The organism is Halorubrum hochsteinianum (assembly GCF_023702125.1).
In the GTDB taxonomy this organism is placed as follows: domain Archaea; phylum Halobacteriota; class Halobacteria; order Halobacteriales; family Haloferacaceae; genus Halorubrum; species Halorubrum hochsteinianum.
In genome coordinates, this window is record NZ_CP098415.1 from 891,264 (window position 1) to 945,886 (window position 54,623).

Consider the following 54,623-nt stretch of genomic DNA (forward strand, 5'->3'; position numbering starts at 1 on the left):
TCGCGGAGCGCCGCCGGCACCGCGAACGCGACGACGGCGCTCTCGCAGTGAGGACAGGGCACGACCGACGGTAAGCACCGCGAAAACATAAAAACGGTCGTCGGGAACGGATAGACGACGCGGCGAACGGAGCCCAGTACGGAAACGAAGCCGACGAGGACGGATATCGCAGAGAGAGAGAAGGGCCGACGCGCGGGCGTCGTCAGTCGGCGGGTTCGGGCTCTTCGGTCTCCGCGGCCGCCGCCTCCGCGGCCGCCTCGGCCGCTTCGGCGGCCTCCTCTTCCTCCTTTTTGTCCTTGATCTTCTTCATGCGGAAGATCTCCTCGCGCTCCTGCTCTTCGAGCTTCTGCTCGATGTACTCCTGGTTCTCGTACAGGCCGGGGAGCAGCGTGAACTCCAGGGCGTTCACGCGGCGCTTCGTGGTCTCGATCTCCGTGAGCATCTTCTTCATCGCCGTCTCGACCTCCGCGGCGAGGATGATCGACTCAAGTAGCTGCTCGTAGGCGTCGGCCGCCTCGTCGATCCGCGCCGAGGAGCCGAGCAAGCCGTACCCCCGCTCGTCGAGGCTCTTCTGGACCTTCGAGGACTCGATCTGCGGGACGACGACGCCCATGATGTTCTTCGACTGGGTCGTGATCTCCGGGTGCTCTTTCAGCGCCGCGGCCGCGCCGCGGACGGCCACGTCGCCCTCCATCGCCCGGGCCATGTCGATCTTGCGCTGGGCCGTCTCGTAGTTCTCGGAGACCTCCGACCGGACGTCCTGCGCCTGGTCGAGGATGTCCATGAACTCCATGATGAGCCCGTCACGCTTCTGTTCGAGCGTGTCGTGACCGCGCTCGGAGAGCTCGATGCGGTCCTCGATCGCCATCAGGTTCTTGCGCGTCGGTTTGACGTCCTCGGCCATCTTGGGGGTAGCTTCCGCCCAGAGGCGGTTAATTCTTTTCAGACGCGGCGGATCGGCGGCTCGGCAGAGCCCGAGCGTTCGCCCGTGACCGCGGCCGTTCGGCCGTTGGGAGCCGCCGGTCGCCGGAGCCGCCGCTGGCGGAGCGGGCGTCGGTGCGGCGAAAAGTGAGTCGAGGCGAAACCGAGGCCTCAGTCGGCCGCTTCGACGACTTCGCGCTCGGCGTCGTCCTCGCGGTAGTACTCCTCGATGAACTCCTCGTCGATCCGGTTGAGGGCGTCCTTCGGGAGCATCGAGAGGAGGTCCCAGCCGATCGAGAGCGTCTCCTCGATGTCGCGGTTCTGGTCGAAGCCCTGGTCGATGAACTCCGACTCGAACGCGTCCGCGAAGTCGAGGTACTTGTTGTCGAGCTCGGAGAGCGCCTCGCGGCCGACGATGTTCACGAGGTCGCGCAGGTCCTCGCCCTCCGCGTACGCCGCGAACATCTGGTCTTTCACGTCGGCGTGGTCCTTGCGGGTGAGCCCCTCGCCGATCCCGTCGTCCATCAGCCGCGACAGGCTGGGGAGGACGTTGATCGGGGGCTGGAGGCCCTGACTGTTGAGGTCGGGGTCGACGTAGATCTGGCCCTCCGTGATGTACCCGGTCAGGTCCGGGATCGGGTGGGTGTCGTCGTCGCCCGGCATCGTGAGGATCGGGATCTGCGTGACGGAGCCCTCGCGGCCCTTGATCCGGCCCGCGCGCTCGTACAGCTGCGCCAGGTCGGTGTACATGTACCCGGGGTACCCGCGGCGTCCGGGCACCTCCTCGCGGGCCGCGCCGATCTCGCGGAGCGCCTCGCAGTAGTTGGTCATGTCCGTCAGGATGACGAGGACGTGGTAGTCCTTCTCGAAGGCGAGGTACTCGGCCGTCGTCAGGACCATCCGCGGCGTGACCGTCCGCTCGACGGCGGGGTCGTCCGCGAGGTTCATGAAGACGACGGAGCGTTCGAGCGCGCCGGTGCGCTCGAAGTCCTCCATGAACTCGTTGGCCTCCTCCTGGGTGATCCCCATCGCGCCGAAGATGACTGCGAACTCGGAGCCGTCCTCGTCCTCGTCGCCCTCCTCCTCTTCGGGCACGCTGGCCTGCCGCGCGATCTGCATCGCCAGTTCGCTGTGCGGCTGGCCGGAGCTGGAGAAGATCGGGAGCTTCTGTCCGCGGACGAGAGTGTTCATGCCGTCGATGGCGGAGACGCCCGTCTCGATGAACTCCTCGGGGTACTCCCGGGAGTACGGGTTGATCGCCGCGCCGACGATGTCCTGTCGGTCCTCGGGGACGATCTCCGGGCCGTCGTCGATCGGTCGGCCGGAGCCGTCGAGCACCCGCCCGAGGAGATCCTCGGTGACGGGCATCTTCATCGTCTCGCCGAGGAAGCGGACGGACGCGTCCCTGTCGATACCGCTCGTCCCCTCGAAGACCTGGATCGCGACCACGTCTTCCGAGGATTCGAGCACCTGTCCGCGCAGCGTCTCGCCCTGTGCCGTCTCGATCTCGACGATCTCGTCGTAGCCGATCGCCTCGTCGACCTCGGCGTACACGAGGGGACCGCTGATCTCGGTGATGGTTTGGTACTCTTTCATGTTAGTAGAGGCTCCGGAGTTCCTCGGTGATGTCCGCTTTGAGCTCCTCGATGTACTCCTCGTAGTCCTCCTGGACGCCGATCCGGTTGATCCGGGGGGCGGCCTCCGTGTCGACGATCTCCTCGACCGGAACGCCCGCGTCGAGCGCGTCGAACGCCTCGTCGCTGAACGTCTGGATCGTCGTCAGCATGAGGTACGTCTTCTCCGGCGGACAGAACGTGTCGACCGGGTGGAACGCGTTCTGCTGGAGGTACGCCTCGCGCAGGTAGCGCGCGACCTCGAGGGTGAGCTGCTGGTCGTCGGGGAGGGCGTCCTTCCCGACGAGCTGAACGATCTCCTGTAGCTCCGTCTCCTCGTCGAGCACGTCGACCGCCCACTGACGCTTCTCCGCCCAGTCGTCGGCGACCTCGTCTTCGAACCACGGGTCCAGCTGGTCTTTGTACAGCGAGTACGACTCGTTCCAGTTGATCGACGGGAAGTGGCGGCGCTCCGCCAGGTCCGCGTCGAGCGCCCAGAACGTCTTCACGATGCGCAGGGTGTTCTGGGTGACCGGCTCCGAGAAGTCGCCGCCGGGCGGCGACACCGCGCCGATCGCGGAGACCGACCCCTCGGTCCCGTTGACGTTCTCGAAGTAGCCGGCCCGCTCGTAGAACTGCGCCAGGCGGGCGGCGAGGTACGCGGGGTACCCCTCCTCGCCGGGCATCTCCTCCAGCCGGGAGGAGATCTCGCGCATGGCCTCCGCCCACCGCGAGGTGGAGTCGGCCATCAGCGCCACGTCGTACCCCATGTCGCGGTAGTACTCCGCGATCGTGATCCCCGTGTAGATACAGGACTCACGCGCCGCGACGGGCATGTTCGACGTGTTGGCGATGAGCGAGGTCCGGGCCATCAGCGGGTTGCCGTTGGCCGGGTCCTCCAGTTCGGGGAAGTCCTCGATGACCTCGGTCATCTCGTTGCCGCGCTCGCCGCAGCCGACGTAGATGATGATGTCCGCGTCGGCGTACTTCGCGAGCTGGTGCTGCGTGACCGTCTTCCCGGAGCCGAACGGGCCCGGGATCGCGGCCGTCCCGCCCTTCGCGATGGGGAACAGGCCGTCGAGGATGCGCTGGCCGGACACCAGCGGCGTCCGGGGCGTCTTCTTGTTCGCGGAGGGGCGCGCCTCGCGGACGGGCCACTCCTGGTGCATCGAGACGTCCGTCCCGTTGGCGAGTTCGACCACCGTCTCGGTGACGTCGAACGAACCCGACTCGACGGCGGTGACCTCGGTGGTCTCGCCCTCGTCGAGCGCGTCCGGCGGCACCATCACCTTGTGGTCGATGGTGACCGTCTCCTCGACGATGCCGACCACGTCGCCGCGGCCGACCTCGTCGCCGACCTCGACGGAGGGCTCGAACTCCCACTCCTTCTCGAGGTCGATGCCGGGGGCGTCGACCCCGCGGTCGAGGTACGGGCTCCCCATCTTGCCCTCCAGCACGTCCAGGGGGCGCTGAACGCCGTCGTAGATGGCGTCCAGCACGCCCGGACCCAGGTCGACCGACAGCGGCTCGCCCGTGTTCTCGACGGGTTCGCCGGGGCCGACGCCGGAGGTCTCCTCGTACACCTGAACGGTCGTGAGGTCGCCCTCGATCTCGATCACTTCCCCCATGAGCCCTTCGTCGCCGACGTAGACGACGTCGTTCATGCGGGCGTCGAGATCGCGGGCGGTCACGACCGGACCGCTCACGCTCTGAATGACGCCGTCGTCGGAGACGGCGTCGGTTGTGTCTGCTTTGCTCATATTAGTCGTCTTCCTCCATCAGGTCGATGCCGATGGCGCGTTTGATCTGGTCGCGCAGCCCGCCGCTGCCGGCTCCGGAGCCGCCGAGCGTCACGAGCACCGGCTCGATGCTCCCCTCGACCGCCTCGCGGGTCCCCCGCGAGAGGTGGTCGAGGTCGTCGTCGTGCATCACGATGATGCCGACGCCCTCGTCGTCGAGCGTCCGCTCGACCGCGTCGTCGAGCTTCTCGTCCTTCTCGTCGTCCGGCACGTTCTCGAACGCCCGGACGCCGGCGAGACGGAACCCGGTCGTGAACTCCGGGCTGCCGACGACCGCTATCTCCTGGCTCATGTTATCACCAGCTCCGATTCGATCTCGTCGGGCGAGAGTCCCGCTTCCTTCCCGCGGGCGATCGCCCGGATGTTCTCCGTCTCGCGCTCCTTCGCGAGGATGTACGAGATGACCGGGGTGACCGACACGGGGTGGATCGTGCCGAGCCGGTCGCCGTACGCCAACAGCGCGGCGTCGATCGCGTGTTCGAACGCGATGAGGCTGTCGGCCTCCTCGAGCTCGCGGAGCGCGGGACCGAGCTCGTCGCCGTACTGGCTGTCGCCGATGTACTCGACCAGTTCGTCGATGTTCTGCGCCAGCCGCGCGAGCGACGAGCGGGTGAACAGGTCGCCACCCTCGATGAAGTAGGCGGCGGGGTCGATGTCCGCGCCCGAACGGGCGAGCCGGAGCGCGTTCGTCGCGTTCCGGAAGTCGACCTCCGCCTTGAGGAACGCCTCGTACTGCCGGGTCGGCTCGTCGACGCCCAGCCCGGAGAGGAGCCGCTCGTAGAACGCGCGGTCGACCGCGTTCTCCAGCGGCACCAGCACGCCCGTCTCCTCGAACTCGGCGTACGCCTCCCGGAGCGGCTCCCCGTAGATCGTGTCTTCGAGGACCTCGATCACGCCGTCGATCGAGTCCGCCTCCAGCAGCCGGCGGATCCGGCGGTCGTCGAACTCGCCGGCGCGGATCAGGTCGACCTCGACGGCCTCCTGCTCCGCGTCGGTGTAGACGCCGCGGATGATCGTCTTCACGTTCCACGCGTCGAACTTCCGGAGGTACCGGGCGATCAGGTCGTACAGCGACCCCTCGCTCCAGTCGAGGATCGCGTCGAACTGCTCGGCGAGGTTGCGGTTCAGCGCGTACTCGATCAGGTCCACGCCGCCGTGGCGGCTGCCGAGCGCGTTGATCTCCGCGCCGTAGCTCGACTCCTCCATGAACCGAGCGATCTCGGCCGGACCCATCCGGGTGAGCTTGCGGTACTCTTCGTCCCCGAAGAGGCTGCCGCGGCGGGCACGAACCCGCGCGACGACGTACTCGGGGTTCGGGCTGCCGGCGGCGCTCATTGGTCGAACAGCCGCTCCGAGATGTTCTTCAACTCGTCGTCCCAGACGGACTCCAAGACCGAGTCGAACGTGTTGTTCACGCGAACGCGGGAGGTGTCGCTCTCCGCGACGACGCCGCCGAGGCAGTCGATCTCCCCGTCGACCTCGGCGTTGCGGTCCGCGACGAGGTCCTCGAGCAGGTCGACATCCTCGGCGCGGGTGTAGACGGCGACGCTCTCGTCGTCGTCGAACTCCGCGAGGCTCGCGTCCAGCAGGGCCTCCGTGAGCTCGCGACGGTCGTCGCCGTCGAGACCGGAAATCGCCGCTTCAACGTCGTCGCGAACGTCCTCTAGGACGTCGCGGCGAGCACCGAGCCGCTCCTGTTTGGCCTCGAGCTTCGCCGAAGAGAGCGTCTGTTCGCGCTCCTGGTCGATCTGGTCGTCGACCTCGGCGAGCCGCTCCTCGCGGATGCGCTCCGCGTCGGCCTCCGCCTCGGCGACGATCTCGTCGGCCTCGGCGTCGGCCTGTTCGCGGATCTCCTCCGCACGCGCGCGGGCTTCGTCTCGAACGTCCTCAACGACGGTTTCCAAACTCATTGGTTGAAAAACGCTGGAGAGTTACCCGACGATGAAGACGACGACGAGCGCGAGGATGACGATCGTCTCGGGAAGGACCGTCAGGATGAGCCCGTTGACGAAGAGGTCGTCGTCCTCGGCCATCGCGCCGACGGCGGCCGACCCGATACCGCGCTCCGCGTAGCCCGCCCCGAGCGCCGCGAGCCCGACGGCGAGGGCCGCCGCGGCGTTGGGATCAGTCAGCGTTCCACCGGTCGACAGTACGAGGTTCCCGAGTTCGTTGGTAGCTTCAAACATTGGTAGTAGTTGCTGTTGCTCGTCTCCGAACGGTTGCTATTTGCCCCTACAGGAGTCATAAAGCTTCCCAAAACGACCGAACGGAACGGCGGAAAACGGAGGTGAGCGCAGCGGCTAACGCGGTCTCGAACCGGGTCGCGGGACCGGGTTCGTCGGACGAACGCCAGGAGAGCCGAGCGGTCGGCCGGCCGTCACTCCTCGCGGGTGTACTTCCGGTCGCGGCCGAACGGCAGGTACTCGCGGCCGCCGCCCTCGTAGAAGTTCCCGAAGAACTCCACGTACTCGAGGCGCACGGCCTGAATGCCGGCGGACGTGACGCCGAGCAGGAGCACGACGATGTGGCCGACGACGGCCACCACGATCCCGCCGACGAGCGCGACGACGCCGACCGCACCGATCGAGGCCGGGTCGAACGCGGTGGTGATCCCCGCGAAGACCAGCTCGTAATCCTCCGGGTGGCTCCGAACGTATTCGAGGTAGTCGGCGCTGAAGATGAAGTGGAAGCTCCCGTCGCCGCCGTCGTCGATGTACGCGCCGAACGCGAGCAGGTTGACCGCGAGCGCCATCCCGCCCTTCGCGAGCAGGACGGCCATGAGCCGGGCGTACGAGATGACGTTGACGACGGGCGAGAGGAACTCGGCCAGCTCCGGCGGCTCGCCGATGCCGAGCAGGACGAGCCCGAGCAGCGCGGCGGCCGCGCCGGCCCAGCCGACCGCGGTCGGGAACCCGCCGAACGAGACCGCGCCGAACGTCAGCACCGAGACCGCCTCGAACAGGAAGTCGGGCTTCGAGTTCGGGAAGACGCTGCTGAAGATCCAGATCCACGCACCGTTGAGGATCAGCAGCCACGAGCCGGCCTCGTAGACGGCGTGCTTGAAGTCGTGCTGCTTGAGCGTGCTCACGAACGAGAGGACGTGGCCGACGTTCAGGTGAAGGATGCCGAACACGACGCTCACGACGAGGAACGAGAGGCCCCAGTCGAGGTCGGCGGGCGAGAGGCCCTTGCCCTCGACCGGCCAGTGGATGTCCCCCGGCAGCAGCTGGTAGGCGTGGTAGCCGAACAGGTCGATGCCGTAGTAGATGCCGAACAGTATCGTGAACGCCCCGGCCCACATCGCGACGGAGCCGAGCTCGCGGAACGCGCCGTCGAACTTGGTGTACATGAACGCCCCGATGGCGGCGTATAAGACGCCGTACCCCACGTCGCCGATCATGAACCCGAACATCGCCGGGAACGTGAGGAACACCAGAAGCGTCGGGTCGAACTCCGAGTACTTCGGCCGCCCGAACGCCTGCACGAGCAGTTCGAACGGACCCGCCGCGCCGCCGTTGTCCTGGACGACCGGCGGGTCGTCCGTGCCGTGCGCCGCGTGGCCGCCGTCGGTGGCGACCGCCTCCTCGGTCTCGGCGTCGCCGGACGGCGAGGTCGACGCCGCGCCGCCAGCCTCGTCGTCGACGGACTCGGTGTGGTGGTCGCCGTCCGGCGTGAACGAGGCGCGTTCCAGCTCCTCGACCTCGGCGTGGTCGCCCACCGCGTCGGCGATGGCCGCCTCGAAGTCGGGGAAGGTCTCGGTCGGCACCCACCCCTCGGCGACGAAGGCGTTCTCCGTCGTCGCGAACGAGAGCGGGGCCTCCTTCTTCTCGGCCTCGATGGTGAGCTGCTCCTCGGCGCGCAGGAGGAAGCCGGCGGCCTCCTCTTTCACCGACTCGAGCTCGGTCTGGACCGCGTCGAGCTCGTCGCGGAGGTCGGCCTGTTCGGCCTCGAGCTCCGCGACGTACTCGTCGGGGCTGGCGTCGGCGTCCGGCACGTCGAGCAGCGCGATGTCGACGCCGACCAGCGCGTCCTGAACGACGCCCTCGGCGTCGGGATCGGTCGGTTTCGCGACGATGGCGAGCACGTCGCCGCCGACGAACACGTCGAAGGCGTCTATCGTCTCGGCGTCTTCGAGCGCCGCCTCGACGGGGCCGGGCTTGGCCTCGCCGACGACGACCTCGACGGAGTCGTAGCCGCGCAGGTACTCCAGGTCGATCCCCAGCTCGGCGAACGGCTCCATCCGGTCGATCTCCTCCTGCCGGTCGCGGATCGCGTTCTGGAGCTCGTCGCGCTGGTCGTTGAGGTCGTTGACCCGGTCGCGGACGCGTTCGAGCTCCGCTTCGAGCTCGTCGTCGTCCAGCGGTCGCGCGACCTCGGCGTCGTCCTCGTCGACATCAAGGATGCTTTCGAGCGACCGCACCGTCACGAGCCGCTCGTTCAGCGTCTCGGCCCCCTCGAGCGAGGTCCCGGGCTCGAACCCCTCGTACCGCTCGTCGTAGTCGGTGACGTGCAGGGAGTGGTGGGAGTACGCCGCCTCGATGACGTCGTCGATGACGCGCTTCGAGCCCGTCACCGACACCCGGCTCATCCGCTCAGGCCTGAGCATCCACCGCCTCCTCGGCCTCCTCGTGAACCGCCGCCTCGAACCGTTCGACGGCGTAGTCGACGGCCGATTCCACACGGTCGCGGGCCTCGCGTTCGAGCTCGTCGCGGTCCGAACGCCCCGATTCGAGGATCTCCTCGCGCCGCTCCTCGATCTCCTCTCGGGCCGTTTCGAGCCGCTCTTGGGCCTCGGAGTCAGCCTCCTCCTCGGCCTCGGCGCGGATCTCGTCCGCGCGGTTACGAGCCTCGGCGAGGCGCTCTTCGGCGTCCGATTCAGCGTCCGCGATGATCTCGTCCGCCTCCCGTTCGGCCTCCTTGATCGAGTTGAGCACCTCTGGTCTCGCCATGCTACTAATCGCCTGAAACTCTACAAGCGACGTATAAGGTGTTTGCGAAAGCCCGCGGGGTTTCGCGCGGATTCCGGGGCGATTCCGGGCGGATATCGGACGGAACTCGGCGGACGCGCCAGCCGAGTCCGGGCGTCGCCGCCTACATTTAAGTAGCAGTCGCCGGACCGTCACCGTATGGCAACGGTGTATGCGGTCGCGTCGGCGAAAGGTGGGGTCGGAAAGACCACCACGACCGCCGCGCTGGCGACGATCCTGGCGGAGTCGGGGGCCGACGTCGTCGCGATCGACGCCGACCTCGGCATGGCGAACCTCGCGAGCGCCGTCGGGGTCACGCCCGGCGAGACCACGGTTCACGACGTGCTCGCGGGCGAGGCCGAGCCCGCCGCGGCGGTCCGCGAGGGCCCGTCCGGGCTCCGGGTCGTGCCGGGCGCGACGCACCTCGACGCGTACGCGGCCGCGGACCCGTCGGGACTTCGTCAGGTTGTCGAGGCGTTCGACGACGCCGATTTCGTGTTCGTCGACGCCGGCGCGGGGCTGTCGCACGACTCCACGCTCCCGCTGGCGATCGCCGACGAGACGCTGCTCGTCTCGACGCCGGAGCGGAGCGCCCTCGGCGACACCGAGAAGACGCGACAGCTGACCGAGCGCCTCGGCGGGACGGTCGCCGGTGCCGCGATCACCCGCGTGACCGACGACACGGACGAGGTCGTCACCGCCCTGCTCGACGCTCCCGTTCTCGGTCGGATCCCGGACGACGAGGCCGTGGGGCGGGCCGCGGCCGCGAACCGCCCCCTGTCAGCCGTCGCGGCCGACGCGCCGGCGACGCGGGCGTACCGCGACTTGGCCCGGGCGCTGACCGGCGTCGACGTCGCCGGGGCCGGACTCGACGGCCCCGCGGCCGAGGCGGCGAGCGGGGCGCGTTCCGGTGACGGCGTAGACGACGGCGACGGGAGCGGAATCGACGGGGAAAGCGGAGACGGCGACGGGAGCGACGACGACGAGGAGCGCGCGGTCGAGGACGAGACCGCCGACGAAACGGACGCGACGGACGGCGACGCGGACGACGACGGTCCGGTGACCGACGACGCGGTGATCGTCGACGACGAACCGGAGCCGGCGGCCGGCGACGAGGGAGGAGAGCCCTCTGAGGGGGACGAGGGGACGCCCGCTCCCGACGACGACCGACCGGCGGACGAGGACGACATCATCGTCGCGGACCCCGATGCGACTGGGGTGACGGAGCCGGGCGACGGCGACGACATCATCGTCGCGAGCGAGGACGAGGCCGACGCCGATGCGGTGGACGACGATGTTACGGACGCGGGCGACGCCGAAGCGGCCGGGGCGGGCCACGCCGAAGCGGCCGAGGCCGAGTCCGCCGACGCCGATCCGACCAACGCCGAGTCCGCCGATGTCGAACCGACCGACGCCGACGAGGCCACGGACACCGGTCGCGACGAGGACGACGCCGAGAGCGTGACAGAGGACCGCGGGAGCGTCGGCGACGAGGACGCCGAGACCGGAGCGGACGCTGGCACCGAGACCGGCGAGGACGACGACTCCGACGCGATCCCGGACGCGGACGAGACCGCGCGGGCGACGGCGGCCGAGCGGACCGAGTCGGACGACGACATCGAGGACGAACTGGCCGGCAGCATTCCGTTCCGCGACGACGACACCGGGACGATGAACACCGTGCTGTCGGAGGAGGCGGAGGGCGGCGACGACCCCGACGGGAGCGCGGACGACGACGGCGACGGGACGACGGCGGACGACGACGAGGACGACGGAGACGGGGAGGACGGCGGGTTCTTCAGCCGGCTACTCGGTCGGTAGAAACGGGGGAGGCGTCTCCGTCGTCGCGGAGAACGGGCGGAGAATGGGCGGAAACGAGCGGGACGGAAGGCGAGCGCGGAACCGCGCTGCGGATCAGGCCTCCGACGGCGCGCGGGCGCGGTCGCGGATCAGCTCGCGGATCTCCTCGGGGTCGGTGACGTCGGCGAGTTCCTCGCAGGAGACGAGGGCCGTTCCGTCGACCGACTCGCGCTTCTCGTCCTCCTCGGTGAAGTACACCGAGCGGGTCTGGGCCACCTCGCCGATGGAGGACATGATCCGGGCGCGCTTCTCGGCCGCGGCGGTGAACGCCGAGTGGCCGGTGAGCACGCGCGTCTCGGGGCTGTCGTCGTCCTCGGAGACCGCCTTGAACGGCGCGCGGGCGGTCGGGTGGACGGTGAAGCCGGCGCTCGTGAGCACGTGGAGGACGTGTTCGTCGTCGGGGTCCGCCTCGGGCGCGGACGGCGTCGGCTCTGCGTCGCGGACATCGTCCGCGCCCTCCAGCACGTCGACCGGGCTGGAGAACGGCTGATCGAACAGCTCTTCTAACTGGATCGCCACCTCGATGGAGGCGTTCATCCCGTCCTCGTACTTCGAGACGGTGCGTCGGGAGACGCCGAGTTCGGTCGCGAGGCGGCCGAGCGACCAGCCGCGCTCCTCGCGCTCGTCCGCGAGGAGGTCGCCGTCGAGGCTGACGTACAGGCCGCCGGGGGCCGCGTAGATGAGCGGCGGCATCCCCTCGACGAACAGGTCGTAGGCGGTGTCCGGGTTGATCACCGGCACGCCGTGTCTGAAGTAGACGACGCCGGGCTTCAGCTCCTCGTCGCGGGTGCGGACCCCGATCACCATCGGCGTTCCCCTGAGGTACTCGCCGAGCCGGCGCATCTCCGCGCCGGTCTCCGCGTCGAGCGCGTCGACGTTGCCGAGTATCTTCAACAGGAGGAGGTCCTCGTCGCGCCGGGCCGCCACGTCGAAGCTCTTGGGCCGGACCGCACACCGGTCGCTGACGAGGAACCCTGCGTCCTCCAGCATCGCGGTGACGTTCCCGATGAGCGCAGTCCGGGACATAGCCGGAACAAGCGGCTCGGCGTATATATGCGTTGTGTCGTCCGCCTCCCGACGAAACCACCGCCCGCCTGCGATTTTCCCCGTTCGGGCCGGGAAACGGTTAAATACTCCGTGAGTGCTGGTTAGCGGTTCGGCGGAGGGAGAAGGCGACCCACCCGGCCTCGAAAGGGGCTTGACCCGCCGCCGCGAACGTCGTCGCATGCCGATCGTCGCCGTCGACGACACCGACTCCCGCGAGCGCGGGATGTGCACGACGTACGTGGCGACGCGGATCGCGGAGCGGCTCGCGGCCGCCGGCGGCCGGGTCCGGCGACGCCTCCTCGTCCGCCTGAACCCGGCCGTGAAACACAAGACCCGGGGGAACGCCGCGGTCGCGCTCCACGTCACCGGCGTCGAGGCGGAGCGGGCCGCGGCGGTGGCCGTCGAGGCGGTCGACGAGTTCGCCGCCGCGTCGGACCCGCGGACCTCCCCGGGCGTGGTCGTCGCCGACCGCGGCGTCGCGGGCGACCCCTTCGGCCCGACCGGCTCGCCGATTCCGGACGCGGTCGCCGAGTTCGCCCGGCGGGCGCTCCGCGAGCGCCTCTCCGTCGCGGAGGCGGTCGAGCTGGCAGACGAACACGACTTCCGGCACGCCGCGGTCGGGTCCGCGGGCGGCGCGGGCGAGGGCGAGTCGGTCGCCGGCCGGGGGCGGGTCGGCGCGCTGGCCGCGGTGGGCGCGCCCGCCGCGTTCGACGACTGGACGGTCGAGCGGATCTCCTACCGCGAACTCGACCGCTGCGGGACGCCCCGCGACGTCGACGTCGAGAGCGTCTTCGCCGCCGCCGAGGAGGGGTATCCGACCGTCTGGGACACCGTCGACCGGGAGACCGGCGCTGCCGTCTGCGTCCCAAACGCCCCCGGCCCGATCCTCCACGGGATCCGGGGCGACGACGCCGACGCGTGCCGGGCGGTCGCGGCCGCGATCGACGGCGAGGCGGTCGACCGCGCCGCGACGTTCCTGACGAACCAGGGGACCGACGCCCACCTCGCGCCGGGGCGGATCGGCGACCTGCGCGACGGCGCGGGCTACCGCGTCGCGGGCGTCGTCGCGGGGGCGCCGGAGACGAGACGGGGGGGTCACGTCCACGTCGCGGTCGCGGACGACCGGGGCGGAGGCGACCGTGGACGGGAGGGCGACGGGGCGGACACCGACGCCCTCCGCGCCGTCGCGTTCGCGCCCACCGGCCGGTTCCGCGACCGGGTCCGGTCGCTGCGCCCCGGCGACCGCGTCACCCTCTGCGGCGAACACGAGGTGCGGGCGGACGCCGACGGACCGGCGAGCACCCTGAAACTGGAGAAGTTCGCCGTCCGCGACCTCGTTCGGACCGAGCCCGCCGTGCCGACCTGTCCCGACTGCGGGCGCTCGATGTCCTCGGCGGGGCGGGATCAGGGGTACCGGTGTCGGGACTGCGGGACGCGCGCGGCGGGGAAAGTCGAGACGCCGGTCGACCGCGACCTCGACCCGGGCTGGTACGAGGTGCCGCCGAGCGCGCGCCGCCACGTCGCGAAGCCGCTCGTCCGCGGCGGGTTCGACGCGCCGACGCACCCGGAGCGGTGACGGGGCCGTCGAGCCCGACTCGCCCGGAGCGATGAAGTGGTCCGCGCGAGAGCGGACGGACGTGACCGGAATCGTCTTCCACGCGACGGAGCGACGCGACGCGGTCGTCGAGTTCTACCGCGACCGGCTGACCGCGACGGTGCGGCTCGAACAGCCGGACTGTACGATACTGGAGTTCGACGGCTTCCTGTTCGGCTTCTGCGAGCGCGCCGAGGCCGACGACTGCGGCATCCTCACCTTCGTCTACCCCGACCGAGACGGGGTGGACGCCGCACGGGACCGGCTCGGCGACGCGGTCGTGGAGGAGCCGCGGGAGAACGAGACGTACGACATTTACCAGTGTTTCGCCCGGGACCCCGAGGGCCGGACCGTCGAGTGTCAGGCGTTCCTCGACGACGCCGTCGACATCGAGTAGGCGGCGATCGGCGGGCCGGGGGACCGCGCCCGCTCACTCGTCGAGGTCGTGGGCGTCGCGCCACGCGGCCGCCCGCTCCGCGGCCGCCTCGGCGTCGTCGAACCGCTCGCGCTCGTAGGCCGACTCGTCGGCCGCCTGCTCCATCACGTCGAGGCGGACGACGAAGCCGCCGTCCGCGCGCTCGCGCAGTCTGACCGTCGCGTAGCCGTCCGACCGCTCCCACTCGGTGACCGTGCCGTCCTCGCGCTCCAGCGACCAGCTCATACCCCGCCGGACGCGCCCCGCGGCTAAAGCGGTGGGGTTCCGCGGTCGGACGGGGGACGGGATTCCGCGGTCGGGTCAGTCGCCCGCGCTCGGCGAGCGGTCCACACCCGGCGTCTCCGCCGCCTCCGGCGTGGCGGCGTACCCGCACACCGGGCAGACGACGTAGCCGAGCGAGTCGTACGGGACCGACGTCGAGGGGGCGGTCACGTCGCACTCGGGGCAGTCGAACGTCGCGGCGTTGTCGGTCGACATGCGAACACATACCGGTCGATCGCCCCTAGTTATGCGCCGCTTGCTGTCGCGTCAACGCCACCCTACTTATATACCGAGTCCGAATCCCGTCGCGTGACCGACGACGCACACGCGGGCGGGTCGACGGCGGGAGAGACGACGGCGGAAGGGACGACCGGACCGTACGAGCGGCGGCGCGAGCGGGCCGCGCGGCGGCTCGACGCGGTCGACGCCGCGGGGCTGGTGGCGTTCCCGAGCCGGAACCTCCAGTACCTCACCGGCTTCGCCGAGGAGCCGGGCGAGCGGCACTTCTTCCTCGTGGTTCCGGCGGCGAGCGCCGCGGACCCGAGCCCGGCGCTGCTCGTGCCGGCGCTGTACGAGACGCAGGTCCGGGAGGCGACGGACGTCGCCGAGGTCCGGACGTGGAGCGACGGCGACGACCCGGTCGCGGCGACCCGCGACCTGCTCGCCGACCGGGGGCTCGACGGCGGGCGGCTCCTCGTCGACGACACGATGTGGGCGCGGTTCTCGCAGGACCTCCGCGCGGCGGCCCCCGGCGCGACGTGGGGGCTGGCGAGCGAGGCGCTCGCGGACCTCCGGGTCAGGAAGGACGAGGCCGAACTGGCGGCGCTGCGCGAGGCAGCGGCGGTCGCAGACGCCGTCGTCGAGGACCTCCGCGAACTGGGCGCGGACGCGGTCGGGATGACCGAAGCCGAACTCGCCGACCGGATCGCGGACCGGCTGGCCGCACGCGGGGGGCGCGGGGTCAGCTTCGAGACGGTCGTCGCGGCCGGCGAGAACGGCGCGAAGCCGCACCACGGCCACGGCGACCGCGAGGTCCGGGCGGGCGAGCCGGTCGTCCTCGACTTCGGGACGCGCGTCGACGGCTACCCCTCCGACCAGACCCGAACGCTCGTCTTCGGCGGGGAGCCGCCCGAGGAGTACCGGGAGGTCCACGAGGTCGTGCGCGAGGCGCAGGCCGCCGGGGTCGAGGCGGTCGAACCCGGCGTTCCCGCGTCCGCCGTCGACCGCGCCGCACGCGAGGTGATCGAGGCGGCGGGGTACGGCGACGCGTTCGTTCACCGGACCGGCCACGGGGTGGGGCTGGAGGTCCACGAGGAGCCGTACCTCGTCGCCGGCAACGACCGCCGGCTGGAGCCGGGGATGGTGTGCTCCGTCGAGCCGGGGATCTACCTCGACGGGCGGTTCGGCTGCCGGATCGAGGACCTCGTCGTCGTCACGGAGGACGGCTGCGAGCGGCTGAACCGGACCGACCGCGGCTGGGAGACGGGCGGCGAGAGCGGCGGCTCGTCGGCGCGGTGACGAGCGAGGCCGCGAGGGAGGCCGCAACGGGAGAGCGAGACGTGAGAACGAAACGCGAGAACGCGACGCGAAAGCGCGGAGACCGGCGTGCCGAGCGTCGGCACGCGGATTCGGGAGTCGTGTGCCTGCGCCCCCAAGCGGGGATTACCGCCGGATATTATAACAGTATTACCGTATTATTTCGGGTAGGTTCCCGCGGTCGTATCGGAGCCGCGGGCGCTCACGGAGCCGCGGGCGGCATCGAAACCATTAGTGTCGCCCGAGCGGAACCGCGACGCATGAGTGACACCGATGCGGACGAGGGTGACGACGAGGCCGAGGCGGAGCCGGCCGTCGAACTCGGCGAGGGACCGGACGTTGCCGGCGAGCCGGTCGCCCGCGTCGCGTCGCGGCTCACCTGGCCCGCGACGCGCAGCGACGTCCGGGAACAGGAGGGCGACGCCGAGATCCGGACGCCCGACGGCCCCCGCGGGCTCGACGACGTGCTCGCCGACAGCGAGGTCCCGCTGTTCGAGAGCCGGAGCGAGTTCGTCCGGGCGGTGGAGGACGTCGTCGGTCGCAGTCCGGTCGCGACCGAGTAGGTCGAGCGCGTCGCCCCGCCGCGGACTTTTTACTCGGGCGACACGGAGTCGAAGCATGGCGATTCCGTTCGATCCGCACGAGCTGGACCCCGAGGAGTACGGCGAGACCAAGACGACGCTCCAAACCGACCACGAGTCGGCGATAGAGCGCGTCCGCGAGGTGTGTACCGACGCCGGGTTCGGCGTGCCCGTGGAGTTCTCCCCCTCCGAACTGCTCAACGAGAAGGTGGACGCCGACCGCGACCCGTACTACGTCCTCGGCGCGTGTAACCCCCGGATGGCGGACCGCGCGCTCGACGCCACCGACGGGCGGATCGGCGGGCTGTTCCCCTGTAACATGATCGTCCGCGAGGTCGAACCCGGCACGCAGGAGGTGTACCACGTCTCGATCATGAAGATCGCGCGCCTGCTCGGGCTCCCCGTCGACGACGACGAGATGGACGCGATCATCGACGACACCGGCGAGATGGTCGACGCCGTGTTCGCGGAACTGGACGACGGCGCGTAGGTCGCGACCCGCTGCCCGGCGCAGGCCGGTCGGTCCGTCCGCGGTCGTCCGACTCTCGCTCGTGTTCCGGTGTGTCGTCGGGTGTGTTCGGGGACGGACGCCGGTGGTCGTGTGTACTTGTATTGAATTTGAATAGGGAGCCGCACCCGCTGGCGTTCTCGTGCCGTCGTGACCGATGTTTCGACCGAGCTACAGCCCCCAGATGGCCGCCACACCGACCGTGGTGACGACCGCAAGCAGTACCTGTAGCGGTGCCCCGACCTTCAGAAAGTCGCTGAACCGGTAGCCGCCGGGACCGTACACCATCAGGTTCGTCTGGTAGCCGATGGGCGTCATGAACGACGTGGCCGAGGCGAACATCACGATCAGCAAGAACGAGAACTGGTCGGCCCCGAGCTGCTGGGCGGCGTCGACAGCCACCGGGATCATCAGGACGACCGTCGCCACCGGCGTGATGACGTTCGCCATAAGCCCCGTCAGCAGCGACGTGAGCAGCAGCACACCGATCAGCGGGAGCACCGCCTCGGCCGAAACGAGCGCTTCAGCGATGACCGCGGCCCCGCCGGTCGATTCCATCGCCTGTCCCAACGGGATCACGCCCGCGAGCAGGAAGATGACGTTCCAAGACACCGCGTCATAGGCGTCGGCGGAACTGAGACACCCCGTGACGACCATCCCGAACACCCCCGCGAAGGCCGCGATCACGATGGGAACGACGTCGAGCGACGCCGCGGCGATGACGCCGGCCATGATCGCGACGGCGATCGGCGTCCGCGGCGACAGCGGTGCGGCCTCCTCGACGTCGGCCTCGACCAGTCGGTCGTAGGCGCGCTCGTCCGCGACGTAGAGGTCGCCCGTCTCGTTGAAGTACTCGATCGACTCCACGGGCATCCGGGCCAACAGCAGGTCGCCGACCTGTAGCGTCACCTCGTCTAACTCCGTCCGGATGAGAGTGCCCTCACGGCGGATCGCCAAGACGGTCGTCCGCTGGAACTCCTCGATTCTGGCCTCGGCGATCGTCTCACCGACGTATTTCGAGTTCTCTCCGACGACGGCCTTCACGAGCGCGAAGTCAGTCGGCGGGTCTTCGAAGGTCGTTTCTGTGATCTCCTCGGGGGTACGGTTCCGGAGGCCGTTCGCCTCCCGGAACTGGTTGATCGCCTGTATCGTCCCGTTGACGATCAGCGCGTCTCCCGCTTCGATTGGGATGTCGGTGTACGGTGCGGGGTAGACCTCGCCGTCGCGGCGCAGTTGGAGGATCGTCACCCCGGTTTCATCCGAATCTAATTCGGCAACGGCCGTTCCGACCAACGGCGAGTCGTCGCTGATTTCGACCCGCGCGAGGTGGTCCTCGAGGTCGAACTCCTCGACGAGATCGGCACCGACGGGAATCCGCGCGGGGACGAGTCGCCGCCCGATCGTCAGCAAGTACGCGAGGCCCACGACGAGGATTACCACTCCGAGGGGAGCGAATTCGAACATCCCGATGCCGCTCCGGCCGTCGATGAGCAGGCGGGCGGAGTCGCTCGCGAGCAGGTTCGTCGACGTGCCGATCAGCGTCAGCGTCCCGCCGAGGATGGCGGCATACGACAGCGGCAACAGGAGTTTCGACGGCGAGATGTTGCTCTGTTCGGCGAGATCCGAGATCATCGGGATGAACACGGCGACCACCGGGGTGTTGTTGATGAACCCAGCGATCGGTCCGGTAGTCCCGACCGTCGCCGCGAGAGCGCGGAACTCGCTGCCTTGTGTCAGGTCTGCGAGGTAGACACCCAACCGCTGAACCAGACCGGTCTGTTGGATGCCAGCACTCAACATGTACATTCCGACGATAGTGATCGTCGCGGGGTTGGAGAATCCGGAGATCGCGTTCCGCGGGGTGATCCCGATATCAATTCCCAACAACGGCTCGATCGAGGCGAGGGCCACGATGACTCCGATCGCAGTCACGTCGTTGGGGATGACCTCAGAGACGAACAGTGCCAGCGCGACGCCGATGAGTCCGAAGACGAGCAGCGCTGGCGTCGTCAGTCCGAGGAGAGCCATGCCATCCGATAGTGAAGCCGACATATAGTCCTTCATAGACGTGAACAGCGACGTACAGCCGAGTCGCTGAGGCTTCGGTGGCGTTCCCGTCGCTCAGTATGTTGTAAACGGCCGCAAATTCGGAGCGACCGCTGCGCCGCCGGGCTACCTCGCCGCTCCGGCGTCGCTGCTGTCGGTCGGGTCCAGCCACGAGGTCACGAGCGACTCGAACGGCGCGGAGTACCCCATCAGCGTCGTCCCAAGCACCGCCATCACGAGGACGTAGCCGACCGCGAAGGCGTTGATCGTCCCCACCAGCGCCGGGTCGAACGTCCCCGCGTTCGCGCCGGTGACCGCGACCGTGGCGATGATCAGCGAGAACTCCCCGCGGGTGGTCATCCCGAGCGCGACCCGGGTCGACCGGCGGGCGTCGAGGTCGAACGCGCGCCCGGCGAGGTACCCGGTTACCAGCTTCGTCGGCGTCGTCACGACCACCGCGAGCGCGACGAGCGCCGCGACGTCCCCGAACAGCGACGGGTCGGTGACGAGTCCGATCCAGAAGAAGAACACCGCCGCGAAGGTGTCGCGGACCGGCTCCAACAGCGTCTCGATCTCGTGGGCGTAGTCGGTCGACGAGAACGCCATCCCGACGAAGAAGGCCGCGACCGCCTCGCTGACGCCGAGCGCGAGCGAGACGCCGGCGACCAACACAACCGTCGCGATCGACCGCAGCGCGACGAACTCCTTGTTGTCCGTCGCGACCAGCCGATCGAACGCCGGGGTTCCGAACCGGACCAGCGCGAGCAGCGCGAAAATGAACCCGATCGCGGTCCCGACGTCAGTCGCGGCCGCGGCGACGTCGCCGCCGCCCGACACCAGGGCGGACGCGACCGCGAGGTAGACCGCGATGAACAGGTCCTCGTAGACGAGCGTGCCCAGCATCGGCTCGGCCTCGTCGTTGGCGATCCAGCCGAGGTCGATGAGCGATTTCGTGATCACCGCCGACGAGGAGATGTAGACGATCCCCGCGATCAGAAACGCCGGGAGGAACGCGCCGAAGACGAGCCAGCCGAGCACGAGCCCCGCGCCGAAGTTCGCGAGGTCGATCGTCCCCGCCGTCCCGATCGGATGCCACCGGGCGATCAGGCGGTCGAGGTTGAACTCCAGCCCGAGGAAAAAGAGGAGGAAGACGATCCCCAGCTCCGCGCCCAGCGAGATGAACTCCGTCTCGGGGACGTAGACGGTCCCGAGCGCGGGCAGCGAGACGCGCCCGAGGACGAACTCGCCGAGCGCCATCCCGGTGAGGATGTAGAAGGGGATCACCGACTGACCCAGTCGGTTCGCGACCATGCCGGCGACCGCGACCGCGGCGAACATGATCCCCACGTCGAGCAGCGCCACTACCGGGCACCTCCGAGCGGGACGCGGGAGGTGGTGGGACCGGGCGGAGCAACGGGGACGTCGAGGGAGACGAGGGCGGCGAGGGAGACGAGGGCGGCGAGGGAGACGAGGGGGACGAGAGCCGAGGCGGCCCCGTGAGGGCGGCCGCTCATCCGGTGAGGAGTTCCTCGAACGCGGCGCAGTTCTCGGGCGTGCCGACGCCGATCAGGGTGTCGCCCTCGCGGAGGGTGGTCTCGGCCCCGGGGCTGTCGATCACGCCCTCGTCGCGCTGGATGGCGACCACCGCGAGCCCGGTGCGGTTCCCGATGTCGGCGCTCTCCAGCGTCTCGCCGACGAGCGGGGAGCCCGGCGGGAGCTCGTACCACTCCAAGAGGATGCCGCCCGGCAGCGTGGTCTCCTGCGTGTCCGGCTCGACCGGCTGGAAGTACGCCCCCTCGATGATCGACCCGATCTTCCGCGCGAGGTCGTCGTCGAACGCGAACACCTTTTCGGAGTCCGCGTCCGGGTCGCGGCGGCGGAACACCTCTCGTTTGCCCGTGTTGTGGATCACCACGACCATCTCCTCGTCGCCGAGGTCGATGGTGAACTTTTTCCCGACGCCCGGGAGGTCGGATTCGCTGATCGTCATACCCGAGGGTGCGACCCGACCCTAATAGTCGTGTGCGTTCGCCGCGTACCAAACGCTAAGTGCGGTCGGTTCGAGGGGACGCGTATGTGGGGCTCCCGCGGGGGTCGGGACCGACGAACGGTGGTCTGTATCGCGTGCGGGGACTCGGTGTTGCGGGAGGACGCCCGCGAGTACGACAAGGAGGGCGACCGGTGGAACCGCCGCGACAAGGAGTTCGAGTACCTCTGTGCCGACTGCGACGACGACCTCTCTCACCAGCCGCGCGACGGGCTCGAATCGCTGATCTGTTCCATCGAGGCGGACGGGCTCACCACCGAGGAGTTCCTCGGCCGCTACGTCGACGCCGTGACGGGCGACGACGACGCGACCGAGGCGGGCGATCGGCGGAACCGCTCGGACCACACCGACCGCGGCCGCTCCGACCGCTCCGACCACACCGACCGCGGCCGCTCCGACCGCTCCGACCACACCGACCGCGACCGCTCCGACCGCGACCGATTCGATCCCGACCGATAGTTCTACCCGTCGCGGCCCGGTACCGCGGTCGTACGTATGAGAGCCCTCCACGACGTAGCCGCCGCTTCCGGCCACGTGCCGGCCGCGCTGAGCACGATCGACCCAGTACCGACCGTTATCGGTGCCGCCGCACTAGTCGTCGGACTCGCGTCCCTCGCGTACGGGGCGGCCGGCGGCCGCGACGCGGTCCGGATCCTCCGGGCGACCGCGACCGACCCGCGCGGGCTCGACGGCACGGAGCGTCGGGTCCGGATTACCGGGCGGGCGGCCGCGGTCGACGGCGAGACGCTCCCGTCGCCGTTCGGGGGCGACCCGTGCCTCTGCGTCGGCTACGACGTCTCGGAGTTCCGCAGTCAGGGGAAGGGGCAGTCGTGGGTCACGATCGACGGGGGCGAGGCCGGCGTCCCCTTCCGGGTCGAGGACGGCGGGACCGGCGTCCGGGTCGACCCCGCCGCCGCGACGTTCTCCTTCGACGTCGACGCGAAGATCAAGGTCGACGCGGACGAGGAGCCGCCGGAGCGCGTCCGGGAGTTCGTCGACACGGTCGACGAGGTCGAGAGCACGGAGACCGGCTACGAGGTGGGGCCGCTCACGATCGGCGACGACCCGCGTCGCAGGTACCTCCAGCGCGTGCTCCGGCCGGGCGACGAGGTGACCGTCGTCGGCGACGCGGCGGCGTTCCCGGACGCGCCCGTCGGCGAGGTGAAATCGCGGATCGCGGACGGCTCGCCGTTCGTGGTCTCAGACGCGGGCGCGCGCCGGACCGCGCTGCGACAGATGGGCCGGTCGGCGGTGCCGGTCGTCTTCGGCGCGGTCGCGCTCGCGGTGGCCGGAGTGGCGCTGTCGCCCGCGCTCGCCGCGCTCGCGTGAGCGGGCCGCGAGGACGCCCGTCTCTCCCGCCCGACAGGCCTTTCTAACGGACCCGCGTTGGTGGAGGTATGTCAGACGACGAGCCGAAGCCCGGGTCCGCCGAGGACCAAGGGCCCGTGACGATCACGCCGGAGCTGGCGGACCGACTCGCGGAGAAGCGTCAGGAGCTGTTCGAGGAGTTCGAGATCCGCGACGAGTTCCCGAGCGAGGTGCTCCGGGAGGCCGAGGCGCGGACCGAGGGCGTCTACGAGGAGATCGAGGCGGAGATCGACGAGCGCGAGGACCTCCGCGATCTGACGACGTGGACTACCGACCCAGTCGACGCGCAGGACTTCGACGACGCCATCTCCATCAAACGCGAGGAGGACGCCTACCGGCTGTGGGTCCACATCGCCGACGTGACCCACTACGTCACGCCCGACACGGCGATGTGGGAGGAGGCGGTCGAGCGCGCTAACACGGTCTACCTGCCCGACTACACGATCCACATGCTGCCGCCGGTGCTGGCCGAGACCGTCTGCTCGCTCGTCCCCAACGAGGACCGGCTCGCGCACACCGTCGAGATGGAGATCGACGACGAGACGCTCTCGTTCGAGGACATCGACATCTACAAGTCCGTCATCAACTCCGACGAGCGGCTCACCTACAAGGAGTGCGAGAACCGCCTCGAAGACCCCGATCTCCCGCTCAGCGAGGAGAACCAGCTCGCCTTCGAGCTGGCCGACCGCATGCACGAACAGCGCAAGGCGGACGGCTCGCTCGTCTTGAACCCGCGGCGCGACCGCGCGCACACCATCATCGAGGAGTCGATGCTGAAGGCGAACAAGGCGGTGACGCACACCCTGATGTGGGACCGCGGCGTCGAGGCGATGTACCGCGTCCACCCGCAGCCGACCCCCGACCAGTGGAACGAGGCCTTAAAAGAGATCCAGGAGCTGAACGGCGTCTCCATCCCCGGCGACGCGTGGGGCGACGACCCGCGGAAGGCGGTCAACGCGGCCTTGGAGGAGTCGCCGGAGCGCCAGCTCAACAAGATCCAGCGCGCCGTGCTGAAGGTGATGCCCCGCGCGAAGTACATGAACGACCCGTTCGGCGGCCACCACGCGCTCAACTTCGACATCTACGGCCACTTCACCTCCCCCATCCGCCGGCTCTCCGACACGATCAACCACTGGATCGTCCACGAGAACGACGTGCCCGAGACCCTCGTCGAGCTCTGCGACCGCGCCAGCGACAAACAGAAGGACGGGGAGACGGCGGAGCGGCTCTACAAGCAGTTCCTCGAAGAGCAGGGGCTCGACCCCTACGCCGTCAACAACCGCGGCGTGGAGGTCGTCGAAGACCCCGAAGAAGCGAAACACGGGGCGTGAGGCGGGGGATATAGGCCGCTGTGGCCACAAAGGTTGGTATGGACGCCCACGAACACGACGACGCGGACGGACGCGCGGCAGACCCGATCGAACCGACCGGCGACCCCGAGCGCGACGCCGAGCGCGCGGCGACGGTCGGCGGCTTCACCGGGGCGGTCCTCGGTGCCCGGGGCGGACCGATCGGGGCCAGCATCGGCGCGTTCCTCGGCGGCTCGACCGGCTACGCGGTCGGCTACGCCCTGAGCGAACTGGAGGCGGCCGCCGACGAGGCCGCCGATCGCCGCGACGAGATCGACGGCCGGGCGGCCGAAGGGAGTGAGGCCGACGACGGGCCGATAACGATCGAGGTCGAATCCGAGAGCGACGACCGCGCGGGCGGCGGGGACGCGGACGAGACCGACGAGCACGCGGGCGGCGAGGAAGTAGACGGGGCCGGCGAACACGTGAACGACGACCACGCGGACGGAACTGCGGACGCGGACGACGAGGCGTAGTCGGTCGCTCCGTGCGTGCGGGACCCGAGGCGCGACCGACCGGTACCGGTCAGCCGACGGGTGCCGGGCCGACTAGATCGAGGAGGTGTACAGCAGCATGCCGACGGCGACGATCGAGACGAGCAGGATCCACCCGACCATGATGGCCCCCATCTGGCGGTGCGTGAGGTTCTGCCCCTCAAGGAACTCGGAAATGCCCATGTTCGGCTCAACTGACTCGTGATATATAAGCGGCGTGGGTCTATCGAGGAACCCGAAAAACGCCGTTTACAGTCGTTCAGAACGGGTATTCGGTGAGAAAATGGGAGATCCGGGGGGACTCACCGGGATCCAGCGAACCTCAACGAACGGGAGACGACGGAACGACTGATCGAGCGGAGTGAGCGAAGAAGTGGACTCGCGGGGATTTGAACCCCGGGCCTCTTCCTTGCGAAGGAAGCGATCTGCCACTGATCTACGAGCCCTCATCACGAGACAATCCCTGTTCGTATTTGTACCTTACCTTTCGACGACCCGTGCGAGAGTGGCTCTCACCCGTGGACCGAACCGGTTCGGGAGACCGTCCGAAACGCCGCGAGGCCGGCCGGCACCGACGGGATTACGTGTACGGCGGAAGTACGTGTACGTCAGGCGGTTGCTGGGCGTTTCGGGAACCAATTAACACTTCTGAGACGCATCCCATATTCGTTACCCTTTTGCCCGCGGACGACCGACCGTGAGGTATGTCAGACGCGACGGCGACCGACGCGGACACCGACGTGGACCCGGCCGCGCTCGCGGCCCTCAAACACGTCGGGCTCGTCGGCGGCCTCTCCGAGACGAAGGTGTCGTGCGCGGCGCTCGGCGACCGGCTCGACGCCTCCACGCAGACCGCTTCCCGACGCCTCCAGACGCTCGAATCCGCGGGCTACGTCGATCGCGACGTGGTCAGCGACGGGCAGTGGGTCCGGGTGACGGACGCGGGCGAGGCCGCGCTCCGGGCGGAGTACGCCGACTACCGCCGGCTGTTCGAGTCGGACGTCGAACTCGCTCTCCGCGGCGCGATCACCGGCGGGATGGGCGAGGGACGCCACTACATCACGCTGCCGGGGTACGCCGAGCAGTTCCGCGAGCGACTCGGCTACGACCCGTTCCCGGGCACGCTCAACGTGAACCTCACGGAGGAGAGCGTCCGCCGCCGCGGCGAGATGGCCGGCATCGACGCCGTCCCCATCGACGCGTGGGAGGGCGAGGACCGCACCTACGGGGCCGCCACCTGCTACGGGGTCACCCTCGTCGCGGGCGACGAGCGCTACGAGGCGGTCCACGCCATCGTCCCCGACCGCACCCACCACGACGACGACCAGCTCGAACTGATCGCGCCGGACCGCCTGCGCGACGCGCTCGACCTCGCTGACGGCGACAGCGTGGAGGTCCGCGTCGAGCCGACGAGCCGGGCGGACGAGCCGGAGTCGAGCGCGGTCGAGACGGAGGCCGCCTGATGCGGGCCGACGTCGACGCCGACCCCGAGGCGAGCGGGGGCGCGGCGGAGTCCGACGCCGCCGACGCCGCGGGCGAGACCGACCGGGTCGAGCGCGCGCTCGACGCCTTCCGCGCCGGCGACCCCGTCTGCGTCCACGACTTCGCGGACCGCGAGGGCGAGACGGACATCGTCTACCCGGCCGCCGCGGTCGACGAGGCCGCGGTCGCGCACATGCGCAACGACGCCGGCGGACTGATCTGCGTGGCCGTGAGCGACGCGGTCGGCGACGCGTTCGACCTGCCGTTCCTCGCGGACGCGCTCGACCACCCCGCGGTCGACGACGACCCCGACTACGACGACCGCTCCTCGTTCTCGCTGCCGGTGAACCACCGCGACACGTTCACCGGGATCACCGACGCGGACCGCGCGCTGACCATCGTCGAGGTGGCGAAGGCGGCCGCCCGGGTCAGCGAGGACCCGACCGGCTACGGTCCGGAGGACTTCGCCGCGGAGTTCCGCGCGCCCGGCCACGTCCACGTGCTCCGGGGCGACCGCGACGGTCTCGCCGGGCGGACCGGCCACACCGAACTCGGCCTCGCGATGGCCGAGGCCGTGGGGACCGCGCCCGCCGCCGTGGTCTGTGAAATGCTCGACGACGAGACCGGCGACGCGCTCTCGCCCGCGGACGCCGCGGCCTACGCGACCCGGCGCGACATCCCCTACGTCGAGGGCGCGGCCCTCGTCGAGGCGCTGCGCTGACGGCGGGGAAACGCCACGCGGCCGACCGATTTCCGCCACGAAATCATCCCTGACCAGCCGGTCCGGCGCGCGCCTCCGAGGCCGCACCGCGGCCGAGGAGTGCGTGCGAGGGAGTCGCTGGCGGCCAGAGCGGAGCGACGGCCGCCAGCGACGAGGCTGGGGAGGCGTGAGGTGCTGTGCGGTGCTGGGTGGGACTCAAAGGGGCAGCCGCGAGGCCGTCGTAGGCGATGTAAGCACCACAGGGAGCGAGTGAAGCGAGCGACCGAGGAGCGCAGCGAGCGTACGACGGCCTCGCGGCTGGGGCTTTGGCGGTGTTCACCGTCGATCCCTCAGCGGAGTCTGACTCGCCCCCTCGCGGCAGTCCCCGGCCGGTTGTTACAGTTTTAAGCCCGCCGACCGCAACGTCGTACTATGGGATTCGACGAGATGGACGTCGACACGATCTGGAAGAACGGGGAGTTCCTCGACTGGGAGGACGCGACGACGCACGTCCTCACCCACGCGCTTCACTACGGGAGCGGCGTGTTCGAGGGCGTCCGCTGTTACGACACCGAGCGGGGCCCCGCCGTCTTCCGCTGGGACGAACACCTCGACCGGCTGTTCGACTCCGCGAAGATGTACGACATGGACATCGAGCACTCCCGCGAGGAGATCACCGAGGCCACCCTCGAACTGCTCGACCGGCAGGATCTTGAGTCCTGTTACATCCGGCCGATCGCCTACTACGGGTACGACACGCTGGGGGTCTCGCCGAAGGACTGCCCGACCGACCTCGTCCTCGCGGCGTGGCCGTGGGGCGCGTACCTCGGCGAGGAGGCGCTCGAAGAGGGCGTCGACGTGATGGTCTCCTCGTGGCGGAAGCACGCCTCCTCGCAGGTCCCGACGAACGTGAAGACGACCGGCCTGTACGTCAACTCCATGCTCGCGGGCGAGGAGGCGCGCCGGAACGGCTACGTCGAGGCGATCGTCCTCAACAAGGAGGGCAACGTCGCGGAGGGGCCGGGCGAGAACATCTTCATGGTGAACGACGGGGAGATCTACACCACCGGCCCCGCGCAGTCCATCCTCGAAGGGATCACCCGCGACACCGTGATCACCCTCGCGGAGGAGCGCGGCTACGAGGTCCACGACGAGGCCGTCATCTCTCGGGGTCAGCTGTACACCGCCGACGAGCTGTTCTTCACCGGCTCCGCCGCGGAGGTCACCCCGATCCGCTCGGTCGACGACACCGAGATCGGCGCGGGCACCCGCGGGCCGGTGACCGAGGAGCTCCAGCAGGCCTTCTTCGATCTCGTCGAGCGGCGGACGGACGACCACGACGAGTGGTTCACGTACCTCTAAAATCGGACCGCTGACCGCGGACGCGGTCGCCGTCGGGCCGCGTCGGCCGCGCGAAACGGCTTCTCAGTTCTCGGTCGACCCGCTCCCGTCTGTCGCGGACTCGCCGCCGCCGGGCGTCCCGTCGGTCCGAACGTGTCCGTAGCCGTCGGGGGAACCGGTGCCGTCGCCCTCGGGGGGTTCCTCCTCGTGGACGGGGACCTGGTGGGCCGACTCCGCGAAGCCGGCGGAGAGGACGCGCGTCATCCCTTCTTCGACGGTCTCGCCGGTCTCCTCGATGCGCTCCGGTTCGACCTCGATGACGAAGCCGGTGGTGATGTTCGGCGCGGTCGGCATGAACAGGACGATCTTCCCGTCGCGGGTCTTCTTCCCGGTCCGGAAGGCGGTCATCCGGATCCCCGGCCACGTCTCGATGTACACCGGGCTCTGCAGCTCGTCGGTGCCGGAGATGGCCGTCTCGATGGCGAGCTTCGACGCGTTGTACACCACCCGGAGCGCGGGGATCCGGTTTATCGTGTCGTCCACGGCCGACTCCGCCAACCGGCCGAGCGTCGTCCGCATGAAGTACCCGACCGCGAGCACGACGGTCGCGAACACCGCGAACGCGATGACGACCCGGGAGACGGGCTCTAAGGGGGCCGGAATGATGTTGGGCTGGAGGCCGGCGATGAGCGGGATCGACGCGATGTACTGGTAGATCCACCGGAGGACGAGGAGTAAAACGAGGAGCGGGGCCAGCACGATGAGGCCGCTGGCGAAGTCGCGTTTCCACGTGGACATCTATCGGATCGGTATGCGTGGGCAATCCTTAAGAGGGCTTCCACGCGGCGGCCGAGGCGGAAGCGCACCCCCGAAGACGGGGGGAGCGGGACCGGAGACGCGGACCGTCGGCTACCGTCCCAGCACCGCCCGCGCCGCGAACGTCAGGTTCTCCTTGCGCTCGCGGACCCGCCGGTAGAAGTACGAGAGCCACTTGTCGCCGTACGGCGCGTACTGGTACACGTCGACGCCCTGCGCGGCGAGGTCGCGCTGCGCGTCCTCGCGGACGCCCATCAGCATCTGGACCTCGTACTCCGTCCCGTGTTCGCGCGCGAGACGGTCCGCGAGCGAGATCATCTCGGGGTCGTGGCTGCCGACCGCGACGCCGCGGTCGCGGCGCTCGAAGAGGAGTCGGAGGTCGTCGCGGTACGCCGCGTCGACGTCCGCCTTGTCGGTGTAGGCGATCGACGAGCCCTCGTCGTACGCGCCCTTCACCAGCCGGAGCTTGCCGGGCACGTCGACGAGGCGGTCGAGGTCGTCGGCGGTGCGTTTCAGGTTCGACTGGACGCACTGCCCGACGCTCCACGGGTAGTCCGCGGCGATGGACTCGAAGGCGTCGAGCGTGGCGTCGGTGGTGTCGGCGTCCTCCATGTCGCACCAGACGAACGCGTCGAGTTCGTCGGCGCGGGCGACGATCTCGCGGTAGTGCTCCTCGAACAGGTCGGCCGAGACGTCCATCCCGATCTGTGACGGCTTCACCGAGACGCAGGCGTCGAGGCCGCTGTCGGCGATGTCGTCGAGCAGCGCGAGGTATGCGTCGGTGTCGGCGCGGGCGTCCGCGCGGTCGTCGTAGTGTTCGCCGAGCAGGTTCAGGATGACCGCGATGTCGTCCTCGTTCGCGGCGCGAGCGTGATCGAGGGCCGCCGGAACGCTCTCGCCGGCGACGAACCGCCGAGCGATCGGGGGGATCATGCTAGTGATTCCGGACGGCGCGAACTTTACCTTTGTCGAGTCGGCGGCGGTGGCCGCAAGCCGCGGCGCGTCGGAACCGCGCCGGGCCGAGCCGCCCGCGACGGATCCAGGGTTTATAACACCCCGGACGCCGCCCGTGGAGACATGATCGGTTCGCTCGTCGCGACCGCGTTCTGGGCGATGCTCCCGGCGTACGTGCCGAACAACGCCGCGGTGCTGGCCGGCGGCGGTCGCCCCATCGACGGCGGCCGCGAGTGGCGCGGCGCGCGGCTGCTCGGCGACGGGAAGACGTGGCGGGGGACCACCGTCGGCACGCTGGTCGGCGTCTGCCTCGCGGTCGCGCTCAACGCGCTCGCCGAACCGGCGAGCGCCGCGGTCGGCGTCGACCTCCCGACGTTCGCGCTCCCGGCCGCGTTCGCGCTCGCGTTCGGCGCGATGTGCGGCGACATCGGTGCCTCGTTCCTCAAGCGGCGGTCCGGCCGCGAGCGCGGTGCCGCGTTCCCCGGCCTGGACCAGCTCGACTTCGTCGTCGGCGCGCTGGCGCTCGCGTTCGTGGTCGACACCGACTGGGCGGTCGCCGTCTTCACGCCCCGCGTCCTCGCGGTCGTCCTCGTGATGACCCCCGTCCTCCACGTCGTCACGAACGTCGGGGCCTACCGGCTCGGGCTGAAGGACGAGCCGTGGTGAACGGGCCGTAGCGAACGGCCCGGAATCCGGTTCGAGACGTGATTTACTCAGAAACGGGGGCTATTTTCGAAACGACGACGAGAGTCGATCGTTCGTCCACGTAATTCGCGGCGATGAGAACGTGAGAAAGACATATATACTGGTGTGACATACCATGGCACGCATGTCTAGTGGCGCACCCGACTCGGACGACGTGTTCGACGAGTTCCTGTCCGACCGCGGCCACGAAACGGAGATCGTACGCTGGGAGCGGTCGTATAACAAGCTCCAGTGTCCGGAGTGCGGTGCGCTTCACGAGGAGGGAACGGCGCGGTGTTCGGTCTGCGACTGGCGACCGAACTGACTGACGCGACGGCGGCCCGCGGCGTTTTCTTTCGTTCAAACTCCCCGGTAGTATTATGTGGAATTACTCGATAGTGATGAACATGCCGACCTGTCAGAACTGCGGTTCGTTCGTCACGACAGATTACGTTCGGGTGTTCACCCCGAACGAGGTCGATCGGCCCCGCGTCTGCCCGGCCTGCGAGGACCTGGTCCGCGACGGTGCCGAGGTCCGCGAAGCGCGCGCGACGCGGAGCACCTGAGCCGGCGGGAGCGCGACGACGCGCCGTGGCGACGGCCGCGCGACGGCGCGCCGGTCCGCCGCGGTCGAACCGAGACGCGCCTCGGCGGCGGGCGAGCCACGGCGTTTAAGGAGAACCGGAATCTGGACGTAACAATGACCGATACCACGGTGACGCGGCTGTTTGGGGGGCCGGGCAGCGGGAAGACGACCGCGCTCTTGGACCGCGTCGAGGAGATACTGGAGACCGAGGACGCCGACGTCCGGGACGTGCTGGTCGTCTCGTACACGCGCGCGGCCGCCGCCGAGATCCGAGAGCGGCTCGCCGAGCGGCTCGACATCTCGCCGCGCAGCCTCCAGGGGAACGTGAGCACGATGCACGCGAAGGCGTACGAGCTGCTCGACCTCTCGCGGGGCGACGTGGTCGGCGAGGACGACAAGGAGGCGTTCTGCGAGGAGTACGGCATCGAGTTCGAGGACCAGAACGGCGGCGCGGGCCGCCGGACCGCGCGGTCGACGACCATCGGGAACAAGATCATCGCCACCTCCCAGTGGCTCCAACGCACCGAGCGCGACGTGGCCGACTGGTACGACGTGCCCTTCCAGTGGAACGTCGAGGAGGTCCGGCTCCCGCCCGAGGAGGACCCGAACGCCCAGGAGGGCAACAAGTACACCCCGACGTGGCCCTCCGACGATGAGCGGATCGACATCCCGGAGACGATTCGGGCGTGGCGCGCGTACAAGGGCGACAACGACCTCGTCGGCTTCGCTGACATGCTCGAACGGGTCGCGCAGCGCTCGCTCGTCCCGAACGTCGATTACCTGATCATCGACGAGTTCCAGGACATCACGACGCTCCAGTACAACGTCTTCGAGGAGTGGCGGCCCCACATGGAGAAGGTGCTCATCGCCGGCGACGACGACCAGGTCGTCTACGCGTGGCAGGGAGCCGACCCCGACCTCCTCCTCGACACCGACGTCGACGAGGACGTGGTGCTCCCGAACTCCTACCGGCTCCCCTCGGAGATCCTCAACGTCGTCAACGCGGAGATCCGCCACATCGACAAGCGGCAGGAGAAGGACCTCCACCCGCGCAAGGAGGGCGGGACCGTCGAGGCGATCGAGTCGCCGTCGATGATCGAGCTCGTCCGCAACGTCCGGTACACCGTCGAGGACGACGAGGGCGACGTGATGTGTCTGTTCCGCGCCCGCTACCAGATGTTCGACTTCATCGACGAGTTCATCGACCACGGGATCCCCTTCTCGATGCTCACTGACGGGCGGATGTGGACCGACAGGGTCCAAGACTACGTCAGCGCCGTCGAGAAGGCCGAGGCGGGCGACCCGGTCAACGGGCTGGAGGCCCGGCGGCTTGCCGACATGCTCCAGGAGTCCGCGTTCGGGACCCACGACCGCGAGGAGTTCTACGACTACCTCGACGACCGCGAGGAGGCGGCCGACGCCGACGACGTCTCCCTGATCGACGTCTCGGCCGACACGCTCGACGAGTACATCCCGTTCATGCCGGACGCCGCGAGCGCCGACGACATGGTCCGGAAGGTGACGAGCTTCCAGCGGAAGTCGATGGGCGCGTACTTCGACGGCGAGTATCAGGGGATGGACCCGACCCGCGTCCGCGTCGGCACCATCCACTCCGCGAAGGGCCGCGAGGCCGACCACGTGTTCGTCGGCACCGACCTCACCGAGAAGGTGGTCGAGCAGATGGCCGCCTCCATCGACGACCCGACGGACGTCGACGGCGTCGAGGAGTTCACCAAGTCGACCAGCCCCGTTCCCCTGCTCACCGACAACGAGCGCCGCGTCTTCTACGTCGGGATGTCCCGCGCCCGCGAGCGGCTCGTGATCATGGAGAGCCTGATCAGCGGCGCGCCGACGCTCCCGATAAGCGTCCTGCTGTTCGACGAGCTCCGCGAGGAGCCGGCACAGGAGCTCGTCGAGGAGGTTCAGGCGGAGCTGGCGGTCCCCGAACCGGAGCCGTGAGCGGGGACCGCCCGGAGTCGGACCGCCACGCTCCCGCGGAATCCGCCGGAGGGCTCCGACCGCTGCGGACCGACCTCGCTCCCGTCGTCGAGGCGGTCCGCGCGGCCGGCGCGAGCGCGTTCGTCGCCGTCGGCGACCGCTTCGACGACGGCCTACGCTACCTCACGCGCTTTTCCGGTCCGGACCGACCGTACGCGCTGGTCGTGGTGCCGAGCGGCGACGAGGCGGCCGAGCGCGTCGGCCGGGCCGTCCTCTGTGCCCCCGCGCTGTTCCGCGAGCAGGCGGAGCGAGAGTTCGTCGACGCCGCGCGCGATCCGGACGCGGACACGGCGGCGGGCGGCGGCGCGCGGTTCCACGACGGGGTCGGCCGCGAGGTCAGGACCGAGGGGCTCGGCGACCACGCCGGCGAGCGCGCGGCCGCGGTCGTCGAGGACATCGTCGGCGGAGCGGAGAACGGTGGAGGAAGCGAGACCGAAGCCGGGAATCGGACCGTCCTCACCCCGGCGTCGATAGCGCACGACGCCGCGGTGTACCTCGAACGCGCGGGCAACGACCTGTCGTCGACGGACGCGGTCGAGACCGTCAGAGCGCGCAAGACGCCGGCGGAGGTCGATCGGATCCGACGCGTCCAGCGCGCGACGCTCGACGGGATCGCCCGGGCCGAGGCGGTGCTCGCGGAGAGCGAGGTCGTCGACGGCGGAGCGGACGCCGACCCCGCCGGCGGCGACCGTCGACCGCCGCTCCGCTGGCAGGGCGAACCGCTGACCACGGAGCGGCTCCGCCGCGAGGTGAACCGGGTCCTCGCCGCGGGGGGCGTCCGCGACGCCGGCAACACGGTGATCGGAGCCGGCCCCTCGGCGGCCGACCTCCACTACGTCGGCGACGACCCGATCCGTCCCGGCGAGACGGTGTTGCTGGACGTCTCCCCGCGCGGTCCGGCCGGCTACTACGGCGACGCCACGCGGACGTTCGTCGTCGACGGCGACGGGGGGTGGGAGCGGCGCGCGTACGTCGCGGTCGAGGCCGCCCGCGAGGCCGCGCTCGACGAGGTGGAGCCGGGCGTCCCGGCCAAGACCGTCCACGGCGAGGCGGCCGCGGAGCTCACCGCCTACGGCTTCGACCCGAACGCGGACGAGGACGAGGCGGGCTTCACGCACGGCACCGGCCACGGGGTCGGGGTAAGCCTCCACGAGTCGCCGTCGCTGTCGGGGGCCGGCGAGCTGCGTCCGGGCCACGTCGTCACCGTCGAACCCGGCGTGTACGACCCCGAAGTGGGGGGCGTCAGGCTGGAGGATCTGATCCTCGTCACCGACGACGGGTACGAGGTGCTCGCCGAGTACCCGTTCGGTATCGTGCCGACCGCGCGCGGCGACCGCGGGTAGCTACGACCGCCGTTTGAGCCACCGGAACGGTTTTTGTACACCGTTCGACCGTCGAATTGTATGTCGTCAGAGCCCTCCGACGGAGGCGGCGCGGCCGACGAGGTCGGGCCGCTCGGACGCATCGAGGCGAAGGCACTCCCGGTCGGCGCGGCGCTCCTCGCGGCCGCGGTGGCGGTCGCCGGACTGTCGCTCGTCGGGGCCGGAGCGGTCGCCGCCGACGGGTCCGCCGAGTTGGAGACGGGTATCGCCACCGTGAGCGAGAACGGGACCGCCCAGATCGACGTTCGGACCGACGGTGCCGACCCGTTCGAGATCGCGATCGGCGACGAGGAGGCGGCCGGATACGTCCTCCGCGCGACGGTGACGCCGAGCGACGGCGGCGTCACGACGCTCGTCTTCGACCACGGCGAGACCGGCGGAGGCGGGACGCCCCTGGCCGCCGAGGGCGAAGCGGAGGTCGACGTCGACCGCGAGACGGCCCTCGGCGAACCGATCGATCCTGCCGAATACGACGTCGAACTGTTCGCCGACGGTGACGACGAAGTCACCGACATCGGAACGCTCGTCGTCGACGTCGGTAATGAGACCGACGACGGCGGCGAAGAGGCCGAAAGCGACGCGGACGGGGAGAGCGGCGACGGCACCGAGAGCGAGCGGTCGGCCGAGCCGAGGACCGTCACCGACTCCGACGTCGAGGCGGCCGACGTCGTCGTCGAACCGGCCGAGGCCGAGGTCTCCGTTCCGGTGTCCCTCGGCGACGGCGAGACCGTCGATCTGCGGCTCCGATCGGCCGGGAACGCGAGCACTCCCTTCGTTATGACCGAGGAGACGACCGTCGAGGGCGGGTCGGCGAATGCGACGTTCGACCTGAGCCGAGCGACGCACGGCGACCGCGCGACGCTCCGCGTCATGGACGAGGAAGCCGACCGACTGAACGAGTTCGACGTGCTGGTGGTCGACGAGGGGGTCGGCGTCGAGCGGAGCGGCGACGCCTCGGGGGTCGAGTCCCCCGGATTCGGTGTCGTCGCAGCCGGCCTCGCGCTCCTGCTCGCCTCGTTCGTCGCCCGGCGGCGGACCTGACGGCGGTCGCGGCGGTCGCCGGGGTCAGCGCTCCGCGGAGTCACCCTCGGAGTCCGCCGCGGCGGGCTCGTCCCCGCTCCGGAGCTGCCGGGGCAACAGCCCGGCGAGGAGCCGCCGGAGGATCCGCGCCGGGTCGAGGAAGTACTGCGGGAGGACGACCATCGCGACGGCGACGACAAGCAGCCCCGCGCCGAGCGCGACCTCTCCCGCGAACAGCCGGACGACGGCGTAGTTCGCGAGCGGCAGCGCGAACACGAGCGACGCCGCCAACCCGATCATGTCCAGCAGTCCGAGTCGCATTGACGCCTCGTTGGCCGCCGGGGGCCAAAAGGAACGCGACGGCGGGGCGGGCGGTCTCGTCGCGTCGGGAGACCGGTCTCTCGGCGGGCGGACCCAGAACCGATATCCGTCGCCCGCCCCCAGTTCCGGTATGTTCACCGGCATCGTCGAGGGCACCGGCGCGGTCCGCGCGCGGAACGAGACCGACGACGGCCTCCGGCTTCGGGTCGGGGTCGACGGCGTCGAGGGGTTCGACGACCTCCGCCACGGCCAGTCGATAAGCGTGAGCGGCGTCTGTCTGACCGTCGAGGAGTTCGGCGTCGGCGACGGCGCGCCCGGCGACGACGACCCGACCAGCGGCGGGGAATCCGGCTGGTTCGAGGTGTTCCTCGCGAGCGAGACGGTCGCGAAGACGTACCTCGGCGACGTGCGCGAGGGCGACGCGGTCAACGTCGAGCGCGCGATGCCCGCCGACGGCCGGTTCGACGGCCACGTCGTTCAGGGCCACGTCGACACCGTCGCGGAGGTGACGGGGATCGAGCGCGTCGGCGAGGACTGGCGGTTCACGTTCGCGATCCCCGAGGGGCACGGCGACTACCTCGTCGACAAGGGGTCGGTAACGCTCGACGGGATCTCGCTGACCGTCGCCGAGAAGCGCGACGGCGAGTTCGACGTCGCGGTCATCCCGACGACGTACGGGCTGACGACGCTCTCCGAGAAATCGGTCGGGGACCCGGTCCACCTCGAAGTGGACGTGATCGCGAAGTACGTCGAGAACATGGTCGGCGCGGACGACTGAGCGCCGCGGCGGGCGGCCGCCCGCCGTCCCTCTGGACAGCGGTTCGGCCCGTCGCGGGTCCCGGAGGACGTGATTTAAGTGCGTGATGGGCGAGTCGGTCGACGGATGCCCTCCAACGAACACACCGGTCTCGTGGCGGCACTGGCCGCGATCGGCGTCGTGGTCCCGCTGTACGCGTTCGTCCTTCAACGGCAGTTCCTCCCGGGCTTGGGCGTCGGGCTGTCGGCGCTCGTCGTCGCGGCGCTCGTGTATCGCGACGGCACGGGCCGGCGGACGCTCGCTCGGGGGACCATCGTCGTGACGGTCCTCTACGGCGCGTTCACCTTCCAGTTGCCCGTCGCGGTGGTCGCGGCCTGCGCGGTCTACCTCTCCGCGTGGCTCACGGGACCCGACAGTCCGCTCGGCGCTCCTGACACGGAGATCGTCCCGGTCGAACCGGGGGTCACCGAAGACGCCGGGACCGAGGAGTAGGTCGTCGGACGGCGGGGCGGGCGCTGTCGTTCAGGCGTCCTTCGCGCCCTTCACCGTCTCGCGGACGGCGTCGACGCCCTCGTCGTGGAGCAGGTCGCCGACGACGATCACGTCGCTGTGGGCGGCCATCTCGTTGGCCGACTCGTAGTCGTGGATGCCGCCGCCGTAGAAGAGGGTGGCGTCGTCAAGCGCGTCGCCGGCGGCCGCGACCTTCTCCGTGTCCCCGAACGTGCCGGAGTACTCGACGTAGACGATCTCCTGGCCGAACATGCGCTCTGCGACCTTCGCGTACGCCCCCACGTCGTCGGCGGTGAGGTCGCAGTCGGCCTCGGTCAGCTGGGCGACCGACGCGTCGGGGTTCAGCACGATGTACGCCTCGGTGTGGGTCCGGCTCCAGTCGAGGTCGTCGATGCGGACCCACTCCTTGTGCGCGCCGGTGATCCAGAAGGGGCCGCCCGCGTTGAACACGGTCGGGATCAGGTAGCCGTCGAGGGCGGGCGAGTCGATCACGACGCCCGGGTTCGACGGCTCCTGGTACAGCGGCACGTCGTACTCCGCGGCGGCGTCGACGACGCGGCTCATCTTCTCCGCGGTGACGTCGAGGGTCCCGCCGATCTCGATCGCGTCCGTCCCGGTCCGGCAGACGTCCTCGAAGGTCTCGCCCGGCCGGAGGTCCTTGTCGGGGTCGACCTTCAGCACGTGGTCCCAGTCGTCCCACGGGTTGGTCATCGGGCGAGACTCCACCGGGCGTGAACAAAAAGGTGCGGAACCTGTCTCGCCGGCCGGAACGCGCTCGACGACGGACGAGTCCACCGTCCGCGGCGCGACATCACAGCAGGTCGTCTATCTCGTCGTTCTCGAACGCGGCCGCGGGGTCCGGCTTCTCCTCGCGCTCGTCGCGGACCGCCTGCCGGGCGCGCTCTAAGAACGCCTCGACGCGCTGAGACCGCTCGACGCCAGCGAGGAGGACGAGGGCCGCGATCCGGTCGGAGTCGAGCGGGAAGTCGCCGCCCCGTACCTGCATCGACCCGGTCTCCTCTTGGAGCCACTTGCGGGCCTTCTCCGCGCCCTTCCGCGAGATACGGTCCGGGTCGCCGGCGACCGCGACGAGCGCGGCGTCGGCGTCGGTTGCGCTCGGCAGGGAGAGTCCGGTCATCACCGCGCTGCGCACCGCGCTCGTCACGGTGGTGACGTTCTCCTGCGGGTCCTCGGCCGCGGGCGCGGACGCGAAGCCGACCGCCGCCATCCCGCCCGCGCGGAGGGTGTTTATCACCTCGCTGGTGTCGACGACGGACTCCGCGACCCCCTCGACCGCCTCGCCGGCGGCGAGGAGGAGCCCGATCCGCTTCGCCATCGAGGCGTTGATCGCCTCGTAGCCGCCCTCGACGGACTCGCCAGCAGACCGCCACGCGTCGTTGTCGAGCAGGATCGTCGCGTCCGCCTCGCGGACCAGCGTCTTCAGCGACCGCCCGGCGTTCACCTGGTACATCGTCCCCTCGTCGCGGCCCGGGAGGATTCCGATCGCGTAGACGGGGACGTCGTACACCCGGTTCAGCTCCCGGACGAGGACCGGCGCGCCGCCCGACCCCGTCCCGCCACCGAGGCCGGCGGCGACGAACACGGCCTCCGCCTCCGCGGTGACCTTCGGCGCGAGCGCGTCGAGCACCTCGACGGCGTCCTCATCCATCACCTCCGCGCCGAGTTCGTTGTCGCCGCCGACGCCGTGGCCGTTGACGCGCGACTGGCCGACGAGGACCGTTTCGAGCGGGAGGGGATCGAGGTCGGCGGCAGCGGTGTTGACGGCGAGCGCGTCGAGGACCGCGCCGTAGCCGGCGTCGGCGTCGAACTCGGCGAGGGCGGTCGTAAGTTTGCCACCCGCCTGTCCGACGCCGAGGAGGACTGCTTTCATGTCCCAACGTACCGTTCCCCGCGATAATACTGTTTCCCCGACGTTTAAGAACGAAAGCGCGGCCAACCGGCCGCATGACGGATCACGCAGGGGACGCCGCCTCCCCCACGGCGGGAACGGAATCGGCTTCGGCGGGAGCGAGCGCCCCGGACGATCGGATCGAGTCCCGGCTCCGCGCCGTCGAGCGCGCGGTGACCGGGAACGACGCGCGCCCGGCAGATGTCGCCGACGGCGCGACGGCGACCGCCGAGCGCGAGCGCCTCGAATCGCGGCTCGACGACCTCGAGGAGCGCGTCGCGGAGCTGGAGGCGGCGACGCAGGCGGTCCGCGGGTACGTCGGGTCGGTCAGGGCCGTCAACCGCGAGGTGGAGCGCCGGGCCGACCTCGCGCTGTCGCGGGCGACGGCGGCGGAACGCGGGGACGACGCGGACGGGGCCGTGCCCTCCGAGAGCGCGCTGGACGCCGCGCTCCCGGACGACCGCCCCTCGTCGGGAGACCGGGGCAACGGCGACGACGGAGCCGGCCGCAGCGACGGGCGAGACAGCCGCGGCGGAAGCGGGGGCGACGGCGGCGGGGACGGCGGCGCGTGGGCGGAGGACGCGCTGAGCCGACTCCGGGAGTCGCTGTGACCGAGCCGTGATCCGCGTGGTGCTCACCGTCCTCGTTGCGGTCGCGCTGCTAGCCGCGTCGATGCCCGCGGTCGAGACGGCCAGGACCGCGACGACGGCGGAGCGGATCGGTACGGAGGCCGATCGGCTGGAGCGCGCGCTCGGCGACGTGGTCGCCGGGTCGACGCCCGTGAGCGACCCCGCGACCGCGGCGCGGACGACCGTGCTCGTCCGCGCGCCGAGCGGGTTCGCCGCGGCGGACCTCGACCGGGTCGCGCTCGTCGAGCCGGCGGACCGACCCGACGGCGTCGCGCTCGCGTATCGGGTCGACGGCGGGCCGGAGCGCGCGTTCCGGATCGGGACGGGCCCCGTCCCGGCGGCCGTCCACCTCGTCGACGCGCCGATCGAACTCCGGCCGGGCGGAACGAGCCGCGTTCGCCTCCGCTACGTCGACGACGACGGGCCGACCGTCCGGGTCGATCGGATCGGTTGAGGCGGCGCGCGGAAGCGGGGGCCGGGCGACGGGGCGAGCGATCGTTTATAAGTGATGCCGCGGCCACGCCCGGCATGAACTTCGGCCTCACCGCGCGGGTCGCCGACGCTGCCGGAGAGACGCCGCTGCGGGCGCTTCCGTGGGTCGACGAGGACGCCGACGAGTGTCGCTGCGAGCCGACGTTTCGCGAACCGGTCGGGACGGGCGTGAAGGACCGGGTGGTCCTCGACGTCGATGCGGACGACTGTCCCGGGCGAGGCGACCTGGCCGCGAGTCCGGCCTGTCTCGCGGCCGTCGTCGAGGCGCTGACCGACCGCGACGCCGACGTGATACGGACCCGTTTTCGGGGACGAGAACGGTCCTACGCGGACGCTGCGGCGGATCTCTTGGTCGCGGCGGGACGGTTCCGGGAGCGGATCGGGTTCCACGAGGAGCGGCTCGCCGACCGCGTGGCCCGGGACCCGCTCGGCGCGGCGAGGGAGGCGGCGGGGCGCGCGGGGGCCGCGAAGCGGATCGCGGCCGAGACGGGGCTGTCGGCGGCGGCCGAGGCGCTCGCGGGAGATGCCGTCGAGTCCGGCGAGGGTCCCCGCCTAGAGAACGTCCTCCGCGCGCACGTCGGACCGACGGCCGCGACCGCGCGCGTCGCGGCCGCGCCGCCGCCGGGCGCGACGCTGGTCGACAGGTGGACCGTCCCGACCGGGGCGACGATCCGACGCTACGAGGGCGACGACGCGCTCGACACCTATCACCTCACGCCCCCGACCGTCGACCTGGACGCCGACGACGTTGCCACGCTGGCCGCCGCGCGGGACCGGCTGCTCGACGACCCCGCCGGCGGGGACAGGGCACCAGGGCGGGCGGTGCGGGGGGCCGCGGACGGCGACGCCCCGGTCGCGGACCTCACGGAGATACTGCGGCGACACACGCACGGCTACGGCGCGTTCGAACACGTCTTCGCCGACGAGCGGGTGAGCGACGCGACGGTGACCGCGCCGGTCGCCGAGAATCCGCTCCGGGTGGTCCTCGACGGCGACCGGTGCCGGACGAACGTGCGACTCCCGCCGGAGGGGGCCGCCACGCTGGCGTCGCGGCTCCGGCGGGCGAGCGGCCGCGCCTTCTCGCGGGCGACGCCGACCCTCGACGCGACGATCGAGTCGGAGACCGGGCGGGTCAGGGTCGCCGCGGCCACGGACCCGGCCAGCGACGGACTGTCCTTCACCTTTCGGCGCGGCGACCCGGAGGCGTGGACGCTCGCCCGGCTCGTGTCTGCCGACACGCTCACGCCCGCGGCGGCCGGGCTGTTGTCGGTCGCCGTCGAGCGCGGCGTGACAGGCCTGATCGCCGGCGGACGGGCGGCCGGGAAGACGACCGCGCTCGGGTCGCTGCTGTGGGAGCTCCCCGCGGAGACGCGGGCGATCGCGATCGAGGACACGCCGGAACTCCCCGTCGGGGCGCTCGCCGACGGGGGGCGGGACGTCCAGCGCCTCCGCGTCGGGGACGGCGCGGAGCTCGCTCCGGCGGACGCGGTTCGGACGGCGCTCCGCATGGGCGGCGGCGCGATCGCCGTCGGCGAGGTCCGCGGCGAGGAGGCGCGGGCGCTGTACGAGGCGATGCGCGTGGGTGCCGCCGGGGAGACGGTGCTCGGAACGATCCACGGCGAGGACCCGGAAGCGGTCGAGGAGCGCGTCGTCACCGACCTCGGCGTCGCCCGCTCGTCGTTCGCCGCGACCGACCTGATCGCCGTCCTCGACTCCCACCGCGTCGAGTCGATCGTCGAGGTCGGCGACCGCGACGGCGGCGTGAGCTTCGACCCGCTGTTCGAGCGGACCGATCGAGGACTCGTCGGGACCGGGCGGATCGACCGCGGCGAAAGCCGGCTGATAGACGGGCTGGCCGGATCGGACGAGTCGTACGCGTCGGTTCTGGAGGCCGTCGACCGCCGGACGGACCGGATTCGCGAGGCGGTTCGAGCGGGGCGAACCGCGCCGAGGCGATACGCCCGTGACGACGCGGTCGACGGCGCGACCGGGAGGCCCTACGGAGGGGACGAATGACCGAGAGTGGGTCGGGGGCCGCGGACGACTCGGCCGCGTCGGCGGAGCTCCGGCGGGCGATCGCGTTCCTCGGGTGGGACGTCACCGCGGCGCGCGTCGTCGACCTCGGGTACCGGGTCGGGGTCGCCGTCGGCCTCGTCGTCACGGTCGTCGGGGGGGTCGTCGCCGGCGCGGTCGCGGCCGGACCGGCGGGGCTGGCCGCCGCCGTCGGCGGGATTCACGCGGTCCACCGAGCGCCGGTATGGCTCGCGTCGCTCCGGCGGACGCGCGCGCTCGGCGCTGCGCCGGGCCTCGTCGGACGGCTGGTGTTGCGAATGCGGCTCGACCCCTCGACGGAGCGCGCGGTGGAGTTCGCCGCCCGGACCGGCGACGGGCCGCTGGCCGCGGCGCTGTCTCGGCACGAGCGCGGGAGCGCCGACGGACCGACGAGCGGCCTTCAGGCGTTCGCCCGGGAGTGGCGGCCCTGGTTCCCGGCGATCGACCGTGCCGCGGCGCTCGTCCGAACCGCGGCGACCGCGCCGCCGGAGCGCCGCGGGCGGTGTCTTGACCGCGCGCTCGACGCGACGCTCTCGGGGACGACGGACCGGCTCGCGGAGTTCGTCGGGGCGGTTCGGGGGCCCGTCTCCGCGCTGTACGCCTTCGGGGTGCTGCTGCCGCTGGCGCTTATCGCGCTGCTGCCGGCCGGCGCTGCCGCCGGCGTCGCCGTCGGACCCGGGATCGTCGCCGGTCTGTACCTCGTCGCGCTCCCCGGCGGGCTGATGGCCGCCTCGGCGTGGCTGCTCTCGCGTCGACCCGTCGCGTTCCCGCCGCCGCGGATCGGCCGCGACCACCCCGACGTTCCGAACCGGCGGGGCCGCGCGGTTCTCGTCGGCTGCGCCCTCGGCGCTGTGGCGGCCGTCGTCGCCGCGCGCGCGGTCGCGCCGTGGGCGTGGCCGGTCGCCGGGGTCGGCGTCGGGGTCGGGTCCGCGCTCTTCGCCCTCGCACAGCCCCGCCGGGCGGTGCTGTCGGACGTCCGCGAGATCGAACGCGGTCTCCCGGACGCGATGACCGTGATCGGCGGCGACGTGGCCGAGGGCGTCGCCGTCGAGACCGCGGTCGCGAACGCCGGGGAGCGGCTCGACGGCGCGACCGGCGGCGTGTTCGAGCGCGCCGGACGACGCAGCGACACCCTGCGGGTCGGCGTCCGGGAGGCGTTTCTCGGACGAGGCGGGCCGGCGGCGACGATCCCGTCGCCGAGGCTCCGCGGTGCGATTGCGTTGCTCGCCGTCGCCGCGCGGGAGGGCCGCCCCGCCGGCGACGTTCTGTTGGAACTCGCGGACCAGCTGGAGTCGCTCCGGGACCTCGAACGCGACGCCCGCCGTCAGCTGGCGACCGTGACCGGGACGCTCTCGAACACGGCAGCGGTGTTCGCGCCGCTCGTCGGCGGAGCGACCGTCGCGCTCGCGACCGGGATCGACGCCGCCGCCGTGGGCAGTCTCGGTGCCGGCGCGGCGGCCGGCGCGGACGCCCTCGGCGGCGGTCTGAGCGCGTCCGGCGGAGCGGCGGCGACGGGAGCCGGGACGGCGGCGAGCGGAGGCGGCGCGACGGGCGGAGGGACGCTGTCGGTCCCGGTCCTCGGCCGGATCGTGGGAACGTACGTGCTGCTGCTCGCCGCGCTGCTCACCGGGCTGGCGACCGGGTTGGAGCGCGGGTTCGACCGGACGCTCGTGGCCTACCGGGTCGGGATCGCGCTGCCGACCGCCACCGCGACGTTCCTCGTCGCGTTCGCCGGTGCCGGACTCCTGTTTTGAGCGGGAGACGCCGAGGCCGGGACGACGGCGGAACGCACGCGTGTCCGGCGATCATTTATATGCGAAGCCGCGGCCAGCCGCCCCATGTTCGAGACGCACCTCGACGCCACGTACGCGTGGCTCGGCCTGGCCGTCGTGAGCGTCGCGACCGCCGGTGTGGCCGCGGCGTTCCCCGCCTCGCCGCCGCCCGACGCCGGCGGCGTCGCGCGCACGGTCGACTCGGTGGCCGACGGAGAGTACCCCGCGACGGCCGAGCACGGGATCGCGGCAGACCGGCTCCGGCTCACGGACGACTCCGTCTCGCTCGGCGACGACCGAGGAACGGCGCGGGCGACGCTCGACGCCCCGCGGATCACGCCGGTGGTACGGCCGGGAGCGACCGCGAACGCGACGACGGACGCGCGACTCCGTCGCGTGCTCGACGGCGTTCCCCCCGACGCCGCGTTCGACGATCCGGCGGCGTTCGCGGCGGCGGCCGAACGCGCGCGAGCGACCGACCCGGGATGGGTCCCGGCTCCGGACCGGATCACGGTCCGACGGGTCCACTACGGTGAGGTCCGCGTCACGCTCGTCGGGTGATCCCGCGTGTTCCGAGACCGTCTCCCGAGCGCGTCGGAGGGCACCGACAGACCGACCGCCCCGTTCTCCGCCGCCGACCGAGCGGCCGTCGAACCGGTCGCCGCGCTCGTCGCGGTGGTCGTCGTCGGGCTCGCCCTGGGGCTGTACGCCGGGGCGCTCGACGACGCCGCGCCCGATCGGTCCCGGCAGTCCGCGGACGCGGCGCTCGACCGCGTCGAGCGCGCGGCGACCGTCGGCGGCGTCGTCGACCCCGACCGGTTGCGACGGGTCGAGGCCCCGGGGACGGCGACCGCGGTCGAACTGGAGGCGGACGGCGAGCGCTGGCTGGCCGCGTCGGGCCCCGACGCACCGGGACCGCCGGGAGTCCGGTCTCCCGGAGCGGTCGCGGTCGCGGAGCGGCGGGTGACCGTCCGAGTGGGGCCCGGGAGGAACGTCCGCGGAACGCTCCGGGCGGTGGTGTGGCGGTGACCAGCACCGTTCTCGACGTGACCGTGCTGCTGCTCTGCGTCTCCGCGAGCGTCGTCGCGCTCGGGGCGAGCGACGCCGGCGGCCCCGGCGGCCCGGGCGCGAGCGACGCGGCGGACCGGCTGGTCACCGAGACCGCGAGCGTGACGTACGCCGATTCCGACGCGCCGAACGGAACGCGACGCGTCCACGCGACCCGCGCGGAACTACTCGCGTTGGTCGCCGAGCGGGACGCGGAGGACGCGTTCGACCGGCGAGTCACCGAGACCGTTCGCGCGGGGCTCGGTCCGCGGGCGCGGGTAGACGTGACGGTGGAGAGGGGCAGCGAGCGGGACGCGGGCGGCCCTCCCGCGCTCTCACCGGGCGACGCGTTCCGTCCCGCGTGGGTCGAGCGGCGGTCGTTCCCGCGTCCGATTGCCGACACCGCGGTGCCGGGATGGGCGATCGACGGACGGGCCTCGGAGGGGAGGTCGAACGAGCGCTCGGACGCGGTCGCCGTCGGCCCCGAGCCGCCGCGGAACGCGGACGTCACTCTCGCCGTCGTCAGACAGCCGATCCCGACCGATGTCGGCCGGGATCGGAACGGAGTCCGGTCGTCAGAAGGCGTCGTTCGGATCGTCGTTCGGAGGTGGTGAGCGTGGGGAGCCACCGCGCCGATCGGTCGCGCTGGCGACGCCCGCGGACGTTCGTCGTCGACGAGCGGGCACGGGTGCCCTTCGCACTGGTCGGCGTGCTGCTGCTCGTGACGAGTTCGGCGTACGCCGCCGGACTCGCCGATCAGGGGCTGGTCGGCGAGGACCGCCGCGTCGAGCGCGCCGTCGAGCGGGTCGACGCCGACGCCACCGCCGCGCTCAGAAGCGCGGCCCGGGAGGCCGCCCACGACGCGGCGGCGGAGCCCGTGACGCGCGCGCCGGACGGATCGGGACCGGCGTCTCTGGCGGTTCGGGAGCGCTCGGCCTTCGAGGACGCGTTCCGGATCCGACTCGCGATCGCCGGAATGGAGGCGCTGGACGCGGTCGAGAGCGATGTCGGCGGGGTCGAGGCGGACGCCTCGCTGCCGGCGGTCGAGTCGGCCGACGACCTCGTCGCCGCTCGGGAGCGCGTCCGAGTCGAACCGGTCGCGAACGGGACCGCGACGCGGGTGATCTTCGGGGGCGTCGAGACGACCGCGACCCGGGACGGCCGGACCGTCGTGAACCGGACGCGGCCGCGGACCGTCACGGTCGCCGTGCCGACGTTGGCCGCTCACGAGCGGACGGAGCGGTTCGAGACGCGCCTCGACCGCGGCCCCGTCGAGGGGGCGGGGCTCGGTCGACAGCTCACGGCGAGCCTCTACGCGATGGCGTGGGCGCGCGGATACGGGCAGTACGCCGGCGCGCCCGTCGAGAACGTCGTCGCGAACCGCCACGTCGAGCTGGCGACGAACGCCGGGATCGTCCGCGTCCAGCGCGACGTGTTCGGTGCCAGCGACCCCGACGCGCGCGGCGGCGTCGCCCGCGCGACCGCCCGGACCGGCGTGACGGACCTGCTGTCGCCGACCGGCGTCCACGAGGCCTCCTGGACGGACGCCGTCCTCGGAACCCCGACGCCGACGAGGGGAAGCGACGGGGCGGATGCGGCGGCGGACGGGGCGGATGCGGCGGCAGACGGGGATCGGAACCCGAGCGAGGACGCAGCGTTCGAGCGGTCGGCGGAGCCGGCGGACCGGAGCGCGTCGGTCGAAGTCGGCCACGCGGCCGACCGCGCCGCGACCCGGATCCACGACGACCTCGACGGGATCGTGCGGCGGAGCCACCGCGTCGAGGCGAGCGCGGAGACGGAGGCGACGCGGATCCGCGACGGGGGACCGGTGACGCCGGCGCGCCCGGGCTCGCTTCGCGACGAACCCTGGCGGCGGGTCGATACGACCGAGACGGAGCGGGTCCGCGTCGGGGACGGCAGCGGTCTCGAACCGGAGGCCGACCGCGAGACGGTGTCGGCCGGCGAGTCGGTGTCGTTCGGGGAGGCGACCCGGGAGGTCGTCGTCGAGCGGACGGCGACGGCGACGTGGGAGCGCCGGGTCGTCGAGCGCGGACCGAACGGGACGGTCCGGAACGTGAGCGTCGACCGGACCGTGACCCGCGACGAGGCGACGGACCGGTACCGCGTCCGGGTCTCGCTGACCGGGACGTACGCGCCGCGGGACGGCGCGCCCGACAGGCCGACGGCGACGTTCGGCGGCGGCCGCGACGTCGACGGGCCGGACCTCGCAGACACCCCGGCGGCCGCGGCCGCGGAGTTGAACGTCGAGACGGCCGGCGGCGTCGATCGGTTCGCGCGCGACGCCGTCGAGGACGGGGACGAGAGGCGAGCGGCGGTCGTGTACGGCGACCGGTCCGACGCGGACCTCGACCGGATCGCGACCGACGTCTCGTCGCTGTCGGAGCGCGTCCGCGACCTGGAGGCCGAGGCGTCGATGACCGACGCCGCGGTCGGCGAGTCGACCCCGTATCGGGACCTCGCCGCGACCGTGCGCGAGCGGCGCGACGCGCTCCGGGACGCGCCGTCGCGGTACGACGGGGCGGTCGACCGGGGTCGGGTCGCCGCCCGCGCCGCGTACCTCGACGCCGTGATCGAGGAGTTGGAGGCGGCCGCCGAGGACAGAGAGGAGGCGGCTGACGGCGTGCTAGACCGGGTGAACGACGCGTTCGGCGGCCCGCCGGTGGGCGAGGTGATCGCCAGCCGCGAGGCCGCCCGCGACCCTGGGACCTACGCTGTCGGCGACGGGGGGCCGGGCGGCGAGGTCACGTTCGCGCCGGAGGGATCGCCCGGATACCTCCCGCGGACGGCGGTCGACGGCGAACGCGTCGAGGGCGTCGATGGCACGACGACGCGGCCGCTCGCGACGCGGAACGTGAACTACGTCACGCTCCCGTACAGCGACGTCTCCGGCGGGATCGCCGACCGGATCCTCGGCACCGACGACACGGTCCGCCCCGACGTCGCCGGACGGTCGCTCCTCGCCGCGGACGAGGCGCTCGCCGCGGCCGACGACGACGACCTGCGCGCGGACCGGCGCGCGCTCGCCGGGCGGATCGACGACTCGCTTCGGCGCGTCGACGAGACGCTGGCGGCCCGGCTCGCCGAGCGGACAGGCCTCTCGCGCGAACAGCGGCGGACCGTGCTGGAGCGCGCCGCCTCGGAGTACGACTCGGTCGGGGAGCGTGCGGTCGCGGTCGGCGAGGGCGAGTACCCGGACCGGGTCGCGAGGGAGGCGGCCAGGGTCGGATCGCTGTCGAAGGCGGAGCGGATCGGACTCGCGGCGCACCTCCGCGTGGAGACGCGAAGTGCGGCGGGACGCGACGCGGTCCGGATCCCCGTCCGCTTCGTCGACGCGACCACGGCCGCGTCCCGGGAGATCCGACGGGGCGAGGTCGAATCGGCGATCGAGGCCCGCGCGAAGGAGGGAGTGGGGTCGGTGCCGGACGAGCGGGTTCCGAAGCCCGTTCGGACCGTCGGGGCGGGGCTGCCGGTCACGCCGGTCCCCGGGTACTGGGTGGCGACGGTCAACGCGTGGAACGTTCAGGTACGAGGCGAGTACCCGCGGTTCGCGCTCCGGGCGGACGTCGGCACGCCCGGGCGTCCGTTCGAGTACGTCAGAGAGGCGGGCGTGGTCCGGGTCGACGTGGGCGGCGAGTCCGTCGCGCTCGGCACCACGGAACCCGTCGCGTTCGAGACGCGCACGGTCGTCGCCGTGGCCGTCCCCGCGGGCCCGCCGGGCGTCGGCGACGTCGACGGCACGCGCGAGGAGGCGTCCGGCGGCTGGCCGTGTCCGGGGCCGCTGACCGCGTCGACGTCGGAAGCTGACGAGTGCACGGAGGGGTGAGCGGCGGAGTGTGACCGGAAAGTCGGGACGCGGAACGGCCGGAACGCGTCCGACCGCAGGCGTTTTGAGACGCCGCGCCGGAGTGGGACCATGTTCTACGAGGTCGTCGAGGACGGGTCCGGGTTCGATGCCGTCGACGCCGACGAGCCGGCGGCGGCGGACCTGCTCGACGCGTTCGAGGCGATGGTGACGGAGGCGGCGGCGAACGTGGAGGTCGACCGGCTCGTCGGCGAGGCCGGGCTGAGCGAGGCGGACGCGACCGCCGCCCGCGACGGAGAGGTCGACGGGATGTCGGTCGCTGACGCCGCGGCCGTCCTCGCGGCGGCCGACTCGGACCGCGACGCCGACGCGACGGTCGCGGAGGTCCGCGACCACCTGCTGATGGGGATGGCGACCGCCGTCCTCGACGTCGACGCGATCGCCGCGAAGATCGACGCCGACCTCACTGGACAGGAGGTCCAGCAGGCGCTGGAGGGGCGGACCGCGATGACGCTCGGACAGCTCGCGGAGATCCTCGCGGTCATCGAGCGCCGGAAGCCATGAGGGTCGTCGTCGTCGGCTGCGGCTACGTCGGGCTGGCGCTGGCGGGGCAGCTCGACGCCCGCGGCCACGCGGTGACCGGCGTCCGGCGGTCCGACGGCGGGCTCGACGCGGTCTCTGCCGTCAGCCCCGACGTCGAGGCCGTCCGCGCGGACGCGACCGAGCCGGAGTCGCTGGCCGCCCTGCCGGACGCGGACGCGGTCGTCTTCGCGGCCAGTTCCGGCGGTCGCGGCGCGGACGCGGCGCGGGACGTGTACGTCGACGGGCTGGCGAACGTCGTCGACGAGTACGGCTCGCGGGCGTCCCCGCCGGACAGGCTGGTGTACACCTCCTCGACCGGCGTGTACGGCGACCACGACGGCGGGTGGGTCGACGAGGAGACGCCGGTCGAGCCCACCACGGAGAAGACCCGCGTCCTCGCCGAGGCCGAGCGGATCGCGACGGAGCGCGCCGGAGACGCGGGGATCGACGGGACCGTGGTTCGGTTCGCGGGGCTGTACGGCCCGGACCGGTACAGGCTGGAACGGTACGTGGAGGGGCCGGTGACCGCCGGCTACCTGAACATGGTCCACCGCGACGACGCGGCGGGGTCGATCCGGCACCTGTTGGAGACGGACCGCGCGCGCGACCGGGCCGTCCTCGTCGTCGACGACGAACCGGTGGACAAACACGCGTTCGCCGACTGGCTCGCGGACGCCTGCGGCGTGGCGCGCCCGGAGAAGCTGTCGAAGGACGAGCGGATCGCGGCCGGGGACCTCTCCGCGGCCGCGGAGCGCCGGATTCGGACGAGCAAGCGGTGTTCGAACGGGCTGCTCCGCGACCTCGGTTACGAGTTCGTCCACCCGACGTTCCGGTCAGGGTACCGGGAGGCCGTGCGCGCGTACCGGGCGGCAACCGAGTAGCGCGACTCCGCGGGTCGGGAACCGCGCGGTCCCTGAGTCCCGCGATCGCGTTCGGTTCCGTCGCTTCCAGTCCGTCGGAACGGCAACGAAGGTTCATGTGTGGGGGGCGAGTGGCTACAACCCATGCGAGCGATGAGCGCGGCCGGTGACGGGTTCTCGCGGGCGGAAGCCGTGCTCCGGGAGAACCCGGAGATCGCCGTCGGGCTGGCGATCGTCGCCCTGGTCGCCGTCGCGGTCGCCGTCGTCGTGTTCCGCGCCCGTCGGACGCCCGGGGTCAGGTTCCGACGGCTGTTGGCCGACGAGGAGGAGATCACGGTGCTGATGCACCCGAACCCGGACCCCGACGCGATGTCGGCCGCCGTCGGGGTGGCGTCCCTCGCCGACCAGGTCGACGTCGACGCGACCGTCCAGTACCCCGGACAGATCCGTCATCAGGAGAACCGCGCGTTCCGGACCGTCCTCGACCTCGAACTGGAGCCGATCGAACACGTGAGCGACCTCGCGGCAGAGTCGGTCGTCTTAGTCGATCACAACGAGCCGCGGGGGTTCGCCGGGGCCGACGGCGTGTTGCCGATCGCGGTCGTCGACCACCACCCGGGCGACGGCGCGGGCGAGTCGTTCACCGACGTGCGGACCGACTACGGCGCGAGCGCGTCGGTCGTCGCCGAGTACTTTCAGGACAACGACGCGGTCCCCGTGCCGCCCGACAAACACGCGAGCGAGACGGCGAGCGACCTGACGCTGTCGACCGACACCGCGACGGGACTACTGTACGGGATACTGTCCGACACGAAACACCTCACCGTCGGGGCCAGCGAGCCGGACTTCGCGGCGGCCGCGTACCTCTACCCCGGCGTCGACCAGGACCGGCTCGACCGCATCGCGAACCCCGCGGTCGACGCGGAGGTGCTGGAGGTGAAGGCCCGCGCCATCGCGGGGCGGCGCGTCGAGGGGTCGTTCGGGGTCGCCGACGTCGGCGGCGTGAACAACGTCGACGCGATCCCGCAGGCCGCGGACGAGCTGATCCAGCTGGAGGGGGTCAGCGCGGTCGTGGTGATCGGCGAGCGGGACGGGACCGTCCACCTCTCGGGGCGGTCGCGCGACGACAGGGTCCACATGGGCAACGCGATAGCGGCGGTGTTGGACGACGTCGACAACGGGAACGGGGGCGGACACTCCCGGATGGGCGGCGGAACGATCGAACCGGAGATTGATCCCACGGGAGAGGGCGAGTCGACGACCGTCGACCGCGACGCGCTCGCCGACGGCCTGTTCCGGGCGATGGCGGGCGACGTGTGAGCGCGGATTATAAGTCCCGGGCCGCGGAGAATGCGGTATGAGCATCCCTGACGCGGTCGACGACGGCTGGCTGGCGCTCGTCGGCGTGGGGGCCGGCTACGCGCTCGCGGTCGGGCTGGTGTTCCTCCTGTTCTTCGTCGCGCCGTACCTGGCGGTCGCGGCGCTGTAGCGGAAGCTCTCGGGACGAAACGGCGTGAGAAAGGGAGACGGTGTCGAGAGCGCCCGGCCGGCCCGATCAGGCGAACGCCAGCGAGTCGTCGGCGTTCGAATCTTCGTCCTGCTGGAGCTTCTCGTGAGCTTCGAGGAAGTCGTCGAGCGTGACCTCCGTGCGGTCGTCGCGGATGGCGAACATCCCGGCCTCCGTACAGATCGCCTTGATGTCGGCCCCGGAGGCGTCGGGGGTCAGCTCGGCGAGTTCCGCGAAGTCGACCCCGTCGGCGAGGTTCATGTTGCGCGTGTGGATCTGGAAGATGATCTCGCGGCCCGCGGTCTCCGGCTTGGGCACCTCGATGAGGCGGTCGAAGCGGCCCGGCCGGAGGATGGCGGGGTCGAGCATGTCGAAGCGGTTGGTCGCGGCGATGATTCGGACCTCGCCGCGCTCGTCGAAGCCGTCCATCTCCGAGAGCAGCTGCATCATCGTCCGCTGGACCTCGGCGTCGCCCGAGGTCTTCGAGTCCGTCCGCTTCGAGGCGATCGCGTCGATCTCGTCGATGAAGAGGACCGCGGGCTGGTTCTCGCGCGCGACCTCGAACAGGTCGCGGACGAGCTTCGCGCCCTCCCCGATGAACTTGTGGACCAGCTCCGAGCCGGCCATCTTGATGAACGTCGCGTCCGTCTCGTTGGCGACCGCCTTCGCGAGCATCGTCTTGCCCGTCCCGGGCGGGCCGTACAGCAGCACGCCGCTCGGGGGCTGGATGCCGACGTCCTCGAACATGTCGGGGTGTTCGAGGGGCATCTCGACGGTCTCGCGGACCTCCTGCATCTGGTCTTCGAGGCCGCCGATGTCGGCGTAGGTGACGTCCGGGGAGTGCTCGACCTGCATCACGCGGGCGCGGACGTCGGTCTCCTTCTCTAACTTCTTGACCACCGACAGCGAGTTGTTGACCGCGACGCGGTCGTCGGGGTCGAGCTTCTCGCGCAGCTCGTCGGTGATCTCGGTGAGCGCCTCCTGGTTGTTCCCGTGCTGTTTGATCACCGCGCCGTCGGGCGTTATCTCCTGGACCGTCGCCACGAACAGCGGGGACTGTTTCAGCTTCTTGTTCTCGTGGGTGAGCCGTTCGAGCTTCTGCTGGTACTTGTTGTTCTCCGCGTTGGCGTCGAGAAGCTTGTCGCGCATCTCCTCGTTTTGCGACTCTAAGACGTCGAGCCGCTCCTGTAAGGAGTCGATCTTCTCCTGTTTCGACGCCGAGCCCTCGTCGTAGGGCATGTCGACGTCATCGACCGTGTCGCTCATTGTGTTTATGAAGGCGTCTCGCGGATAAGAGGCTTCGGGTGGGGGAACGACACGGTCCGCCTCGCCGGCGTCGACGGCGGACTGCGGCGGAGCACACCGCCGATGCCTCCGTCCTCCCAACCGCATTTAATGCTTCATAGTAATTAAAATGGATAGTAAATATTATCATACAGCATCCCAACGATCGAACCACGTATGAGCACGACCGATGCCGTCACCGCCGACGACGGAGCCGCGGACCGCTGGGCCGCCGTTCGCGACCTGCCGCCGAGCGCGAAGTTAGTCGCGAAGGTGCTGGACTACAACGACACGCTCACCCAGAGCGAACTGGCGGAGGAGACGCTGCTCCCGCCGCGGACCGTCCGGTACGCGCTGTCGCGGCTCGAAGACGAGGGCGTCGTCGACTCTCGATTCTCGTTCACCGACGCGCGCAAGCGGCTGTACTCGCTCTCCGTCTGATCCGACGGGCCGCGCTGGCCGGCGGATCCGACGGGCCGTGAGGGGACCGATCGGCCGAGCCTCGCCCGCCGGCCGACGGGAGGAGTGACGGTTTATGACCGATACCGCGCCAGTCGCCCCGTGGTCTCGACTACCGCCGTCAAGCGCGCGTTGGCCGCGCTCGCGACCCGCACAGACACCGCGAGGCGACCGTACATCGCCGTGATCGAGGAGGCCGACGCCGCGCGAACCGACCTGCGGCGCGCGGCGGGGTTCGTCGACGCCGGCGGTCTCGACCGGCTCGCGGACGCGGTCGACGCCGCCGAGCGCGCGGGCGACGCCGACGCCGCCGAACGGGGGCGAGCGGCGCTCGACGCATACCGGGAGTTCCGGCGGGCCGCCGCGGGAGCGGAGGGAACCGGCGACGGAGGGGTCGCGGTCGACGCCGACGACCACTTCCGCCCCGGCCCCGGAATCCCTAAGCCGGACACCGGCCAAGACGCGGACAGATGACACGGGTGATCCACACCGGCGACACCCACATCGGGTACTCGCAGTACCACTCGCCGGTCAGACGGCAGGACTTCCTCGACGCGTTCGAGGCCGTGGTCGACGACGCGGTCGACGACGGCGTCGACGCCGTCGTCCACGCGGGCGACCTCTTCCACGACCGCCGACCGGAGCTCCGCGACCTGATGGGGACCATCTCCGTCCTCCGCCGGCTCGACGACGCCGGGGTCCCCTTCCTCGCGGTCGTCGGCAACCACGAGTCGACCAGAGGCGGCCAGTGGCTCGACCTCTTCGAGCGCCTCGGCCTCGCGACCCGGCTGGGCGACGAGCCGGTCGTCGTGGGCGACACCGCCTTCTACGGACTCGACCACGTCCCCGTCTCGCGGCGCGACGACCTCGACTACGCGTTCGGCGACCACGACGCCGAGTACGCCGCCCTCGTCGCGCACGGCCTCTTCGAGCCGTTCGGCTACGCCGACTGGGACACCGAGACCGTGCTGACCGAGAGCGACGTGGACTTCGACGCCATGCTGCTCGGCGACAACCACACGCCGGACACCGCCGAGGTCGCCGACACGTGGGTCACGTACCCGGGATCGACCGAGCGCGCGAGCGCTGACGAGCGCGAGGGGCGCGGCTACAACCTCGTCGTCTTCGACCCGGACGCGGCCGGCGGCGACGACATCGTCGAGATCCGGCGTCGCGCGCTCGACACGCGGCCGTTCGTCTTCGTCTCCGTCGAACTCCGCGAGGGGGAA

General features: G+C 71.1%; 60 protein-coding genes and 1 tRNA gene (2 of these 61 cut by a window edge). 36 read left to right on the forward strand and 25 right to left on the reverse strand.

The window, feature by feature from the left end; all coding sequences use genetic code 11:
- From NAF06_RS04370 to ahaH, 10 genes are all read right to left on the reverse strand, one after another.
- Positions 1-62, reverse strand: the 5' portion of a protein-coding gene (locus NAF06_RS04370) for a DUF6276 family protein (RefSeq protein WP_008582534.1). The gene continues 328 nt to the left of window position 1, outside the view; only the first 62 of its 390 coding nucleotides appear in the window; the start codon lies at positions 60-62; the stop codon falls past the left edge of the window.
- Between the two features lie 140 nt (positions 63-202).
- A complete protein-coding gene (locus tag NAF06_RS04375; RefSeq protein WP_006629426.1) occupies positions 203-904 on the reverse strand; it encodes a V-type ATP synthase subunit D in 702 nt (233 codons plus the stop codon).
- A 188-nt stretch (positions 905-1,092) separates the two neighbouring features.
- On the reverse strand, positions 1,093-2,517 hold the full coding sequence (locus tag NAF06_RS04380; RefSeq protein ID WP_008582536.1) for a V-type ATP synthase subunit B: 1,425 nt from the start codon (positions 2,515-2,517) through the stop codon (positions 1,093-1,095).
- 1 nt (position 2,518) lies between these two features.
- Positions 2,519-4,294: an ATP synthase subunit A gene (locus NAF06_RS04385; RefSeq protein WP_008582539.1), complete on the reverse strand. Its 1,776-nt coding sequence runs from the start codon at positions 4,292-4,294 to the stop codon at positions 2,519-2,521.
- A gap of 1 nt (position 4,295) precedes the next feature.
- On the reverse strand, positions 4,296-4,625 hold the full coding sequence (locus NAF06_RS04390) for a V-type ATP synthase subunit F (RefSeq protein WP_006629423.1): 330 nt from the start codon (positions 4,623-4,625) through the stop codon (positions 4,296-4,298).
- Complete coding sequence (locus NAF06_RS04395) at positions 4,622-5,668, reverse strand: V-type ATP synthase subunit C (protein ID WP_008582542.1); 1,047 nt, start codon at positions 5,666-5,668, stop codon at positions 4,622-4,624. Before NAF06_RS04395 ends, NAF06_RS04390 begins: the two co-directional genes overlap by 4 nt.
- Positions 5,665-6,243, reverse strand: coding sequence for a V-type ATP synthase subunit E (locus NAF06_RS04400; protein WP_008582544.1), 579 nt, complete (start codon positions 6,241-6,243; stop codon positions 5,665-5,667). The genes NAF06_RS04395 and NAF06_RS04400 overlap by 4 nt, the downstream gene beginning before the upstream one ends.
- A 21-nt stretch (positions 6,244-6,264) precedes the next feature.
- Positions 6,265-6,519, reverse strand: a complete 255-nt coding sequence (locus tag NAF06_RS04405; RefSeq protein ID WP_004598766.1) for a hypothetical protein — start codon at positions 6,517-6,519, stop codon at positions 6,265-6,267.
- Between the two features lie 191 nt (positions 6,520-6,710).
- Complete coding sequence (locus NAF06_RS04410) at positions 6,711-8,921, reverse strand: V-type ATP synthase subunit I (RefSeq protein ID WP_008582547.1); 2,211 nt, start codon at positions 8,919-8,921, stop codon at positions 6,711-6,713.
- A gap of 4 nt (positions 8,922-8,925) precedes the next feature.
- A complete protein-coding gene (ahaH, locus tag NAF06_RS04415; protein WP_008582548.1) occupies positions 8,926-9,282 on the reverse strand; it encodes an ATP synthase archaeal subunit H in 357 nt (118 codons plus the stop codon).
- Positions 9,283-9,459: 177 nt separating this feature from the next.
- Between ahaH and NAF06_RS04420 the strand changes: the two genes are divergently transcribed.
- Entirely contained in the window at positions 9,460-11,121 is a 1,662-nt protein-coding gene (locus tag NAF06_RS04420; protein ID WP_008582549.1) for a nucleotide-binding protein, read from the forward strand.
- A gap of 93 nt (positions 11,122-11,214) precedes the next feature.
- Here the strand turns inward: NAF06_RS04420 and NAF06_RS04425 are convergent, their stop codons facing one another.
- Positions 11,215-12,186 carry a transcriptional regulator gene (locus NAF06_RS04425; RefSeq protein WP_251106187.1) on the reverse strand — a complete coding sequence of 324 codons (972 nt, stop codon included), beginning with the start codon at positions 12,184-12,186 and terminating at the stop codon, positions 11,215-11,217.
- Positions 12,187-12,385: 199 nt separating this feature from the next.
- On the opposite strand from NAF06_RS04425, the gene NAF06_RS04430 reads away from it, so the two are divergent.
- Entirely contained in the window at positions 12,386-13,783 is a 1,398-nt protein-coding gene (locus tag NAF06_RS04430) for a tRNA(Ile)(2)-agmatinylcytidine synthase (RefSeq protein ID WP_008582552.1), read from the forward strand.
- A gap of 61 nt (positions 13,784-13,844) precedes the next feature.
- Complete coding sequence (locus NAF06_RS04435; protein WP_049908654.1) at positions 13,845-14,198, forward strand: VOC family protein; 354 nt, start codon at positions 13,845-13,847, stop codon at positions 14,196-14,198.
- Positions 14,199-14,231: 33 nt separating this feature from the next.
- On the opposite strand, the gene NAF06_RS04440 is transcribed toward NAF06_RS04435, so the two are convergent.
- Together NAF06_RS04440 and NAF06_RS04445 are read right to left on the reverse strand one after the other, a co-directional pair.
- A complete protein-coding gene (locus NAF06_RS04440; protein ID WP_008582556.1) occupies positions 14,232-14,462 on the reverse strand; it encodes a DUF7543 family protein in 231 nt (76 codons plus the stop codon).
- Between the two features lie 75 nt (positions 14,463-14,537).
- Complete coding sequence (locus NAF06_RS04445) at positions 14,538-14,714, reverse strand: hypothetical protein (RefSeq protein ID WP_008582558.1); 177 nt, start codon at positions 14,712-14,714, stop codon at positions 14,538-14,540.
- Positions 14,715-14,807: 93 nt separating this feature from the next.
- Here NAF06_RS04445 and NAF06_RS04450 point away from each other — a divergent pair, with 93 nt between their 5' ends.
- The 3 genes from NAF06_RS04450 (at position 14,808) to NAF06_RS04460 (ending at position 17,105) form a co-directional block, all read left to right on the forward strand.
- Complete coding sequence (locus NAF06_RS04450) at positions 14,808-16,016, forward strand: aminopeptidase P family protein (RefSeq protein ID WP_008582560.1); 1,209 nt, start codon at positions 14,808-14,810, stop codon at positions 16,014-16,016.
- A 278-nt stretch (positions 16,017-16,294) separates the two neighbouring features.
- Positions 16,295-16,597, forward strand: coding sequence for a DUF5789 family protein (locus NAF06_RS04455; protein WP_008582562.1), 303 nt, complete (start codon positions 16,295-16,297; stop codon positions 16,595-16,597).
- Between the two features lie 55 nt (positions 16,598-16,652).
- The gene (locus tag NAF06_RS04460) at positions 16,653-17,105 is read left to right on the forward strand and encodes a DUF302 domain-containing protein (protein ID WP_008582564.1); all 453 of its coding nucleotides are present in this window, start codon (positions 16,653-16,655) and stop codon (positions 17,103-17,105) included.
- 189 nt (positions 17,106-17,294) lie between these two features.
- Here NAF06_RS04460 and NAF06_RS04465 read toward each other — a convergent pair whose 3' ends face one another.
- The 4 genes from NAF06_RS04465 to NAF06_RS04480 form a co-directional block, all read right to left on the reverse strand.
- Positions 17,295-19,151, reverse strand: coding sequence for an SLC13 family permease (locus NAF06_RS04465; RefSeq protein ID WP_008582565.1), 1,857 nt, complete (start codon positions 19,149-19,151; stop codon positions 17,295-17,297).
- A gap of 144 nt (positions 19,152-19,295) precedes the next feature.
- Positions 19,296-20,531 carry a cation:proton antiporter gene (locus tag NAF06_RS04470; protein ID WP_008582566.1) on the reverse strand — a complete coding sequence of 412 codons (1,236 nt, stop codon included), beginning with the start codon at positions 20,529-20,531 and terminating at the stop codon, positions 19,296-19,298.
- Positions 20,531-20,683 carry a hypothetical protein gene (locus NAF06_RS04475; RefSeq protein ID WP_160162867.1) on the reverse strand — a complete coding sequence of 51 codons (153 nt, stop codon included), beginning with the start codon at positions 20,681-20,683 and terminating at the stop codon, positions 20,531-20,533. The genes NAF06_RS04470 and NAF06_RS04475 overlap by 1 nt, the downstream gene beginning before the upstream one ends.
- The gene (locus tag NAF06_RS04480) at positions 20,680-21,159 is read right to left on the reverse strand and encodes a cation:proton antiporter regulatory subunit (RefSeq protein WP_008582567.1); all 480 of its coding nucleotides are present in this window, start codon (positions 21,157-21,159) and stop codon (positions 20,680-20,682) included. The genes NAF06_RS04475 and NAF06_RS04480 overlap by 4 nt, the downstream gene beginning before the upstream one ends.
- 84 nt (positions 21,160-21,243) lie before the next feature.
- On the opposite strand from NAF06_RS04480, the gene NAF06_RS04485 reads away from it, so the two are divergent.
- The 4 genes from NAF06_RS04485 to NAF06_RS04500 all read left to right on the forward strand — a co-directional run bounded on the left by NAF06_RS04485 (position 21,244) and on the right by NAF06_RS04500 (position 24,409).
- A complete protein-coding gene (locus tag NAF06_RS04485; protein ID WP_049908643.1) occupies positions 21,244-21,675 on the forward strand; it encodes a DUF7562 family protein in 432 nt (143 codons plus the stop codon).
- Positions 21,676-21,711: 36 nt separating this feature from the next.
- Positions 21,712-22,545, forward strand: a complete 834-nt coding sequence (locus NAF06_RS04490; RefSeq protein WP_049908646.1) for a GIDE domain-containing protein — start codon at positions 21,712-21,714, stop codon at positions 22,543-22,545.
- 68 nt (positions 22,546-22,613) lie between these two features.
- Entirely contained in the window at positions 22,614-23,915 is a 1,302-nt protein-coding gene (locus NAF06_RS04495; RefSeq protein WP_008582570.1) for a ribonuclease catalytic domain-containing protein, read from the forward strand.
- A gap of 38 nt (positions 23,916-23,953) precedes the next feature.
- Complete coding sequence (locus NAF06_RS04500; RefSeq protein WP_008582572.1) at positions 23,954-24,409, forward strand: hypothetical protein; 456 nt, start codon at positions 23,954-23,956, stop codon at positions 24,407-24,409.
- 72 nt (positions 24,410-24,481) lie between these two features.
- Here NAF06_RS04500 and NAF06_RS15460 read toward each other — a convergent pair whose 3' ends face one another.
- Positions 24,482-24,610 (reverse strand): hypothetical protein, encoded by a 129-nt coding sequence (locus tag NAF06_RS15460; protein ID WP_008582574.1) that lies wholly within the window; start codon positions 24,608-24,610, stop codon positions 24,482-24,484.
- A 191-nt stretch (positions 24,611-24,801) separates the two neighbouring features.
- A tRNA-Ala gene (locus NAF06_RS04505) sits at positions 24,802-24,873 on the reverse strand.
- 258 nt (positions 24,874-25,131) lie between these two features.
- Between NAF06_RS04505 and NAF06_RS04510 the strand changes: the two genes are divergently transcribed.
- From NAF06_RS04510 to NAF06_RS04520, 3 genes are all read left to right on the forward strand, one after another.
- Positions 25,132-25,890: a DUF120 domain-containing protein gene (locus NAF06_RS04510; protein ID WP_008582575.1), complete on the forward strand. Its 759-nt coding sequence runs from the start codon at positions 25,132-25,134 to the stop codon at positions 25,888-25,890.
- Positions 25,890-26,630, forward strand: a complete 741-nt coding sequence (gene ribB / locus NAF06_RS04515; protein WP_008582578.1) for a 3,4-dihydroxy-2-butanone-4-phosphate synthase — start codon at positions 25,890-25,892, stop codon at positions 26,628-26,630. The genes NAF06_RS04510 and ribB overlap by 1 nt, the downstream gene beginning before the upstream one ends.
- Positions 26,631-27,041: 411 nt before the next feature.
- On the forward strand, positions 27,042-27,971 hold the full coding sequence (locus tag NAF06_RS04520; RefSeq protein WP_008582581.1) for a branched-chain amino acid transaminase: 930 nt from the start codon (positions 27,042-27,044) through the stop codon (positions 27,969-27,971).
- A 63-nt stretch (positions 27,972-28,034) separates the two neighbouring features.
- On the opposite strand, the gene NAF06_RS04525 is transcribed toward NAF06_RS04520, so the two are convergent.
- The gene (locus tag NAF06_RS04525; protein WP_008582590.1) at positions 28,035-28,748 is read right to left on the reverse strand and encodes a DUF502 domain-containing protein; all 714 of its coding nucleotides are present in this window, start codon (positions 28,746-28,748) and stop codon (positions 28,035-28,037) included.
- 111 nt (positions 28,749-28,859) lie between these two features.
- Positions 28,860-29,699 (reverse strand): proline dehydrogenase family protein, encoded by an 840-nt coding sequence (locus tag NAF06_RS04530; RefSeq protein ID WP_008582593.1) that lies wholly within the window; start codon positions 29,697-29,699, stop codon positions 28,860-28,862.
- Between the two features lie 144 nt (positions 29,700-29,843).
- Here NAF06_RS04530 and NAF06_RS04535 point away from each other — a divergent pair, with 144 nt between their 5' ends.
- The 6 genes from NAF06_RS04535 (at position 29,844) to NAF06_RS04560 (ending at position 35,411) form a co-directional block, all read left to right on the forward strand.
- Positions 29,844-30,386, forward strand: a complete 543-nt coding sequence (locus tag NAF06_RS04535) for a CDP-2,3-bis-(O-geranylgeranyl)-sn-glycerol synthase (protein WP_008582595.1) — start codon at positions 29,844-29,846, stop codon at positions 30,384-30,386.
- A 163-nt stretch (positions 30,387-30,549) separates the two neighbouring features.
- Positions 30,550-30,729 carry an HVO_0416 family zinc finger protein gene (locus NAF06_RS04540; RefSeq protein ID WP_049908648.1) on the forward strand — a complete coding sequence of 60 codons (180 nt, stop codon included), beginning with the start codon at positions 30,550-30,552 and terminating at the stop codon, positions 30,727-30,729.
- Between the two features lie 82 nt (positions 30,730-30,811).
- Positions 30,812-30,970 (forward strand): DUF7563 family protein, encoded by a 159-nt coding sequence (locus NAF06_RS04545; RefSeq protein WP_006629384.1) that lies wholly within the window; start codon positions 30,812-30,814, stop codon positions 30,968-30,970.
- Positions 30,971-31,104: 134 nt separating this feature from the next.
- Complete coding sequence (locus NAF06_RS04550) at positions 31,105-32,949, forward strand: UvrD-helicase domain-containing protein (RefSeq protein ID WP_008582596.1); 1,845 nt, start codon at positions 31,105-31,107, stop codon at positions 32,947-32,949.
- Positions 32,946-34,331, forward strand: a complete 1,386-nt coding sequence (locus NAF06_RS04555; protein WP_008582597.1) for a M24 family metallopeptidase — start codon at positions 32,946-32,948, stop codon at positions 34,329-34,331. The genes NAF06_RS04550 and NAF06_RS04555 overlap by 4 nt, the downstream gene beginning before the upstream one ends.
- A 60-nt stretch (positions 34,332-34,391) precedes the next feature.
- Positions 34,392-35,411, forward strand: coding sequence for a BGTF surface domain-containing protein (locus NAF06_RS04560; protein ID WP_008582598.1), 1,020 nt, complete (start codon positions 34,392-34,394; stop codon positions 35,409-35,411).
- A gap of 24 nt (positions 35,412-35,435) precedes the next feature.
- Here the strand turns inward: NAF06_RS04560 and NAF06_RS04565 are convergent, their stop codons facing one another.
- Positions 35,436-35,711, reverse strand: coding sequence for a DUF7533 family protein (locus NAF06_RS04565; RefSeq protein WP_008582599.1), 276 nt, complete (start codon positions 35,709-35,711; stop codon positions 35,436-35,438).
- Between the two features lie 130 nt (positions 35,712-35,841).
- Between NAF06_RS04565 and NAF06_RS04570 the strand changes: the two genes are divergently transcribed.
- Both NAF06_RS04570 and NAF06_RS04575 read left to right on the forward strand, forming a co-directional pair.
- Complete coding sequence (locus NAF06_RS04570) at positions 35,842-36,489, forward strand: riboflavin synthase (RefSeq protein WP_008582600.1); 648 nt, start codon at positions 35,842-35,844, stop codon at positions 36,487-36,489.
- A 105-nt stretch (positions 36,490-36,594) separates the two neighbouring features.
- Positions 36,595-36,960: a hypothetical protein gene (locus tag NAF06_RS04575; protein ID WP_008582601.1), complete on the forward strand. Its 366-nt coding sequence runs from the start codon at positions 36,595-36,597 to the stop codon at positions 36,958-36,960.
- A 30-nt stretch (positions 36,961-36,990) separates the two neighbouring features.
- Here NAF06_RS04575 and NAF06_RS04580 read toward each other — a convergent pair whose 3' ends face one another.
- Together NAF06_RS04580 and NAF06_RS04585 are read right to left on the reverse strand one after the other, a co-directional pair.
- A complete protein-coding gene (locus tag NAF06_RS04580) occupies positions 36,991-37,689 on the reverse strand; it encodes a phosphoglycerol geranylgeranyltransferase (protein ID WP_008582602.1) in 699 nt (232 codons plus the stop codon).
- A 100-nt stretch (positions 37,690-37,789) separates the two neighbouring features.
- Positions 37,790-38,869, reverse strand: coding sequence for a tubulin/FtsZ family protein (locus tag NAF06_RS04585; RefSeq protein WP_008582603.1), 1,080 nt, complete (start codon positions 38,867-38,869; stop codon positions 37,790-37,792).
- A 74-nt stretch (positions 38,870-38,943) separates the two neighbouring features.
- Here NAF06_RS04585 and NAF06_RS04590 point away from each other — a divergent pair, with 74 nt between their 5' ends.
- The 12 genes from NAF06_RS04590 (at position 38,944) to NAF06_RS15465 (ending at position 51,633) form a co-directional block, all read left to right on the forward strand.
- Positions 38,944-39,498 (forward strand): DUF7310 family coiled-coil domain-containing protein, encoded by a 555-nt coding sequence (locus NAF06_RS04590; RefSeq protein ID WP_008582614.1) that lies wholly within the window; start codon positions 38,944-38,946, stop codon positions 39,496-39,498.
- A gap of 7 nt (positions 39,499-39,505) precedes the next feature.
- The gene (locus NAF06_RS04595) at positions 39,506-39,970 is read left to right on the forward strand and encodes a DUF7311 family protein (protein ID WP_008582615.1); all 465 of its coding nucleotides are present in this window, start codon (positions 39,506-39,508) and stop codon (positions 39,968-39,970) included.
- Between the two features lie 74 nt (positions 39,971-40,044).
- Positions 40,045-42,024 carry an ATPase, T2SS/T4P/T4SS family gene (locus NAF06_RS04600; protein ID WP_008582616.1) on the forward strand — a complete coding sequence of 660 codons (1,980 nt, stop codon included), beginning with the start codon at positions 40,045-40,047 and terminating at the stop codon, positions 42,022-42,024.
- A complete protein-coding gene (locus tag NAF06_RS04605) occupies positions 42,021-43,814 on the forward strand; it encodes a hypothetical protein (RefSeq protein WP_008582617.1) in 1,794 nt (597 codons plus the stop codon). Before NAF06_RS04600 ends, NAF06_RS04605 begins: the two co-directional genes overlap by 4 nt.
- Positions 43,815-43,898: 84 nt before the next feature.
- Complete coding sequence (locus tag NAF06_RS04610; RefSeq protein WP_008582618.1) at positions 43,899-44,393, forward strand: DUF7283 family protein; 495 nt, start codon at positions 43,899-43,901, stop codon at positions 44,391-44,393.
- 6 nt (positions 44,394-44,399) lie between these two features.
- Entirely contained in the window at positions 44,400-44,861 is a 462-nt protein-coding gene (locus NAF06_RS04615; RefSeq protein ID WP_008582619.1) for a DUF7285 family protein, read from the forward strand.
- Positions 44,852-45,493, forward strand: a complete 642-nt coding sequence (locus NAF06_RS04620; RefSeq protein ID WP_008582629.1) for a DUF7284 family protein — start codon at positions 44,852-44,854, stop codon at positions 45,491-45,493. Before NAF06_RS04615 ends, NAF06_RS04620 begins: the two co-directional genes overlap by 10 nt.
- The gene (locus NAF06_RS04625) at positions 45,487-48,723 is read left to right on the forward strand and encodes a DUF7286 family protein (RefSeq protein WP_008582630.1); all 3,237 of its coding nucleotides are present in this window, start codon (positions 45,487-45,489) and stop codon (positions 48,721-48,723) included. The genes NAF06_RS04620 and NAF06_RS04625 overlap by 7 nt, the downstream gene beginning before the upstream one ends.
- Positions 48,724-48,813: 90 nt before the next feature.
- Entirely contained in the window at positions 48,814-49,266 is a 453-nt protein-coding gene (locus NAF06_RS04630) for a DUF5791 family protein (protein ID WP_008582631.1), read from the forward strand.
- Positions 49,263-50,165, forward strand: coding sequence for an NAD-dependent epimerase/dehydratase family protein (locus NAF06_RS04635; RefSeq protein WP_008582632.1), 903 nt, complete (start codon positions 49,263-49,265; stop codon positions 50,163-50,165). The genes NAF06_RS04630 and NAF06_RS04635 overlap by 4 nt, the downstream gene beginning before the upstream one ends.
- Before the next feature lie 123 nt (positions 50,166-50,288).
- Entirely contained in the window at positions 50,289-51,464 is a 1,176-nt protein-coding gene (locus NAF06_RS04640) for a DHH family phosphoesterase (protein WP_008582633.1), read from the forward strand.
- Positions 51,465-51,501: 37 nt separating this feature from the next.
- On the forward strand, positions 51,502-51,633 hold the full coding sequence (locus NAF06_RS15465) for a hypothetical protein (RefSeq protein ID WP_008582634.1): 132 nt from the start codon (positions 51,502-51,504) through the stop codon (positions 51,631-51,633).
- Positions 51,634-51,699: 66 nt separating this feature from the next.
- Here NAF06_RS15465 and pan1 read toward each other — a convergent pair whose 3' ends face one another.
- Positions 51,700-52,917: a proteasome-activating nucleotidase Pan1 gene (gene pan1, locus NAF06_RS04645; protein WP_008582635.1), complete on the reverse strand. Its 1,218-nt coding sequence runs from the start codon at positions 52,915-52,917 to the stop codon at positions 51,700-51,702.
- Positions 52,918-53,112: 195 nt separating this feature from the next.
- Between pan1 and NAF06_RS04650 the strand changes: the two genes are divergently transcribed.
- The 3 genes from NAF06_RS04650 to mre11 form a co-directional block, all read left to right on the forward strand.
- Entirely contained in the window at positions 53,113-53,376 is a 264-nt protein-coding gene (locus NAF06_RS04650; protein WP_008582636.1) for a helix-turn-helix domain-containing protein, read from the forward strand.
- A 120-nt stretch (positions 53,377-53,496) separates the two neighbouring features.
- Positions 53,497-53,868, forward strand: a complete 372-nt coding sequence (locus NAF06_RS04655; protein ID WP_008582637.1) for a DUF7966 family protein — start codon at positions 53,497-53,499, stop codon at positions 53,866-53,868.
- Positions 53,865-54,623, forward strand: partial view of a DNA double-strand break repair protein Mre11 gene (mre11, locus tag NAF06_RS04660; protein WP_008582638.1) — the 5' portion only. 594 nt of this gene lie beyond the right edge of the window; the window shows 759 of its 1,353 coding nt (coding positions 1-759); it begins with the start codon at positions 53,865-53,867; the stop codon falls past the right edge of the window. Before NAF06_RS04655 ends, mre11 begins: the two co-directional genes overlap by 4 nt.

What these genes read in the sequence shown, in the direction of transcription:
- NAF06_RS04510 (WP_008582575.1), top strand. Translation starts at nt 25,132, where the DNA reads ATGTCAGACGCGACGGCGACCGACGCGGACACCGACGTGGACCCGGCC.
- NAF06_RS04410 (WP_008582547.1), bottom strand. Translation starts at nt 8,921, where the DNA reads ATGAGCCGGGTGTCGGTGACGGGCTCGAAGCGCGTCATCGACGACGTC.
- NAF06_RS04430 (WP_008582552.1), top strand. Translation starts at nt 12,386, where the DNA reads ATGCCGATCGTCGCCGTCGACGACACCGACTCCCGCGAGCGCGGGATG.
- NAF06_RS04560 (WP_008582598.1), top strand. Translation starts at nt 34,392, where the DNA reads ATGTCGTCAGAGCCCTCCGACGGAGGCGGCGCGGCCGACGAGGTCGGG.
- NAF06_RS04650 (WP_008582636.1), top strand. Translation starts at nt 53,113, where the DNA reads ATGAGCACGACCGATGCCGTCACCGCCGACGACGGAGCCGCGGACCGC.
- NAF06_RS04375 (WP_006629426.1), bottom strand. Translation starts at nt 904, where the DNA reads ATGGCCGAGGACGTCAAACCGACGCGCAAGAACCTGATGGCGATCGAG.
- NAF06_RS04570 (WP_008582600.1), top strand. Translation starts at nt 35,842, where the DNA reads ATGTTCACCGGCATCGTCGAGGGCACCGGCGCGGTCCGCGCGCGGAAC.
- NAF06_RS04640 (WP_008582633.1), top strand. Translation starts at nt 50,289, where the DNA reads ATGCGAGCGATGAGCGCGGCCGGTGACGGGTTCTCGCGGGCGGAAGCC.
- ahaH (WP_008582548.1), bottom strand. Translation starts at nt 9,282, where the DNA reads ATGGCGAGACCAGAGGTGCTCAACTCGATCAAGGAGGCCGAACGGGAG.
- NAF06_RS04530 (WP_008582593.1), bottom strand. Translation starts at nt 29,699, where the DNA reads ATGATCCCCCCGATCGCTCGGCGGTTCGTCGCCGGCGAGAGCGTTCCG.
- NAF06_RS04425 (WP_251106187.1), bottom strand. Translation starts at nt 12,186, where the DNA reads ATGTCCCGGACTGCGCTCATCGGGAACGTCACCGCGATGCTGGAGGAC.
- NAF06_RS04440 (WP_008582556.1), bottom strand. Translation starts at nt 14,462, where the DNA reads ATGAGCTGGTCGCTGGAGCGCGAGGACGGCACGGTCACCGAGTGGGAG.
- NAF06_RS15465 (WP_008582634.1), top strand. Translation starts at nt 51,502, where the DNA reads ATGAGCATCCCTGACGCGGTCGACGACGGCTGGCTGGCGCTCGTCGGC.
- NAF06_RS04590 (WP_008582614.1), top strand. Translation starts at nt 38,944, where the DNA reads ATGACGGATCACGCAGGGGACGCCGCCTCCCCCACGGCGGGAACGGAA.
- NAF06_RS04385 (WP_008582539.1), bottom strand. Translation starts at nt 4,294, where the DNA reads ATGAGCAAAGCAGACACAACCGACGCCGTCTCCGACGACGGCGTCATT.
- NAF06_RS04445 (WP_008582558.1), bottom strand. Translation starts at nt 14,714, where the DNA reads ATGTCGACCGACAACGCCGCGACGTTCGACTGCCCCGAGTGCGACGTG.
- NAF06_RS04540 (WP_049908648.1), top strand. Translation starts at nt 30,550, where the DNA reads ATGTCTAGTGGCGCACCCGACTCGGACGACGTGTTCGACGAGTTCCTG.
- NAF06_RS04550 (WP_008582596.1), top strand. Translation starts at nt 31,105, where the DNA reads ATGACCGATACCACGGTGACGCGGCTGTTTGGGGGGCCGGGCAGCGGG.
- NAF06_RS04455 (WP_008582562.1), top strand. Translation starts at nt 16,295, where the DNA reads ATGAGTGACACCGATGCGGACGAGGGTGACGACGAGGCCGAGGCGGAG.
- NAF06_RS04500 (WP_008582572.1), top strand. Translation starts at nt 23,954, where the DNA reads ATGGACGCCCACGAACACGACGACGCGGACGGACGCGCGGCAGACCCG.
- NAF06_RS04525 (WP_008582590.1), bottom strand. Translation starts at nt 28,748, where the DNA reads ATGTCCACGTGGAAACGCGACTTCGCCAGCGGCCTCATCGTGCTGGCC.
- NAF06_RS04405 (WP_004598766.1), bottom strand. Translation starts at nt 6,519, where the DNA reads ATGTTTGAAGCTACCAACGAACTCGGGAACCTCGTACTGTCGACCGGT.
- NAF06_RS04585 (WP_008582603.1), bottom strand. Translation starts at nt 38,869, where the DNA reads ATGAAAGCAGTCCTCCTCGGCGTCGGACAGGCGGGTGGCAAACTTACG.
- NAF06_RS04520 (WP_008582581.1), top strand. Translation starts at nt 27,042, where the DNA reads ATGGGATTCGACGAGATGGACGTCGACACGATCTGGAAGAACGGGGAG.
- NAF06_RS04400 (WP_008582544.1), bottom strand. Translation starts at nt 6,243, where the DNA reads ATGAGTTTGGAAACCGTCGTTGAGGACGTTCGAGACGAAGCCCGCGCG.
- NAF06_RS04600 (WP_008582616.1), top strand. Translation starts at nt 40,045, where the DNA reads ATGAACTTCGGCCTCACCGCGCGGGTCGCCGACGCTGCCGGAGAGACG.
- NAF06_RS04545 (WP_006629384.1), top strand. Translation starts at nt 30,812, where the DNA reads ATGCCGACCTGTCAGAACTGCGGTTCGTTCGTCACGACAGATTACGTT.
- NAF06_RS04475 (WP_160162867.1), bottom strand. Translation starts at nt 20,683, where the DNA reads ATGAGCGGCCGCCCTCACGGGGCCGCCTCGGCTCTCGTCCCCCTCGTC.
- NAF06_RS04395 (WP_008582542.1), bottom strand. Translation starts at nt 5,668, where the DNA reads ATGAGCGCCGCCGGCAGCCCGAACCCCGAGTACGTCGTCGCGCGGGTT.
- NAF06_RS04490 (WP_049908646.1), top strand. Translation starts at nt 21,712, where the DNA reads ATGAGAGCCCTCCACGACGTAGCCGCCGCTTCCGGCCACGTGCCGGCC.
- NAF06_RS15460 (WP_008582574.1), bottom strand. Translation starts at nt 24,610, where the DNA reads ATGGGCATTTCCGAGTTCCTTGAGGGGCAGAACCTCACGCACCGCCAG.
- ribB (WP_008582578.1), top strand. Translation starts at nt 25,890, where the DNA reads ATGCGGGCCGACGTCGACGCCGACCCCGAGGCGAGCGGGGGCGCGGCG.
- NAF06_RS04535 (WP_008582595.1), top strand. Translation starts at nt 29,844, where the DNA reads ATGATCGGTTCGCTCGTCGCGACCGCGTTCTGGGCGATGCTCCCGGCG.
- NAF06_RS04390 (WP_006629423.1), bottom strand. Translation starts at nt 4,625, where the DNA reads ATGAGCCAGGAGATAGCGGTCGTCGGCAGCCCGGAGTTCACGACCGGG.
- NAF06_RS04485 (WP_049908643.1), top strand. Translation starts at nt 21,244, where the DNA reads ATGTGGGGCTCCCGCGGGGGTCGGGACCGACGAACGGTGGTCTGTATC.
- NAF06_RS04420 (WP_008582549.1), top strand. Translation starts at nt 9,460, where the DNA reads ATGGCAACGGTGTATGCGGTCGCGTCGGCGAAAGGTGGGGTCGGAAAG.
- NAF06_RS04580 (WP_008582602.1), bottom strand. Translation starts at nt 37,689, where the DNA reads ATGACCAACCCGTGGGACGACTGGGACCACGTGCTGAAGGTCGACCCC.
- NAF06_RS04480 (WP_008582567.1), bottom strand. Translation starts at nt 21,159, where the DNA reads ATGACGATCAGCGAATCCGACCTCCCGGGCGTCGGGAAAAAGTTCACC.
- pan1 (WP_008582635.1), bottom strand. Translation starts at nt 52,917, where the DNA reads ATGAGCGACACGGTCGATGACGTCGACATGCCCTACGACGAGGGCTCG.
- NAF06_RS04460 (WP_008582564.1), top strand. Translation starts at nt 16,653, where the DNA reads ATGGCGATTCCGTTCGATCCGCACGAGCTGGACCCCGAGGAGTACGGC.
- NAF06_RS04465 (WP_008582565.1), bottom strand. Translation starts at nt 19,151, where the DNA reads ATGGCTCTCCTCGGACTGACGACGCCAGCGCTGCTCGTCTTCGGACTC.
- NAF06_RS04495 (WP_008582570.1), top strand. Translation starts at nt 22,614, where the DNA reads ATGTCAGACGACGAGCCGAAGCCCGGGTCCGCCGAGGACCAAGGGCCC.
- NAF06_RS04635 (WP_008582632.1), top strand. Translation starts at nt 49,263, where the DNA reads ATGAGGGTCGTCGTCGTCGGCTGCGGCTACGTCGGGCTGGCGCTGGCG.
- NAF06_RS04575 (WP_008582601.1), top strand. Translation starts at nt 36,595, where the DNA reads ATGCCCTCCAACGAACACACCGGTCTCGTGGCGGCACTGGCCGCGATC.
- NAF06_RS04610 (WP_008582618.1), top strand. Translation starts at nt 43,899, where the DNA reads ATGTTCGAGACGCACCTCGACGCCACGTACGCGTGGCTCGGCCTGGCC.
- NAF06_RS04605 (WP_008582617.1), top strand. Translation starts at nt 42,021, where the DNA reads ATGACCGAGAGTGGGTCGGGGGCCGCGGACGACTCGGCCGCGTCGGCG.
- NAF06_RS04565 (WP_008582599.1), bottom strand. Translation starts at nt 35,711, where the DNA reads ATGCGACTCGGACTGCTGGACATGATCGGGTTGGCGGCGTCGCTCGTG.
- NAF06_RS04630 (WP_008582631.1), top strand. Translation starts at nt 48,814, where the DNA reads ATGTTCTACGAGGTCGTCGAGGACGGGTCCGGGTTCGATGCCGTCGAC.
- NAF06_RS04380 (WP_008582536.1), bottom strand. Translation starts at nt 2,517, where the DNA reads ATGAAAGAGTACCAAACCATCACCGAGATCAGCGGTCCCCTCGTGTAC.